This window comes from Actinotalea solisilvae, assembly GCF_016464425.1.
Classification (GTDB): domain Bacteria; phylum Actinomycetota; class Actinomycetes; order Actinomycetales; family Cellulomonadaceae; genus Actinotalea; species Actinotalea solisilvae.
This window is the reverse complement of the sequence record NZ_JADDKQ010000003.1, coordinates 56,375-114,045: the sequence shown is the minus strand read 5'-3', so window position 1 is coordinate 114,045 and position 57,671 is coordinate 56,375. Positions and strand designations below refer to the sequence as shown.

At 75.3% G+C, this 57,671-nt stretch carries 50 protein-coding genes (2 of these 50 running past the window's edge); 39 read left to right on the top strand and 11 right to left on the bottom strand.

The features are described from left to right. Window positions 1-1,783 carry the 3' portion of a S8 family serine peptidase gene (locus JIG38_RS20610; RefSeq protein WP_199422423.1) on the top strand. It extends 1,154 nt beyond the left edge of the window, so 1,783 of the gene's 2,937 nt are visible here — the last part of the coding sequence; the start codon falls outside the window, past its left edge; it ends in the stop codon at window positions 1,781-1,783. Between the two features lie 61 nt (window positions 1,784-1,844). On the opposite strand, the gene JIG38_RS03875 is transcribed toward JIG38_RS20610, so the two are convergent. Then, a complete protein-coding gene (locus JIG38_RS03875) occupies window positions 1,845-2,420 on the bottom strand; it encodes an LURP-one-related family protein (protein ID WP_199422421.1) in 576 nt (191 codons plus the stop codon). 217 nt (window positions 2,421-2,637) lie between these two features. Between JIG38_RS03875 and JIG38_RS03870 the strand changes: the two genes are divergently transcribed. Then, window positions 2,638-4,644: a choice-of-anchor I family protein gene (locus tag JIG38_RS03870; protein ID WP_307844561.1), complete on the top strand. Its 2,007-nt coding sequence runs from the start codon at window positions 2,638-2,640 to the stop codon at window positions 4,642-4,644. A 22-nt stretch (window positions 4,645-4,666) separates the two neighbouring features. Here JIG38_RS03870 and JIG38_RS03865 read toward each other — a convergent pair whose 3' ends face one another. Then, entirely contained in the window at window positions 4,667-5,098 is a 432-nt protein-coding gene (locus JIG38_RS03865) for a zinc ribbon domain-containing protein (protein ID WP_199422419.1), read from the bottom strand. A gap of 111 nt (window positions 5,099-5,209) precedes the next feature. Beyond that, the gene (locus tag JIG38_RS03860) at window positions 5,210-7,294 is read right to left on the bottom strand and encodes an elongation factor G (RefSeq protein WP_199422417.1); all 2,085 of its coding nucleotides are present in this window, start codon (window positions 7,292-7,294) and stop codon (window positions 5,210-5,212) included. 485 nt (window positions 7,295-7,779) lie between these two features. Between JIG38_RS03860 and JIG38_RS03855 the strand changes: the two genes are divergently transcribed. After that, the gene (locus JIG38_RS03855) at window positions 7,780-10,248 is read left to right on the top strand and encodes a glycoside hydrolase family 94 protein (RefSeq protein ID WP_199422416.1); all 2,469 of its coding nucleotides are present in this window, start codon (window positions 7,780-7,782) and stop codon (window positions 10,246-10,248) included. 144 nt (window positions 10,249-10,392) lie between these two features. On the opposite strand, the gene JIG38_RS03850 is transcribed toward JIG38_RS03855, so the two are convergent. Beyond that, window positions 10,393-11,109 (bottom strand): FadR/GntR family transcriptional regulator, encoded by a 717-nt coding sequence (locus JIG38_RS03850; RefSeq protein ID WP_233404405.1) that lies wholly within the window; start codon window positions 11,107-11,109, stop codon window positions 10,393-10,395. A gap of 101 nt (window positions 11,110-11,210) precedes the next feature. On the opposite strand from JIG38_RS03850, the gene JIG38_RS03845 reads away from it, so the two are divergent. The 10 genes from JIG38_RS03845 to JIG38_RS03800 all read left to right on the top strand — a co-directional run bounded on the left by JIG38_RS03845 (window position 11,211) and on the right by JIG38_RS03800 (window position 22,783). Further along, window positions 11,211-12,824, top strand: a complete 1,614-nt coding sequence (locus tag JIG38_RS03845) for an ABC transporter substrate-binding protein (protein WP_199422414.1) — start codon at window positions 11,211-11,213, stop codon at window positions 12,822-12,824. A 97-nt stretch (window positions 12,825-12,921) separates the two neighbouring features. Next, entirely contained in the window at window positions 12,922-13,878 is a 957-nt protein-coding gene (locus JIG38_RS03840; RefSeq protein ID WP_307844560.1) for an ABC transporter permease, read from the top strand. Between the two features lie 2 nt (window positions 13,879-13,880). Further along, window positions 13,881-15,920, top strand: coding sequence for a dipeptide/oligopeptide/nickel ABC transporter permease/ATP-binding protein (locus JIG38_RS03835; RefSeq protein WP_199422412.1), 2,040 nt, complete (start codon window positions 13,881-13,883; stop codon window positions 15,918-15,920). Continuing rightward, window positions 15,917-16,783, top strand: a complete 867-nt coding sequence (locus JIG38_RS03830; RefSeq protein ID WP_199422410.1) for an ABC transporter ATP-binding protein — start codon at window positions 15,917-15,919, stop codon at window positions 16,781-16,783. Before JIG38_RS03835 ends, JIG38_RS03830 begins: the two co-directional genes overlap by 4 nt. 74 nt (window positions 16,784-16,857) lie before the next feature. After that, complete coding sequence (locus JIG38_RS03825; protein ID WP_307844558.1) at window positions 16,858-17,787, top strand: dihydrodipicolinate synthase family protein; 930 nt, start codon at window positions 16,858-16,860, stop codon at window positions 17,785-17,787. Continuing rightward, complete coding sequence (locus tag JIG38_RS03820) at window positions 17,787-18,779, top strand: ROK family protein (protein ID WP_199422406.1); 993 nt, start codon at window positions 17,787-17,789, stop codon at window positions 18,777-18,779. Before JIG38_RS03825 ends, JIG38_RS03820 begins: the two co-directional genes overlap by 1 nt. Further along, window positions 18,776-19,477 carry an N-acetylmannosamine-6-phosphate 2-epimerase gene (locus JIG38_RS03815; RefSeq protein WP_199422404.1) on the top strand — a complete coding sequence of 234 codons (702 nt, stop codon included), beginning with the start codon at window positions 18,776-18,778 and terminating at the stop codon, window positions 19,475-19,477. Before JIG38_RS03820 ends, JIG38_RS03815 begins: the two co-directional genes overlap by 4 nt. Further along, window positions 19,477-20,256: a glucosamine-6-phosphate deaminase gene (gene nagB / locus JIG38_RS03810; RefSeq protein ID WP_199422402.1), complete on the top strand. Its 780-nt coding sequence runs from the start codon at window positions 19,477-19,479 to the stop codon at window positions 20,254-20,256. Before JIG38_RS03815 ends, nagB begins: the two co-directional genes overlap by 1 nt. 84 nt (window positions 20,257-20,340) lie before the next feature. After that, window positions 20,341-21,375, top strand: a complete 1,035-nt coding sequence (locus tag JIG38_RS03805) for an SRPBCC family protein (protein ID WP_199422400.1) — start codon at window positions 20,341-20,343, stop codon at window positions 21,373-21,375. A 217-nt stretch (window positions 21,376-21,592) separates the two neighbouring features. After that, entirely contained in the window at window positions 21,593-22,783 is a 1,191-nt protein-coding gene (locus tag JIG38_RS03800) for an MFS transporter (protein WP_199422398.1), read from the top strand. A gap of 34 nt (window positions 22,784-22,817) precedes the next feature. Here JIG38_RS03800 and JIG38_RS21220 read toward each other — a convergent pair whose 3' ends face one another. After that, a complete protein-coding gene (locus tag JIG38_RS21220; protein ID WP_372419758.1) occupies window positions 22,818-23,258 on the bottom strand; it encodes a DUF3072 domain-containing protein in 441 nt (146 codons plus the stop codon). Between the two features lie 79 nt (window positions 23,259-23,337). Here JIG38_RS21220 and JIG38_RS03790 point away from each other — a divergent pair, with 79 nt between their 5' ends. Further along, window positions 23,338-24,000: a hypothetical protein gene (locus tag JIG38_RS03790; RefSeq protein ID WP_199422396.1), complete on the top strand. Its 663-nt coding sequence runs from the start codon at window positions 23,338-23,340 to the stop codon at window positions 23,998-24,000. A 103-nt stretch (window positions 24,001-24,103) separates the two neighbouring features. Then, window positions 24,104-24,484: a nuclear transport factor 2 family protein gene (locus JIG38_RS03785; protein WP_199422394.1), complete on the top strand. Its 381-nt coding sequence runs from the start codon at window positions 24,104-24,106 to the stop codon at window positions 24,482-24,484. Window positions 24,485-24,503: 19 nt separating this feature from the next. Here the strand turns inward: JIG38_RS03785 and JIG38_RS03780 are convergent, their stop codons facing one another. Further along, window positions 24,504-24,884, bottom strand: coding sequence for a hypothetical protein (locus tag JIG38_RS03780; protein WP_199422392.1), 381 nt, complete (start codon window positions 24,882-24,884; stop codon window positions 24,504-24,506). 145 nt (window positions 24,885-25,029) lie between these two features. Between JIG38_RS03780 and JIG38_RS03775 the strand changes: the two genes are divergently transcribed. The 5 genes from JIG38_RS03775 (at window position 25,030) to JIG38_RS03755 (ending at window position 31,846) form a co-directional block, all read left to right on the top strand. Continuing rightward, on the top strand, window positions 25,030-27,426 hold the full coding sequence (locus tag JIG38_RS03775; RefSeq protein ID WP_199422390.1) for a family 43 glycosylhydrolase: 2,397 nt from the start codon (window positions 25,030-25,032) through the stop codon (window positions 27,424-27,426). Window positions 27,427-27,656: 230 nt separating this feature from the next. Then, window positions 27,657-28,793, top strand: coding sequence for a MalY/PatB family protein (locus JIG38_RS03770; protein ID WP_199422388.1), 1,137 nt, complete (start codon window positions 27,657-27,659; stop codon window positions 28,791-28,793). A gap of 20 nt (window positions 28,794-28,813) precedes the next feature. Next, a complete protein-coding gene (locus JIG38_RS03765) occupies window positions 28,814-28,969 on the top strand; it encodes a hypothetical protein (RefSeq protein ID WP_199422386.1) in 156 nt (51 codons plus the stop codon). A gap of 337 nt (window positions 28,970-29,306) precedes the next feature. Continuing rightward, window positions 29,307-30,836: an ABC transporter permease gene (locus JIG38_RS03760; protein ID WP_199422384.1), complete on the top strand. Its 1,530-nt coding sequence runs from the start codon at window positions 29,307-29,309 to the stop codon at window positions 30,834-30,836. Further along, complete coding sequence (locus JIG38_RS03755; protein ID WP_199422382.1) at window positions 30,833-31,846, top strand: ABC transporter permease; 1,014 nt, start codon at window positions 30,833-30,835, stop codon at window positions 31,844-31,846. The genes JIG38_RS03760 and JIG38_RS03755 overlap by 4 nt, the downstream gene beginning before the upstream one ends. Here the strand turns inward: JIG38_RS03755 and JIG38_RS03750 are convergent. Then, window positions 31,837-32,463, bottom strand: coding sequence for a PH domain-containing protein (locus JIG38_RS03750; RefSeq protein WP_307844555.1), 627 nt, complete (start codon window positions 32,461-32,463; stop codon window positions 31,837-31,839). The two genes, JIG38_RS03755 and JIG38_RS03750, sit on opposite strands and share 10 nt — an antisense overlap. Here JIG38_RS03750 and JIG38_RS03745 point away from each other — a divergent pair. The 5 genes from JIG38_RS03745 to JIG38_RS20605 all read left to right on the top strand — a co-directional run bounded on the left by JIG38_RS03745 (window position 32,447) and on the right by JIG38_RS20605 (window position 40,357). Then, a complete protein-coding gene (locus JIG38_RS03745) occupies window positions 32,447-34,336 on the top strand; it encodes an ABC transporter ATP-binding protein (protein ID WP_199422380.1) in 1,890 nt (629 codons plus the stop codon). The genes JIG38_RS03750 and JIG38_RS03745 overlap by 17 nt on opposite strands. 81 nt (window positions 34,337-34,417) lie before the next feature. Beyond that, a complete protein-coding gene (gene typA, locus JIG38_RS03740; RefSeq protein ID WP_199422378.1) occupies window positions 34,418-36,328 on the top strand; it encodes a translational GTPase TypA in 1,911 nt (636 codons plus the stop codon). A gap of 11 nt (window positions 36,329-36,339) precedes the next feature. Next, a complete protein-coding gene (locus JIG38_RS03735; protein ID WP_199422376.1) occupies window positions 36,340-37,272 on the top strand; it encodes a PIG-L family deacetylase in 933 nt (310 codons plus the stop codon). A 5-nt stretch (window positions 37,273-37,277) separates the two neighbouring features. After that, on the top strand, window positions 37,278-37,652 hold the full coding sequence (locus tag JIG38_RS03730) for a hypothetical protein (protein WP_199422374.1): 375 nt from the start codon (window positions 37,278-37,280) through the stop codon (window positions 37,650-37,652). A 71-nt stretch (window positions 37,653-37,723) separates the two neighbouring features. Beyond that, window positions 37,724-40,357: a VanW family protein gene (locus JIG38_RS20605; RefSeq protein WP_199422372.1), complete on the top strand. Its 2,634-nt coding sequence runs from the start codon at window positions 37,724-37,726 to the stop codon at window positions 40,355-40,357. Window positions 40,358-40,359: 2 nt separating this feature from the next. Here JIG38_RS20605 and JIG38_RS03720 read toward each other — a convergent pair whose 3' ends face one another. Then, a complete protein-coding gene (locus JIG38_RS03720) occupies window positions 40,360-40,584 on the bottom strand; it encodes a hypothetical protein (protein ID WP_199422370.1) in 225 nt (74 codons plus the stop codon). 139 nt (window positions 40,585-40,723) lie between these two features. Between JIG38_RS03720 and fdxA the strand changes: the two genes are divergently transcribed. From fdxA to JIG38_RS03705, 3 genes are all read left to right on the top strand, one after another. Then, a complete protein-coding gene (gene fdxA, locus JIG38_RS03715) occupies window positions 40,724-41,050 on the top strand; it encodes a ferredoxin (RefSeq protein ID WP_199422369.1) in 327 nt (108 codons plus the stop codon). A gap of 23 nt (window positions 41,051-41,073) precedes the next feature. Continuing rightward, complete coding sequence (gene dapC / locus JIG38_RS03710; protein ID WP_199422368.1) at window positions 41,074-42,201, top strand: succinyldiaminopimelate transaminase; 1,128 nt, start codon at window positions 41,074-41,076, stop codon at window positions 42,199-42,201. A gap of 270 nt (window positions 42,202-42,471) precedes the next feature. Further along, on the top strand, window positions 42,472-43,770 hold the full coding sequence (locus JIG38_RS03705) for a citrate synthase (RefSeq protein ID WP_199422365.1): 1,299 nt from the start codon (window positions 42,472-42,474) through the stop codon (window positions 43,768-43,770). A 36-nt stretch (window positions 43,771-43,806) separates the two neighbouring features. Here the strand turns inward: JIG38_RS03705 and JIG38_RS03700 are convergent, their stop codons facing one another. Both JIG38_RS03700 and dapD read right to left on the bottom strand, forming a co-directional pair. Then, window positions 43,807-44,799: a hypothetical protein gene (locus tag JIG38_RS03700; protein ID WP_233404403.1), complete on the bottom strand. Its 993-nt coding sequence runs from the start codon at window positions 44,797-44,799 to the stop codon at window positions 43,807-43,809. Continuing rightward, complete coding sequence (gene dapD / locus JIG38_RS03695; RefSeq protein WP_199422363.1) at window positions 44,799-45,755, bottom strand: 2,3,4,5-tetrahydropyridine-2,6-dicarboxylate N-succinyltransferase; 957 nt, start codon at window positions 45,753-45,755, stop codon at window positions 44,799-44,801. Before dapD ends, JIG38_RS03700 begins: the two co-directional genes overlap by 1 nt. 63 nt (window positions 45,756-45,818) lie before the next feature. On the opposite strand from dapD, the gene dapE reads away from it, so the two are divergent. The 6 genes from dapE to JIG38_RS03665 all read left to right on the top strand — a co-directional run bounded on the left by dapE (window position 45,819) and on the right by JIG38_RS03665 (window position 52,016). Continuing rightward, window positions 45,819-46,913 carry a succinyl-diaminopimelate desuccinylase gene (gene dapE, locus JIG38_RS03690; RefSeq protein ID WP_199422361.1) on the top strand — a complete coding sequence of 365 codons (1,095 nt, stop codon included), beginning with the start codon at window positions 45,819-45,821 and terminating at the stop codon, window positions 46,911-46,913. 10 nt (window positions 46,914-46,923) lie between these two features. Continuing rightward, window positions 46,924-47,748, top strand: coding sequence for an LOG family protein (locus tag JIG38_RS03685; protein ID WP_199422359.1), 825 nt, complete (start codon window positions 46,924-46,926; stop codon window positions 47,746-47,748). Beyond that, window positions 47,745-48,716, top strand: a complete 972-nt coding sequence (locus JIG38_RS03680; RefSeq protein ID WP_307844552.1) for a dihydropteroate synthase — start codon at window positions 47,745-47,747, stop codon at window positions 48,714-48,716. Before JIG38_RS03685 ends, JIG38_RS03680 begins: the two co-directional genes overlap by 4 nt. Next, on the top strand, window positions 48,713-49,966 hold the full coding sequence (locus JIG38_RS03675; RefSeq protein ID WP_199422357.1) for a hypothetical protein: 1,254 nt from the start codon (window positions 48,713-48,715) through the stop codon (window positions 49,964-49,966). The genes JIG38_RS03680 and JIG38_RS03675 overlap by 4 nt, the downstream gene beginning before the upstream one ends. Before the next feature lie 218 nt (window positions 49,967-50,184). After that, a complete protein-coding gene (locus tag JIG38_RS03670) occupies window positions 50,185-50,352 on the top strand; it encodes a DUF3117 domain-containing protein (RefSeq protein WP_199422355.1) in 168 nt (55 codons plus the stop codon). 5 nt (window positions 50,353-50,357) lie between these two features. Then, entirely contained in the window at window positions 50,358-52,016 is a 1,659-nt protein-coding gene (locus JIG38_RS03665; protein ID WP_307844550.1) for a leucyl aminopeptidase family protein, read from the top strand. A gap of 56 nt (window positions 52,017-52,072) precedes the next feature. Here JIG38_RS03665 and JIG38_RS03660 read toward each other — a convergent pair whose 3' ends face one another. Continuing rightward, complete coding sequence (locus JIG38_RS03660) at window positions 52,073-52,705, bottom strand: O-methyltransferase (protein ID WP_199422603.1); 633 nt, start codon at window positions 52,703-52,705, stop codon at window positions 52,073-52,075. 256 nt (window positions 52,706-52,961) lie between these two features. Here JIG38_RS03660 and sigE point away from each other — a divergent pair, with 256 nt between their 5' ends. The 5 genes in view from sigE to trpS are tightly spaced (at most 47 nt apart) and all read left to right on the top strand, a layout consistent with a single transcriptional unit that may run on beyond the window. Continuing rightward, a complete protein-coding gene (gene sigE, locus JIG38_RS03655; RefSeq protein WP_233404431.1) occupies window positions 52,962-53,588 on the top strand; it encodes an RNA polymerase sigma factor SigE in 627 nt (208 codons plus the stop codon). Further along, window positions 53,585-54,616 (top strand): zf-HC2 domain-containing protein, encoded by a 1,032-nt coding sequence (locus JIG38_RS03650; RefSeq protein ID WP_199422353.1) that lies wholly within the window; start codon window positions 53,585-53,587, stop codon window positions 54,614-54,616. The genes sigE and JIG38_RS03650 overlap by 4 nt, the downstream gene beginning before the upstream one ends. Next, a complete protein-coding gene (locus JIG38_RS03645; protein ID WP_307844548.1) occupies window positions 54,613-56,253 on the top strand; it encodes a trypsin-like peptidase domain-containing protein in 1,641 nt (546 codons plus the stop codon). Before JIG38_RS03650 ends, JIG38_RS03645 begins: the two co-directional genes overlap by 4 nt. 45 nt (window positions 56,254-56,298) lie before the next feature. Then, window positions 56,299-56,724 carry a twin-arginine translocase TatA/TatE family subunit gene (locus JIG38_RS03640; protein WP_199422349.1) on the top strand — a complete coding sequence of 142 codons (426 nt, stop codon included), beginning with the start codon at window positions 56,299-56,301 and terminating at the stop codon, window positions 56,722-56,724. A gap of 47 nt (window positions 56,725-56,771) precedes the next feature. Further along, window positions 56,772-57,671: the 5' portion of a tryptophan--tRNA ligase gene (gene trpS, locus JIG38_RS03635; RefSeq protein WP_199422347.1), read on the top strand. The gene runs 138 nt beyond the window's last position; 900 of the gene's 1,038 nt are visible here — the first part of the coding sequence; the start codon lies at window positions 56,772-56,774; its stop codon lies beyond the right edge, outside the window.

Genomic DNA, 57,671 nt, shown 5'->3' with positions numbered 1-57,671 from the left:
CGCCGACCGCGACGCGAGCCCGATGTACCCGGCGAACCTCCCGAACCCCGCCCTCCTCACGGTGGGCTCGACGACGGCGGCCGACACGCCCGCCGCGCACTCGGCGTACGGCGCCAGGAGCGTCGACCTCTCCGCACCCGGCGAGCTGGTCCTCACCACCTGGAACGACGGCGGGTACCGCCTCGTCTCGGGCACGTCGATCGCGTCGCCGCACGTCGCGGCCGCCGCGGCGATGCACCTCGCGCTCGACCCGACGCTCACGCCCGCGCAGGTGCGCGACCGGCTGCTCGCCGAGTCGGCCCCGGTCCCCGCGCTCGCGGGCCGGACGGTCTCGGGCGGGCGCCTCACCGTCGGCACGCTGCGCGGCGGCGGCACGGCGAGCTACACGTTCGCCTCGATGACCGGGTCGGCGGGCGCGCAGAGCCCGTCGGTGACCGTCACCTCGACGGCCGCCCGGGCGGCGTACACGGTGACCCTGGGCCTGGCGATGCTGCTCGACGGCGAGGTGTGGGCCGTCGCGGACGAGGACGTCACGCTCGACGGCGTCACGCGCACCACGTCCGACGCGGGCACGGCGACGTTCGACCTCGGCACGCTCGACCGGCTGGGCACCGTGGAGCTCCGCCCGGGGCTGACCCTCGGGGCGGGCCGGTTCGCCCTCACCGTGCAGGTCCACGCCGACGGCCGGGCGCTCAGCAGCCCGTTCGCGGCGCCGCTCGTGGTCTCCGCCGCGGCGCACCTGCCTGCCGACCCGGGCGGCTCGTCCGGCGGGGGCGCGCCGGGTGGAAGCACGCCCGGCGGCAGCACGCCCGGTGGGAGCGCGCGGGGCGGGAGCGCGCCTGAGGGGAGCACGCCCGGCGGGACCGCGCCCGGGAGCCCCGCGCCGGGCGGGACGAGCCCGGGCGGCTCCGCGACACCGAGCCCCGCCCCGAGCGCCCCGGGAGGCTCGGGCGCCCCCGGCGGCGGGACGGGTGGCCCCGGCGGGTCAGGCGGCTCTGGCGGCTCGGGCGGCTCTGGCGGTGGCACGTCGCCGTCGGGCCCGGGGGTCGCGCAGCCGACGCCGACCCCGTCGCCCGCGCCCGGTGGCTCCGGCGCCCCGAGCGCCCCGGGCGGGTCGGGCGCGCCGGGCGGCGGCACGGCGCCGGCGAACCCGACCCCGGCACCCGCGCCCACGGCCCCGACCGGCCCGTCCACGCCCGGCACCGGGAGCCCGGACGGGCCGGACACCCGGCTCTACGACCGGGTCGGCGACTTCCGGGTGACGTCGATCTCGCCCGTGCACGTCGGCGTGGCCGGCGGCCAGACCGTCACGGTGCGGGGCGCGGCGCTCGAGACCGGGCTGTCGGTGCGGGTCGGGGCGACCGCCGTCGCGCACGTCGTCACGAGCACGACGACGTCGCTGGTGTTCGTCACGCCGGCACGCGTCGCCGGCACCTACGACGTCACGCTGTCGAAGAACGGGCGCACGAGCGTCCTCACCGGCGCGCTCGTCTACGGCGACGCGGCGACGCCGTCGGCTCCCACGGTGCCCACGCCGGGCGGCAGCTCGCCCGCGCCCGGCGGGACCGCACCCGCGCCGGGCGGGACGTCACCCGCCCCCGGCGGCGCCGCCCCCACCCCCACGCCCGCCCCGACGGCGCCGGGCGGGTCCGCACCGACCGCCCCGGACGCGACGCGCACGGGGCCCAACGGCGAGCGCCTCGTGCGCGACCCCGCGCTGCAGGTGCTGCTCCCCGTGTGGTCGCGCGCCTGCGTGACGACCTGCTACGGCCTGCAGGTCTGACGACCGCGGGGACGCGGAAGGCCCGGGCAGGAGCTCCTGGCCGGGCCTCCCGTGCGGTGGCTCAGCGGGCCTGGAGCGCGTCCAGGGCGACGGCCATCGCCGCCGCGACGCGGCCGTCGAGGCGCGCACCCGGGACGTTGACCGTGTAGACGTCGCGCAGGCCCCACTTGCGCTCGGAGGACATGACGAGGTTGCCTGCGGCGTCCTTGAAGTCGTAGTGGACGGCCAGCGGGATCGTGTCCTGCACGCGGCGCAGGATCGCGACGAGCATGTTGCGCTCCGAGCCCGTGGCCGCGACGCCCGCGGCCTCGAGGTGGTACGTCGAGTTGAGCAGCGAGGCCTTGAAGTCCTTGCGGAACTGGCCGATCGGCGTGCCCTGGGCGTCGAAGACGTCGTACGTCGCTGCGAGGTCGAGGCGCTTGCGGGCCTTGAACGAGAACACGGGGACCGTGCGCTGCTCGTCGGCGTAGAAGGTGACCTCCTCCTTGAAGGCCATGCGCTTCTGCTGCGCGAGCGCGAGGATCGGGCCCTCCTCGCCGTTCGGGCCGAGCGCCCGGATCTCGTAGCGGTTGACCATCATCGTGTAGCGCTGCTTGACGGCGAACCGGTCGAGGCCGATCAGGGGCGTGACGGTCACGGAGGGTCCTTTCGGGGAACGGGTACGTGGGCGCGCGGACGCGCGTGTGCAGGGTGGCACAGGACGGGGCAGGCCGGGGCCACGTCGGCGGCGCGTCACCCGACGGGCGGCCCGGGTTCACGCGGCGGGCGCCCGCACGTCACCTGGCCTGCCTAGGTTCCCAGCACGCCCGCGCGACAGCCCCGTCCCGGGCGGCCCCCGCCGTCCAGGAGTCCCCGTGCCCCGACCTGCCCTGCCGTCCCCGCGCCCCGCCGCCGTCGACGACGCCCGCCGCCCCGGCCGCCTTCCCGGGCCGCGCCGTGCTGCCCTGCTCGCGGTCGCCGCCTGCGGCGGCCTCGGCCTGGTGGCCGGCGGCGCCGTCGCAGCGCCCGCGTCCGTGCCCGGCCCGGCCCGGCCGGTGGCAGACCCGGTCGTCCACAGCGCTCCCGACGCCGCGCTCTCGGTGCTGCCGCTCGGCAGCTTCGCGACCGGGGTCTTCGACGAGGGCGCGGCGGAGATCGTCGCGTTCCACGCCGGCACGCAGCGGCTGTTCGTCGTCAACGCCCAGGCGGGCACGGTGGACGTGCTCGACGCGAGCGACCCGACGGCGCCCACCCTCCTCTTCTCCCTGGCCGCCGACGGCGTCGCCAACTCCGTCGCCGTCCGGCCGGACGGGCTCGGCGTCATCGCGCTCGAGGCGCCCACGAAGACCGACCCGGGCTCGCTGGTCTTCTTCGACGCCCGCGCCGCCGGCCCGCGCGTCCTCGGTGCGGTCCAGGTCGGCGCGCTGCCGGACATGGTGGCGCTGGCGCCGGACGGCCGCCGCGCCGTCGTCGCGAACGAGGGCGAGCCGTCGGAGGACTACGCGGTCGACCCCGAGGGGAGCATCTCCGTGGTCGACCTGCCGTCCGCGGTGCGTGCGCCCGCGCAGGGCTCGGTGCGCATCGCCGACTTCCACCACCTCGAGGACGGTGCGCTGCCCGACGGCGTCCGCGTCTTCGCCGGCATCGAGGGTGTCGACCTCCCCGTGTCCCGCAACCTCGAGCCCGAGTACGTGACGGTCGTCGGGACGACCGCCTACGCGACGCTCCAGGAGGCGGACGCGGTCGCCGTCGTCGACCTCGACGCGGCCCGCGTGACCGCCGTCCTTCCGCTCGGCACGAAGGACCACGGCCTCGCCGGCGCCGGCCTCGACCCGTCCGACCGGGACGGCCTGGCCGGCCCGCGCGAGGTCCCCGGGCTGCAGGGGCTGTACCAGCCCGACGGCATCGCCGCGTACGACGTCGACGGCACGACCTACCTCGTCACGGCGAACGAGGGCGACGCGCGCGAGTGGGGCGACTACGCGGAGCCGGTCCGGGTCAAGGACCTCGGCGACGAGGGGGTCCCGCCGCTCTGCGCGGACAGCCCGCTCGCGGCCCTCACGTCCGACGCCGACCTCGGCCGCCTCCACGTCTCCCGCGCGAGCGGCCTGCGAGCCGACGGCACCTGCTACGAGGAGCTCCTCGCGTTCGGCGGCCGGTCGTTCTCCGTCTGGACGACGGACGGCACGCTCGTGGCCGACTCGGGCGACGCGCTCGAGCGGGTCACGGCCGAGGCGCTGCCGGCGGCGTTCAACACCAGCCACACCAGCACCGCGCTCGACGCGCGCAGCGACGACAAGGGACCCGAGCCCGAGAACCTGGTGATCGGCGAGGTCGACGGCCGCACGTACGTCTTCGTCGGCCTCGAGCGTGTGGGCGGCGTCGCCGCGTTCGACGTCACCGACCCTGCCGCGCCCACGTTCGTGACCTACGTCAACAACCGCGACCTCGCCGTCTCGGTCGACGACGCGGCCGAGGAGGACCGGGCGGAGGCGCTCGCCGCCGCGGGCGACCTCGGTCCCGAGGGCCTCGCGTTCATCCCCGCGTCCGACTCGCCCACCGGTTCACCGCTGCTCGCGGTGGGCAACGAGGTGTCCGGCACGACGACGCTCCTCGCGGTCAGCCCGACCGACTGGGTGGACGTGGCGCTCCCGACCTCGGTGCGTGCCGGCCGGGACGTCCCGGTGCGCCTCTCCGGCCTCGCTCCCCACCAGGTCGTGGCGGTCGCGCTCGACGGCGGCGTGGGCGTCAGCGGGCGGGCGAACCCCGCCGGTCGCGTGACCCTCCACCTGCGCCCCGCACGGTCCGACACCGGCGCACGGACCGTCGTCGTGACCTCTCCGGGTCACGTCGCCGTCGAGCTGCCGCTCGAGGTCCGCTGAGGCGGCGCGTCGCTCTCGGCCGTCAGCGCGACAGGCCGTTGCGGCGCGCCCACTCCTCGGAGTCCTCGACGGGCACCTGGCCGGGCACGGGCGAGGGCGCGGCCCACGCCTCGGGTCCGGCCGGGGGCGGCGGGGGCGGCGGCAGGTAGGCGGCGACCGGCGCGGGCGGCGGCGGCACGGCGCCGTCGGCCGGGAGCTCGAGCGGGGCGACGGGCGGCACGCGGCGGTACTGGTCGCCCGCGGGGCCCAGGACCGCGAGGGCCCACATCGACCGGCAGCGGGTGCAGCGCACGTGCTCCGGCTGCGCGCCGAGCGGGATCAGCGGGATCCAGAAGATGTGGAACCAGCGGCGCCCGCGGCGCACCTGGCCCTCGACGGGTCCCTGGCAGTGCGGGCACACGAAGCCCAGCGTCGCCAGGACCTTGTGCAGCACGTACGTCCCGAAGATGATCACGTCGCCCCCTGTCCCTGCGCACCGCGCCGTGCGGCCGCGCCGAGGCTAGCGGTCCGGCCGCCCCGTCCGGCACGGGTCCACAGGCGGATCCAGCCGGACGGGTGACGCGCGCTACGCCGGGACGGCGATGCGCTCCACGAGGTGCGCGGGGACGACGTCGTAGTGGTCGTGGACCGCCGTGAAGCTCCCGCGGCCGCCCGTGAGCGAGCGCAGGTCCATGACGTACCGGGTGAGCTCGGCCTCCGGCACCATGGCCTGGATCTCGTGCCGGCCGTCGGCCAGCGCGGTCGTCCCGGCGATCCGCCCGCGGCGCGCGGACAGGTCGCCCATGACGTCGCCCTGGAGCGTGGCCGGCACGACGACGGTCACGTGCTGGATCGGCTCGAGCACGACGGTCCCGACGCGCTGCAGCGCCTCCTTGAGCCCGTGGGCCGCGGCGGTCCGGAACGCCATGTCCGACGAGTCGACCGAGTGGTACTTGCCGTCGTAGCACTCGACGCGCACGTCGACGACGGGGAACCCGTGCAGGCCGCCCGCGGCCATCGCCTCGTGCACACCGCGCTCGACCGCGGGGATGTAGTTGCGCGGGATCGCGCCGCCCACGACCGAGTCGACGAACGCGCTGCCCTCGCCGCGCGCCGTCGGGCTCACCCGCAGCTGCGCGACGGCGAACTGCCCGTGACCGCCGGACTGCTTCTTGAGCTTGCCCTCGGCCTCGGTCGACGCCGCGATCGTCTCGCGGTAGGCGATCCGGACCGGCTCGGTCGTGACGTTGACGCCGAACTTGCGGGCGAGCCGCTCGAGCGCGACCGCGAGGTGCGTGTCGCCCGTCCCGCGCAGCACCGTCTGGGCCCCGCTGCGGTCGATCGCGAGCGTCGGGTCCTCGCCGACGAGGCGCTGGAGCGCGGAGGAGAGCTTGTCGTCGTCGGCCTGGGTGACCGGCCTGAGCGCGAGCGCGTAGGGCGTGGGTCGCGCGGGCGGTCCGGCGACGTGCGCGGGGGTCCCGCGCCGGCTCAGCGTCGAGCCCGTGGGGCTGCCGGCGAGCTTCGAGACCGCACCGATGTCGCCCGCGACGACCGCGTCGGTGGGGACGTGCTCCTTGCCCCGCAGGAAGAACAGGCCGTGCAGGCGCTCCTCGGTGCCCGTCGTGCCGTTGACCAGCCGGTCCTCGGCCCGCACGGTGCCGGTGAGCACCTTGAACACCGACACCTGCCCGACGAACGGGTCGGCGACCGTGCGGAACACGTGCACGAGCGCGTCGGCCGCGGGGTCCGCGACGACGTCGACGCGCGTGCCCCCGGGGTCGTCCGCCGACGAGCCGACGACCACGGGCACGGGCCGGTCCGCGGGCGAGGGCCCGAGCTCGCACAGGTAGTCCGCGAGGCGGTCGATGCCGACGCCGGTCGTCGCGGAGCCGAGCAGGACGGGGAACTCCTGGCAGTCGCGCACCTCGTGGACGAGCGCGCGCTCGAGCTCGCCGGCCGTGGGCACCTCGCCCGAGAGGTACCGCTCGAGCTGCTCGTCGTCGCCCGAGACGATCTCCTCGGCGACCTCGTCGTGCAGGCGGTGCTCCTCCTCGGCGACGTCGTGCGGCAGCGCCTCGCTGTGGTGGGTGCCGTCGGCGTCGTAGGCGTAGCCCTCGTCGGTGAGGACATCGGCGACCCCGCGAAGCCGGTCCTCCTCGCCGAGCGGCAGCTCGAGCGGGACGAAGCCGTCGCCGAAGGTCGCGCGCAGCTGGTCGAGGACCCGGTGGAAGTCGGCGCGCGGCTTGTCCTCCTTGGTGACGAACACCATCCGCGGGATGCCCGCGTCGGCGAGCTGCTGCCACACGATCTCCGTGCCCACCTCGACGCCGTCGACCGCGCTGACCACGACGAGGGCGAGGTCCGCGACGCTCAGCGCCGCGTCGACCCCGCCCGCGAAGTCGGCGTACCCGGGGCAGTCGACCAGGTTGACCTTGTACGCCTCGCCGTCGGAGGCGGTCCAGCGAAAGGGGGCCACTGCCGGCGAGAGCGAGATGCGGCGCCTCGTCTCCTCGGGCTCGGTGTCGCAGACGGTCGTGCCGTCCTCGACGCGGCCCGGCCGCGGGATGGTGCCGGAGCGGTGCAGCAGCGCCTCGGCGAGCGTGGTCTTGCCGACGCCGCTGTGGCCCACCAGGGCCACGGTGCGGATCCTCGGCGTCGATGCCTGGTCCATGACGGATCTCCTTCGTCGGAGTGGCCCTTGGAGGCAGGCTAGTCACGGCCCGGGAGGGTGGGAACAGGACCTGCGGCCCTCGACGTCACCGTGCTCGATCAGTCCGGCTCGGCGGCGACGGCGGAGACGGTCGCGCAGGCGTCGGGCACCTCGGGGCACACAGGGCTGCGGGTCCCCGACGTGACCGCGGCGTCGCGGGCCAGGTCCGGACCGGACGCCGGCGTGCTCGACCCTCGCCCGGATCTCGCGGGTCGCGCGCGGCTGGGAGCGCGCCCGCGTGCCGCAGCCATGATCGACCGCCTCGAGCCCGTTTCGTCCCTGGTGGCGGCGGTGGCCTGGCCCTATGATGCGAGGGAAGCGTGGGAGCGCTCCCGTCCACCGGCGCAGGGGCCGGATGGGCTCGGGCGCCTGCGACGGTCCGGACCGCCGGGCCGACCAGCACGCCGGCCCGCAGGGGCGCGGCGACGACGAGAGGCTCCACCGGCATGCAGTTCGGGCACTTCGACGACGAGACCCGCGAGTACGTCATCACGACGCCGCACACCCCCTACCCGTGGATCAACTACCTCGGGTCGCAGGAGTTCTTCTCGCTCGTCTCCCACCAGGGCGGCGGCTACTCCTTCTACCGCGACGCCAAGATGCGGCGCCTCACGCGCTACCGGTACAACACGACGCCGTCGGAGGCGGGCGGGCGCTGGTTCTACGTCAACGACGGCGGCGACGTCTGGTCGCCGTCCTGGCTCCCGGTCAAGGCCGACCTCGACCACTTCGAGACGCGGCACGGCCTCGGCTACACGTCGATCTCGGGCGCCCGCAACGGCCTGCGCGTCGACACGCTGCTCTTCGTCCCGGTCGACGAGAACGCCGAGGTCCAGCGGGTCACGGTGACGAACACGTCCGACGCCCCGAAGCGGGTGACGCTCTTCTCCTACGTCGAGTTCTGCCTGTGGAACGCGCAGGACGACCAGACCAACTACCAGCGCAACCTGTCGATCGGCGAGGTCGAGGTCGAGCCGGACGGCCCGACCGGCAGCGCGATCTACCACCGCACCGAGTACCGCGAGCGGCGCGACCACTACGCCGTCTACGGCGTCAACGCCCGCGCCGCGGGCTTCGACACGGACCGCGACACGTTCGTCGGCCCGTGGAACGGCATGGCCGAGGCCGCGGTGCCGCGGGCCGGGGCCTCGGCGGGCTCGGTCGCGAGCGGCTGGTACCCCATCGGCTCGCACAGCCTCGTGCTCGAGCTCGCGCCGGGGGAGTCGCGCACGCACACCTTCGTGCTCGGCTACGTCGAGAACGCGCCCGAGGAGAAGTGGGCCGACGCCGCGCACCAGGTCGTCGCGAAGGGGTCGGCGCACGCGCTGCTGAGCCGCTTCGCCACGACCGAGCAGACGGACGAGGCCTTCGAGCGCCTGCAGAAGTACTGGACCGGGCTGCTGTCGACGTACTCGGTGCGGTCGACCGACGAGAAGCTCGACCGGATGGTCAACATCTGGAACCAGTACCAGTGCATGGTGACGTTCAACATGTCGCGCTCGGCCTCGTTCTTCGAGACCGGGATCGGCCGCGGCATGGGCTTCCGCGATTCGAACCAGGACCTGCTCGGCTTCGTCCACCTCATCCCCGAGCGGGCGCGCGAGCGGATCGTCGACATCGCGTCGACCCAGCTCGCCGACGGCTCGGCGTACCACCAGTACCAGCCGCTGACGAAGCGCGGCAACGACGACATCGGCTCGGGCTTCAACGACGACCCGCTGTGGCTCATCGCCGGCGTCGCCGCGTACGTCAAGGAGACCGGCGACGTCTCGATCCTCGACGAGCCCGTGCCCTTCGACAACGAGCCGGGCACCGAGGTGCCGCTGTTCGAGCACCTCACGCGGTCCTTCCGGTTCACGGTCGAGCACCGGGGACCCCACGGCCTGCCCCTCATCGGGCGTGCCGACTGGAACGACTGCCTCAACCTCAACTGCTTCTCGAGCACGCCGGGGGAGTCGTTCCAGACGACCGAGAACCAGGCGGGCGGCGTCGCGGAGTCCGTCTTCATCGCGGCCCAGTTCGTCCTCTACGGTGCGGACTACGCCGAGCTCGCCCAGCGCCGAGGGCTGCCCGACGTCGCCGCCGAGGCGCGCCGCGAGGTGGAGGCGATGCGCGCCGCCGTCCTCGAGCACGGCTGGGACGGGCGCTGGTTCCTGCGCGCGTACGACTACTACGGCAACAAGATCGGCACCGACGCCGACGACGAGGGCAAGATCTGGATCGAGCCGCAGGGCTTCGCCGTCATGGCGGGCATCGGCGTGGGCGACGGGCCGCGCGACGCGTCCGCACCGGCCGTCCAGGCGCTCGACGCCGTCGGCGAGCTGCTCGCGACCGACCACGGCATGGTGCTCCAGCACCCGGCGTACACGACCTACCGGATCGAGATGGGTGAGGTCTCCACCTACCCGCCGGGGTACAAGGAGAACGGCGGCATCTTCTGCCACAACAACCCCTGGGTGATCATCGGCGAGACCGTCCTGGGCCGCGGCGAGCGCGCGTTCGACTACTACCGCCGCATCACGCCGGCCTACCGCGAGGCGATCAGCGAGGTGCACAAGCTCGAGCCGTACGTGTACGCGCAGATGATCGCCGGCAAGGAGGCCGTGCGGCACGGCGAGGCCAAGAACTCGTGGCTCACCGGCACGGCCGCGTGGAACTTCGTCACCGCGAGCCAGTACCTGCTGGGGGTGCGGCCGGGCTGGGACGGCCTCGTCGTCGACCCGCAGATCGGGCCGGACGTGCCCGAGTTCACGGTCACGCGCGTCGCCCGCGGCGCGACCTATGAGATCACGGTGACCAACTCGGGCGCCGAGGGCTCCCGCGCCGTGCTCGAGGTGGACGGCGTCCCCGTCGAGGGCAACGAGGTGCCGTACGCGCCCGCCGGCAGCACCGTCCGGGTGACCGCGCGCCTCTGAGCGCGCCCACGACACGGCCGGGCGCCCGACCAGGCGGGCGCCCGGCCGTCCTGCGGCCCATGGACCCGGCCGTCCCGAGCGCCGGCTGTACGGAGATCACGGCGCCGGAGGGGGTGCGGACGGCGACGTCCGCCGTGCGGCCGCTCAGCTCGATGCGCGGCCGAGCGCGCGCTGCAGCGGCTCGTAGTGCTCGATGACGGCGCAGCGGTAGCCGGCGACGTCGCCCTCGAGCGCGGCCGTGAGCATGTCGCCGTGCGCCTGGCACGTCTGGCGCAGGTCGTCGGGGAGCGCGAGCCCGAGCCGCGGGAGCACGGCGGTGTGGATGTCCCAGAACGCCGCGACGAGCTGCCCCGCCAGCTGGTTGTCGATCGTCGCCAGCAGCGTCGTGTGGAAGGCGCGGTCGGCCTCGAGGAACGTCTCGCCGCGTGCGGCGCTGGCCTCCATCTCGCGCACCAGCGCCGCGAGCTCGGCCTGCTCGGTGCCCGCCACGGCGCCCACGACCTTCTCCGCCATCGCGAGGTCGAGCGCCATCCGGACCTCGACGACCTCGCGGAGCGCCTGGAGGCTGTCGCCCGGGGACAGCACGCCGCGGAAGACGAGCGCCTGGACCATGGGGTCGAGCGACATGCGTCCGACGAACGTGCCGTGCCCGTGACGCACCTCGACGATGTCGAGCGTCGCGAGCGAGCGCACGGCCTCGCGCACCGAGGACCGCGAGACGTCGAGCTCCTCGCACAGCTCCGCCTCCGTGGGGAGCGGGTCACCCGGGCGCAGGCCCTGGGCGAGGATGAGCTCGCGGATCTGGTCCGCGGTGGTCGCGCGCCGCATCCGCTCGGACCGCGCCGTCCCGGTGACTGCCATCCCGCTCCCGTCATCGCCCTGTGACCTGCGTCGCATTGTGCCCGAGGCGACGTGTGCCTATATTACATCAGACATCTGATGTCCGATGAATTGGAGACCCAATGACGAGCATCTCCCGCCGCGCGGGACGGCGCCTCGGCGCCGTCGTGGCCGGCGCCACCGCGGCAGCCCTCATCCTCAGCGCCTGCACCCCAGCGGGCGAGGACGGCGCCGACGAGCCAGGCCCCACCGAGGCGGCCGAGGACACCCGCGCCGTCGACCCCGACGCGATCATCGAGGCCGGCATCTCCTACGCGCTCGGCGGCAGCTTCGACCCGATGGTCGCCTCGGGCGCCGTCACCCAGGCCGCCAACTGGCACACCATGGAGGCCCTCGTCGAGCTCGACCCCGTGACCCGCGAGGCGTACCCCGGCCTCGCGACGGCGATGCCCACGCAGGTCGACGACACCACCTACGAGGTCGACCTGCGCGAGGGGGCCGTCTTCCACGACGGCTCGCCCGTGACGAGCGACGACGTCGTCTTCAGCTTCGAGCGCGTGATGGACCCGGCCACCGGCACCTTCTTCGCGGGCTTCGTGTCCTTCATCGAGAGCGTCCAGACGGTCGACGAGGACTCGGTGCGGATCACGACGAAGTACCCGTTCTCGCTCGTGGACGAGCGCCTCTCGGTGGTCAAGATCGTCCCGAAGGCGATCGTCGAGGCGGACCCCGAGGGCTTCGGGGCGCTGCCCACCGGCACCGGGCCCTACCGCCTCGTGTCGGCCGTGCCGGACGACTCGATCGTCTTCGAGCGGTTCGACGACTACACGGGCACCCGCCCCGCGCAGGCCGCCGGCATGCGGTGGAACCTGCTCTCCGACGCCGCCGCACGCGTCACGGCGATGAGCTCGGGCACCATCCACGCGATGGAGGACGTCCCCTACATCGACATCCCCACGCTCGAGAGCCAGGTGACCGTCGAGACGGCGCAGTCCTTCGGTCTGCTCTTCGCGATGTTCAACACGGACAAGGCGCCGTTCGACGACCCGCGCGTGCGTCAGGCGTTCTTCTACGCGCTCGACACCGAGAAGATCATCGACACGGGCCTGCTCGGCAACGCCGCTCCGGCCACCTCGTTCCTGCCCGAGACGCACCCGAACTACTCGGAGGCCTCGACGGTCTACACGTACGACCCGGAGAAGGCCGAGGCGCTGCTCGCCGAGGCAGGCGTCGAGGACCTCTCCATCACGCTGCTCACGACGGACACGGGCTGGGTCAAGGAGGTCGCGCCCCTCATCAAGGAGTCGCTCGACGCGGTGGGCATCAGCACCAACCTCGACATCGGTCAGTCCGCCGGCCAGTACACCAAGGTCGACGCGGGCGACATGGACGTCATGATCGCGCCGGGCGACCCGTCGGTGTTCGGCAACGACCCCGACCTGCTCATGCGCTGGTGGTACGGCAAGAACGTCTGGTCCGACACGCGCTACCGGTGGAGCGACACCCCCGAGTTCGCCGCGCTCACGGCCCTCCTCGACGAGGCGGTCCAGCTCGAGGGCGACGAGCAGCAGGCGCGCTGGGACGAGGCGTTCGACCTGGTCAGCGAGGAGGTGCCGCTGTACCCGATCCTGCACCGGCAGCTGCCCACCGCCTGGGACGACGACCGCCTGGTCGGCTTCCGGCCCGTCGCGATGACCGGGCTGTCGTTCCTCGACGTCGGCGTCGCGGCCGAGTGACAGACGCCGTCGGCGGGACCCCACCCCCGGGTCCCGCCGACGGTCCGACGGACCGGCGACGTCGCCCGTCCACGACGCAAGAGAGAGCAGGTGCGCGGTGACCTCAGCGCTCCGCCTGATCGGCCGGAGGCTGCTCCAGCTGCCGGTCATGATCCTCGGGATCAGCTTCCTGGTGTTCTTCGTGATGTCGTTCTCCAAGGTCGACCCCGCTCTCATCGCGCTCGGCGAGAGCGCGACGCTCGAGGAGCGCGAGGCCTACCGCGTGGACAAGGGCCTCGAGGGTCCGCTGCTCGTGCGCTTCCTGGCGTTCCTCGGCGGTCTCGTCCGGGGCGACCTGGGCACGTTCTCGGCGCGCCAGCAGCCCGTCGTCGACGAGGTCGCGCGCGCGTTCCCCATCACCCTCCAGCTCACGTTCCTCGGCCTGGCGATCGCCGTCCTCGGGGCGCTGACCCTGGGCGTCCTCGCGGCCGTGCACCGCGACCGGTGGCCCGACCAGGTCATCCGGGTCCTCTCGATCACCGCGCTGTCGACGCCGTCGTTCTGGCTCGCGGTGCTGCTCATCCAGGGCGTCACGCTCGGGCTCGGTGCGCTGCCGGCGTCGGGCCCGCTGCCCCCGCTGACGCAGGACCCCGGCGGCTGGCTGGCCCGCATGGCGCTGCCGGCGCTCGCGCTCGCGGTGCCCGTGGTGGGCCAGCTCTCGCGCGTCGTGCGGACGGCGGTCGTCGAGGAGCTGGACAAGGACTGCGTGCGGACCGCGCTGGGTGCGGGCATCCCTCGCCCCGTCGTCGTCGCGCGCAACGTCCTGCGCAACGCGCTCATCACGCCGGTCACCGTCCTCGGCCTGCGGGTCGGCTACCTCATGGGCGGCGCGGTCGTCATCGAGATCATCTTCGCGCTCCCCGGGATGGGCACGCTCATCCTCAACGGCGTCACCAACAACGAGCCCAACCTCGTGCAGGGCGTCACCCTCACGGTCGCGCTCGCCTTCGTGGCGATCAACATCGTGGTCGACCTGCTCTACGTGCTCATCAACCCCCGGATCAGGTCGGTGTGACCATGCGACGCCAGCTGACGGAACGTCTCTCGCGGCCAGGGCTGCGGCTCGGTGCGCTGCGTGCCCTGCCCCTGGGCTCGCGCATCTCCCTCGTCGTCCTCGTGGTCGTGGTGCTCGTCGCGGTGCTCGCGCCCGTCGTCGCGCAGTTCGACCCGCTCGCATCCGGGCCCGCGGTCCAGCCGCCCGGCGCCGAGCACTGGTTCGGCACCGACCGCCAGGGCCGCGACATCTTCGCCCGCATCGCGTACGGCGCGCGGTACTCCCTCGTCATCGGCCTCGCGGCGACCGGCATCGCGCTCGTCGTCGCCGCCGTGCTGGGCTCGGTCGCCGCCACGGCCCCCCGGTGGATCGCCGAGACGCTCATGCGCGTGCTCGACGTCGTCATGTCCTTCCCCGGCATCGCGCTCGCGGCGGTGTTCGTCACCGTCTTCGGGCAGTCGCTCCCGGTGCTGGTCCTGACGATCGCCTTCCTCTACGTGCCCCAGCTCACCCGGGTCGTCCGGGCCAACGTGCTCGACCAGTACGGCGAGGACTACGTGGCCGCGACGCGCGTCATGGGCGCCTCGACGCCGCGCATCGTCGTGCGGCACGTCGCGCGCAACTGCGTCGCACCCGTGCTGGTCTTCGCGACGATCCTCGTCGCGGACGCCATCGTCTTCGAGGCGTCCCTGTCCTTCATCCAGGCGGGCATCCCGGACCCCGAGCCGTCGTGGGGCAACATCATCGCGGCCGGTCGCAACCTCGTCATGGCGGGCTACTGGTGGCCGACGTTCTTCCCCGGCCTCGTCATCACCGCGACCGTCCTCGCGCTCAACGTCCTCTCCGAGGGCATGACGGACGCGATGGTCGCGCCCCGCGCCCGCGCGCTGCCCGGCACGACGGCGGCCGAGGTGACCACGGCCGCGCCCGTCCCGGTCGCAGCCACCGAGGCCGACGCCGACGACGACGCGCCGGGGACGGTGCCGGACACGGTGCCCGACGCCGTCCCGGCCGAGGCACCGGTGCCGCTCGCCGCGCGTCTCGCCGCGCTGCGCGTGCGCGAGCTCGAGCGGCGCGACCGCCACGAGTACACGGGCGACGCCGCCCCGCTGCTCGACGTCCAGGGCCTGTCGATCGCGTTCCCCCGGCACGGCGACGTCGACGTCGTGGACCACGTCGACCTCAGCGTGCGCCCCGGGGAGACCATGGGCCTGGTCGGCGAGTCCGGCTGCGGGAAGTCCATCACGTCGCTCGCGGTCATGGGTCTGCTCGACCCGCGTGCCGACGTGCGGGGACGGATCCTCTTCGACGGGCGCGACCTGCTGACGATGCCGGCCGCCGAGCGCGACGCCCTGCGCGGGCACGACATCGCGATGATCTACCAGGACGCGCTCAGCTCGCTCAACCCGGCGATGCTCGTGCGCTCGCAGCTCGCCCAGCTCACGCGCCGGGGCGGCACGCGCACGGCCACCGAGCTCCTCGAGCTCGTCGGGCTCGACCCGCGCCGGACCCTCGCGTCCTACCCGCACGAGCTCTCGGGCGGCCAGCGCCAGCGCGTGCTCATCGCGATGGCCCTCACGCGCGACCCGCGGCTGGTCATCGCCGACGAGCCGACGACGGCGCTCGACGTCACCGTGCAGGCGCAGGTCGTCGAGCTGCTCGACCGCCTGCGCGAGGAGCTGGGGTTCGCGATGCTCTTCGTCTCCCACGACCTCGCGCTGGTCGCGGAGCTGGCCCACCGCGTCACGGTCATGTACGCGGGCCAGGTGGTCGAGCAGGGGCGTACCAGCGAGCTCCTCGCCCAGCCGGTGCACGAGTACACACGCGGCCTGCTGGGCGCGGTGCTCTCGATCGAGCAGGGGCAGGGGCGGCTGCACCAGGTGCCCGGGACCGTGCCGTCGCCGCGCGACTTCCCGCGCGGCGACCGGTTCGCGCCGCGGTCGTCCGACCCCGAGCGGCACGCCGGCGTCACGCCCGTGCGGCGCCGCATCGCGGGGACCGAGCACTTCTACGCCGCGCACCCGGACGACGCGCCGGTCGAGCCGATCGGAGCCGCACGATGAACGCCCCCGCCCCCACCCGGCCGAGGTCGTCCGAGCCCGCGGCCGCCGCGGCCGCGCCGCACGCCGCCGAGCCGGTCGTCGAGCTCCGGGACGTGCACGTGACCTACCGGGCGCGCTCGTCGACGCTCCTGCGGCCCCAGCTCGTGCACGCGATGGAGGGCGTCTCGATCGCCGTCCGTCGCGGGCAGACGCTCGGGATCGTCGGCGAGTCCGGGTCGGGCAAGTCGACGACCGCGAAGGTCCTCGTCGGGCTCGAGAAGCCGACGTCGGGCGAGGTCCGGTTCGCGGGCGAGCCGGTGACGCGGTTCACCCGACCGGTGCGTCGCCGCCTCGGCCGGATCGTCTCGGTGGTGTTCCAGGACCCGGCGACCGCGCTCAACGCGCGCATGGTCGTCCGGGACGCCCTCACCGACCCGCTCGAGGTGCACGGCATCGGGACGCGCGCGCAGCGCGAGGCGAAGGTCCGCGACCTCGTGGGCCTCGTCGGGCTGCCGTCGTCGGCGCTCGACGCGCTGCCCGGCCAGCTGTCCGGCGGGCAGCGCCAGCGCGTCGCCATCGCGCGCGCGCTCGCGCTCGACCCGCAGGTGGTCGTCGCGGACGAGCCGACGTCGGCCCTCGACGTGTCCGTCCGGGCGCAGATCCTCAACCTGCTCACCGACCTCAAGGAGCAGCTCGGCCTCGGGATGGTCTTCATCTCGCACGACATCCAGACCGTCCGCTACGTGTCCGACACCATCGCCGTGATGAGCCGCGGCACGGTCGTCGAGACCGGGCCTGCGGCCGAGGTCTTCGCGAACCCGCAGGACCCGTACACGCGGACGCTGCTCGGCGCCGCCCCCTCCCTGCTGGACCCGCACCGATGAGTGCCCAGCCCCACGCCCCGACGCCGGCCGTCCTCGACGCCGTCGCACCCCGTATCGCACCTCCAGGAGTCGCAGTGAGCCCGTCCTCCCGTACCTTCCACGGCGTCGTGCCGCCCGTGGTGACGCCCCTCGACGCCGACGGCGGTGTCGACCACGCCGGCCTCGAGGCGCTCGTGGAGCACCTCGTCGGCGCCGGGGTCCACGGCCTCTTCGCTCTCGGCTCGACCGGCGAGACCGCGTACCTCACCAACGCCGAGCGCGTCGACGTCGCGCGCACGATCGTCTCCGCCGCCGCCGGCCGGGTGCCTGTCATCGCGGGCGCGATCGAGCTCACCGCCGCGCGCGTGCTGGACGCGGCCCGGCCGCTCGTCGCGGCGGGGGTCGACGCCGTCGTCGTGACCCCGGCGATCTACGCGCTGCACGACCGCCAGGAGACGACCGACCACTTCCGACGCATCGCGGCCGGGCTCGACGTCCCGCTCTGGGCGTACGACGTGCCGGTCCGCACGCACACCAAGCTGCCGGCCGACCTGCTCGTCGGGCTGGGTGAGGCAGGCGTGCTCGCGGGGGTCAAGGACTCCTCGGGCGACGACGTCGGCTTCCGCCGGCTCCTCGCGGCGAACGCCGCCGCCGGCTCGCCGCTGCGCCTGCTCACCGGCCACGAGGTCGTCGTCGACGCCATGCTGCTCGCGGGCGCGGACGGCGTCGTGCCGGGTCTCGCGAACGTCGACGCGGCCGGGTACGTCCGGCTGTGGGACGCCGCTCGGCGGGGCGACTGGGCGTCGGCGCGTTCCGAGCAGGAGCGCCTCAACGCGCTCTTCGAGATCGTCTTCCAGGCCACGGGCCGCAGCGGCGACGCCGCGGGCGTCGGCGCCTTCAAGGTCGCCATGGAGGCGCAGGGGCTCCTCGCGTCGGCCACGATGGCGCACCCCGTCCAGGCCCTCGACGGGGCCGTCGCCGAGCGGGTCCGCGCGGTCGTCCACGCGGCCGGGCTCGGGCGCTGATGGACCTCACCCTCGCCGTCGACCTCGGCGGGACCAAGATCGCGGGTGCGCTCGTGGACCGGAGCGGGCAGGTCGGGCCCGTCCGGACCGTCGCGACGCCCGCGCAGGACGGGCCCGACGTCGTCGTGCGGGCCGTCGGGCGGCTGCTCGAGGACGTGCTGCGCGGGGGGTGGCCCGGCGGTGCGGCCGGCGGTCCGGGCTCGGCCGGCCACGCGGACGCGGGCACGCGCGTGCGCGCCGTCGGCGTCGGCACGGCGGGGGTCGTCGACGTGCCGGCCGGGACGATCGTGTCCTCGACCGACACGTTCGCGGGCTGGGCCGGCACGCACCTCGGCGAGGAGGTGCGTGCCGCCGCGTCCGCGCTGCTCGAGCGCGACGTCCCGGTGCACGTGCAGAACGACGTCGACGCGCACGCGCTCGGCGAGTCGTGGCGCGGCGCGGCGGCCGGTGCCCGGAGCGCCCTGGTCGTCGCGGTGGGCACGGGCATCGGCGCGGGCGTCGTGCTCGACGGCACCGTGCTGCGCGGGGCGCACCACGTCGCAGGCGAGCTCGGCCACCTGCCCATCGGCGGTGCCGACCACCTGCGCTGCCCGTGCGGTCGGCCCGGTCACCTCGAGGCGCTCGGCTCGGGCGCCGGCATGCGTCGGCACTACGCGTGGCTCAGCGGTGACGGGTCCGTCCTCGACGCGCGCGGCGTCGTCGCGCTCGCGCAGTCCGGCGACCGCACCGCGCGTCAGGCCGTGCGGGAGTCGGCGGCCGCCGTCGGGCGCGGCATCGCGGCGGTCGTGACGGTGCTGGACCCGGAGGTCGTCGTCGTCTCGGGCGGCGTCGCCGAGGCCGGCGTGCTGTGGTGGCGGCCCATGGAGCACGCGCTGCGCGCGGAGCTCGTCGACGTCCTCGAGGACGTGCCGGTCGTGCCGGGCAGGCTCGGCGTCGCGGCACCGCTGCTCGGTGCCGCGGCCTCCGCGTGGCGCCTGGTGGACGCCGCATGAGCCGCGCCGAGGTGGTCGACGCCCTGCGGGGCGGGCTCGTCGTCTCCTGCCAGGCGTACCCGGGCGAGGCGATGCGCGACCCGCGCACCATGGTCCAGGTCGCGCAGGCGGCGGTCGCGGGCGGTGCCCGCGCCGTCCGGCTGCAGGGCGTCGAGGACGTGCGGCTCGGCGTCGCGATGCTCGATGTCCCCGTGGTCGCGATCTGGAAGGACGGCGACCGGGGCGTCGTCATCACGCCGACGCTGGACCACGCGCGGGCGCTCGCCGTCGCGGGCGCGCGGGTCGTGGCGCTCGACGGCACGCGCCGACCGCGGCCCGACGGACGGACGCTCGCGGAGACCGTGCGCGCGCTGCGCGCCGAGCACGACGTCGTCGTCATGGCCGACTGCGGGTCCCTGGGCGACGCGCTCGCGGCGGCCGACGCCGGCGTCGACCTGCTGGGCACGACGCTCGCCGGCTACACCGACGAGCGTGAGCGCACCGACGGGCCCGACGTCGGGCTGGTCGCCGAGGTCGTGGCCGCGACGGGCATGCCGGTGGTCGCCGAGGGGCGCATCCACACGCCGGCGCACGCCGCCGCCGTGCTCGCCGCCGGGGCGCACGCCGTGTGCGTGGGCACCGCGATCACGCACCCGACGACGATCACCGGCTGGTTCGTCGCCGCGCTCGCGCCCGGGCGCAGGCCGGGGGAGGGCTGATGGAGGTCGTCGTCACCGAGGCGGCGGGCGCCGCGCGCCTCGCCGCCGATGCCGTCGAGCGCGCGCTGACCTCGCGGCCCGCTCCCGTGCTGGGGCTCGCGACCGGGTCGAGCCCGCTGGGCGTCTACGACGAGCTGGTCCGGCGGCACGCCGCGGGCCTGTCGTTCGCGCACGCGCAGGCGTTCACGCTCGACGAGTACGTCGGGCTGCCGGCCGACCACCCGGAGCGCTACCGGACGGTCGTCGAGCGGGACCTCACGGGTCGCGTGGACCTCGACCCGGACGCCGTGCACGGGCCGGACGGCCTCGCCGACGACCTGCCCGGCGCCTGCGCCGCGTACGAGGCGGCGATCCGGGCCGCGGGCGGTGTCGACGTCCAGGTCCTCGGGATCGGCACGGACGGGCACGTCGCCTTCAACGAGCCGGGGTCGTCGCTGGGCTCCCGCACGCGGGTCAAGACGCTCACCGAGCAGACGCGGCGGGACAACGCGCGCTTCTTCGGCGGCGACGTCGACGCGGTGCCCCGGCACTGCCTCACCCAGGGCCTCGGCACGATCCTCGAGGCGCGGCACGTGGTCCTGCTCGCGGGCGGCGTCGCCAAGGCGGAGGCGGTGCATCAGCTCGTCGAGGGACCGGTCTCGGCGCTGTGGCCCGCGACCGCACTGCAGCTGCACCCGCACGTGACCGTGCTGATCGACGACGCGGCGGCGTCACGCCTGCAGCTCGCCGCCTACTACCGCGAGACGTGGGCCACCAAGCCCGCGTGGCAGTCCCTCTGACGCCGCCGAGCTCGGCGGTGGGGGTCAACTCGGCGCGCCCGCGTGCCGATGGAGCGGCGTGAGCGTCGACGGGCCGGTGCCGGCATGGGGCTGAGCCGGTGGGCCGACGAGCGGTGGCAGCGCCGCGGGTCGTCGCCGCGCCGTCCGGACCTCACGCCGGTGCCGATCGTCGTCGAGCGTGCGCTGCCCGTGGCGGCACCCGCCGAGGTGGCGCTCGGCGTCCTCGCGGACCCCGCGAGCGCGGCGTTCCAGGTGTCCGAGCCCGGGGCGTTCGGCTTCGTCGTGCCGGGGACGCCCGCGGGCGCGGTGGGCGAGCGCCGGGTCGTCGTCGTGCCGGACCCGTGGAGCCACGCGCTCCTCGGGGCGGTGAGCGACGTCGTCGAGGTCGTGCGGGGGCGCCGCGTCGTCGTGGTGCCGCGCGCGGCGGGCCGGCCGCTGCGCCGGACCTTCGCCGCCGAGCCCACCGGGCCGGACTCGTGCGTCCTGCGGATCGCGCTCGACGCGCACGCCCCCGCGGCCGGCGTCGGCCTCATGCACGAGACGCTCGCGCCCGAGCTCGAGCACGCGCTCGCCGCCGTCGCGCACCACCTCGGCGACGGGCCGCCACCGGCACCGCCGCGCGAGGGCGTCGTGCTCCGGAACATCCGACGCGACGACGAGCACCGCGCGTGGCGCGCGGCCGCCGCCCCGCGCGTCACCGTGACCGTGCACGCGACCGTCGTCGTGCCCGCGCCCGCGCTGCGCGTGTGGCTCGCCGTCACCGACGCCCGGCACGACCACTGGTGGCAGCCGGACCCGGACGCCGTCGCGTTCACCGTCCCCGGGACGCCGCCCGGGCGGCCCGGCGAGCTGCGCTGCGTCGTCCGGCACGGCGGGGGAGGGCTCGAGGCGACGCTCGCCGAGACGCTCGCGGTCGACGAGGGCGAGGCCTTCGTCACGCGCGACCGCGGCTTCTTCTCGGGCGTCCGGACGACGTGGCTCGAGCCGGTGGCGGGTGGCACCCGCGTCACGCGCGAGGCCGTGCTGGACCTGCTCGACGGCAGCCCCGCGACACAAGCGCACGAGACCGCGTCGCTCCACCAGGGCCTCGACGCCCTGGCTCGCCACCTGACGCCCTGACGCCCCCCCGCGGGGCGCGTGGGACTCCTTGCCCCCCCGCGTCCCACCCCGCACCCGGTCGACCTCGGCGGGAAGTGTCGACCTCGGCGAGGGGCGGGCGGGGCTAGGCGGTGGAGAACGATGTCGATATCGTTATCGGCGCGTCGACGGGGTCGCGTCGCGCCCGGTCGACGGCGACCGGCCAGCGCGGGGGAGCCCGCCGGTCGAGAGGGCCCTCGTGACCAGCACCCGCACCGCGCGCTCGACCTCCGCGTCCGTCGTCCTCGCCTACGTGATCTTCGTGTTCGTCGGCGTGAGCGCCGGCGTGGGCGGCGTGCTGCTGCCCGCCCAGGTCCGCGACTACGACGTCGACCTCGCGACCATCGGCCTGACGTTCTTCACGTCGTCGGCCGGCTTCTTCCTCGCCGGCTCGAGCACGGGCGCGCTCATGCACCGGCTCGGCACCCGGTGGGCGCTCGTCGCGGGCGGCTCGCTGTACCTGCTCGCCGCCGTCGCGACCGCCGCACGGCCGTCCTTCGTGCTCTTCGTCGCCGTCCAGGCCGTGGCGGGCTACGGCGTCGGCGTGCTCGAGTCCGTCCTCAACGCCTACCTGTCGCAGCTCCCGTCCGCGACCACGCTGCTCAACCGGCTGCACGCCTTCTTCGGCGTCGGCGCGCTCGTCGGACCCGCGCTCGCGGCACGCATGCTCACGGCCCTGGAGTGGACGGCGGTCTGGTGGCTCCTCGCGGCGCTCGTCGTGCCGCTCGTGGTCGCCTCGGCCCTGCTCTTCCCCCGCTCCGCGGCGCCGGCCGACGGCGACGCCGAGCCGCCCGCGCACCGGTCCGGGCTCCTGCTCGCCGTGCTGCGCGAACGCGCCGTGCTGCTCGCGGCCGTCTTCCTCACGGTCTACCTGGGTGTCGAGATCAGCGTGGGCACCTGGGCGTTCACCGACCTCGTCGAGCGGCACGCGGTCTCCGATCTCGCGGCCGGCTATGCCGTGAGCGCCTACTGGCTCGGGCTCACCGTCGGCCGGTTCGTCATCAGCCCGGTCGGCGTGCGGCTCGGTCTGGGGGTGCGGCGGCTCGTCCTCGTGTGCCTCGTCGCGGTCCTGGTCGCAGTCGGCGTGGTGTGGCTCGCGCCCGTGCCGGCGGTCGCCGCCGTCGGGCTCGCGGTGCTCGGCTTCTTCCTCGGCCCGCTCTTCCCGACCGCGATGGCCGTCGTGCCACGGCTCACCGCGGCGCCGCACGTGCCGACGGCGATCGGCGCGATGAACGCGGTCAGCGTGATCGGCGGGTCGGCGCTGCCGTGGCTCGCGGGCGCGCTCGCGGGCGGCGTGGGGATCGAGGCGCTGCTGCCCTACGTCCTCGCGCTCGCCGTCGTGCAGCTGCTCGTGTGGCGCGGGGTCGCGCGCCGGATGACGCCCGCCTGAGCACGCGTGGGCGTGCCCCGGCGGGCGGCGTCCGTCAGGCGCCGCGGCCCGTCTCGTCCTGGAGGCGGTCGATCGTCTCGGACGCCTCGGCCTTGGTGAGGTCGCCCGGGACGTCCTCGCCCGCCTCGCGCGCGAGCGTCTGCAGGTAGCTCTGCTGCGGGCCGGTCATCGGCTCGTCGCCCGTCACCCAGTCCTTCGGGTCCTTCTCGGGGCTGCCGACGCCGGGCGCGTCGCCGGCGTCGGACGTGCCGGCCGTGCCGCTCGAGTGGGCGCCGCCGTCGAGCGGAGCGTCCGGGTCCGTCGAGCCGGCCGGCTCGCTATCGTCCGCCTCGCTGCCGAGCTCGACGCCCTCGTCGAGGGGCGCGCCGCCGGGGCCGCGGCCGGACGCGGGGTCGGCCGCGAGGTCGGCGTCGCCCGCGGGGGTGAACGCGGGGTCGGGGTCGGGCAGGGGCTGCTGGGGTGCGTCGCTCGTCATGGGTCCTTGGTACCCCCGACCGCCGACACCGGCATCCCGAGGTTGACGCCGGCGCAGGGCACCCGGGAGCCTCGGCGCCATGTGGACGCGCACGGTGGTCGTGGACGACGGGGACGGGGACGGCGAGGACGCCGCCGCGGCCCAGGCGCAGGCCGACGCGTGGCAGCGGCGCCACACCCCACCGGACAACGAGGTGCCCGGCGTGCTCCCCGCGACGGCGGTCCTCACGGGCGATCGGGACACCGTCGTCGCGCTCACGGGCGTGCGCGTGTTCACCACCGGGCTGCTGCTCGACGTCGGCGTGCGCCGGCGCCTCGACCCGGCGCCGGACAGCGACCACTTCGGCGCGACGGAGCGAGCCCTGCTGCTCGGTGTCGAGCTCGCCGACGGCCGCACGGCCTCGACCGTGCTCGGCGCTCCGACGTGGGACGCGGACCCCGACGTGCCGGTGCTGACCCACCACGGCGCGAACGGCGGCGGCCGCGTCTACGACCTCACGCTCTGGCTCACGCCGGCGCCGCCGGCCGGCGACGTCGTCGTGGTCGCTGCCGCGCCGGCGTGGGGACTGCCCGAGGGTGCCGTCACGCTCCCGGCCGCCACGCTCGCCGAGGCGGCGTCGCGCGCTCAGGTGCTCTGGCCGCGCGAGCCGGACCGCCCCTGGCCGTTCGAGGAGGTCCCGCCGCCCGAGGTGCCGCCGGGCGGCTGGTTCGCGCGCGTGGTCGGGGCCGCCGCGACCGAGTGAGCTCGCGCCGACCCGGGCCGTCGGGAAGCGGCGGCGCCGCGACGGCTCGACGGCCGGGCGGCGCGGCGGCAGGCTGGGACGGTCGTCGTCGTCGGGAGGTCGTATGGACGCGGGCAGCATGCGCGAGCGGGTCGGGACGTGGGTCGCGGAGTACGAGCGCGCGTGGCGCGCCCAGGACGTGGGCGCCGTGGCGCGCCTGTTCACCGAGGACGCGCTCTACCTCCGCGGCGCGTACGACGACGGCCTGCGCGGCCGCGCGGCGATCGAGGAGTTCTGGCCCGACCCCACGCCGTTCACGATGACGTGGGACGTCGTCGCCCTCGACGCCCCGGTCGCCGTCGTGCGGGCCGAGGTGCGCTACGGCGGCGACGACCCGAAGGAGTACCGCGACCTGTGGATCCTGCGGTTCGCCGACGACGGCCGCGCCGAGCACTTCGAGGAGTGGGCCCACTGGCCCGAGCTCGGCTTCAGCGCCGGGGACTGACCGCGGGCCGGCGGCGCGGTCAGCGGAGGCCGTCGATGACGCCCCGGTCGCCGGCGTAGGGCTGCAGCGTCGCGGGCGCCGGGAACGGCAGCGTCCACGAGCGGGTCCCCACCCCGACCGCGCCGAAGTCGTCGAGCTTGACCACGACACGCTCGGGGCTCACCTCGACCAGGACGACGCGCAGCGTGCGGCCCTCGTCGAGCGTCAGCTGCCACAGGTCGGCGAGCCAGCGCAGGCCGCGCTCCTCGAGCGCCTCCTCGCCGTCGGTCCAGTCGACGACGCCCGTGACGTCGCGCCCGAGCCGGTCGACCGCGACGAACCCCTCGCCCTGCGGCCGCAGCCAGCCGACCAGCTCGCGGTCGCTCGGGCGGCGGTGCTCGATCCAGTCCTCGGGCAGCATCCGGCGATCGTAGGGCGCGCACGAGGCGCGGCCGGCGGCCGGCGATCGGTCCGGGCTTCCTCGCGCCAGGGTCTGGCGGGTCCGCGATCGGTGAGGCAAACGTTAACCTTCCGATTCCTCCCTTTCACGAACGGCAGGCACTGCGATGAGGCAGACCACCTTCCCGTCCGTCGTGGGCCGGGCCGCCGCGGCAGCACTGCTCGCCGCCGGCCTCGCGCTCGCACCGTCATCGGCGACCGCGGGAGGAGGTGGACCAGGCGGCGGCCACGGCCCCGAGGCCCAGGGCACCGCGTACACCAACCCCGTGAGCGCGCCCTTCGCCGACACCTTCGCCGACCCCGCGGTCATCCGCGGCAAGGACGGGTACTGGTACGCGTACGGCACCACCGACCCGCTGCGCGAGGGCGAGGGCGTCTTCCACACGCTGCCCATGTCGCGGTCCACCGACCTGGTGACGTGGGAGTACGTGGGCGACGCCTTCACCGCCGAGAACCGGCCCACGTGGGCCGCGCCCGACGCCGGCCTGTGGGCGCCCGACATCCGGTACGTCGACGGCGAGTACCGCCTGTACTACGTCGTGACGTCGACCGCGATCCCCGGGGCACCCGACGAGCCCAACGACAACGCGATCGGCGTCGCCACGGCCCCCACGCCGACGGGCCCGTGGACGGACTCGGGCGACCCCGTGGTCGACCCGCGCAACAACGGCGGTCCCGGCAACTACCTGTGGACCTTCGACCCGTCCCACGTCGTCGGGCCGGACGGGACCGAGTACCTCTTCTACGGCTCCTACTACGGCGGCATCTTCGTCACGGAGCTCGACGAGACCGGCACCGAGGCGACGGGCGCCGCGACGCAGGTCGCCATCGACAACCGGTTCGAGGGCGCCTACGTCGTCCAGCACGACGGGTTCTGGTACCTCTTCGCGTCCACGGCGGACTGCTGCGCCGGCCCGACGACCGGCTACAGCGTCAAGGTGGGGCGCTCCGCGAGCCTCACCGGCCCCTACGTCGACGCCGACGGCATCCCGCTGACGACGTCGCGCGCGGGCGGCACGCAGGTCATCGCGCCGAACGGCAACGCGTGGGTCGGCCCCGGCCACAACGCCGTCGTGACCGACCTCGCGGGCCAGGACTGGTTCGTCTACCACGCGATCGACCGCGCCGACCCGTACCTCGACGGGACCGGCGGCATCAACGAGCGCCCGATGCTCATCGACCGGCTCGACTGGGTCGACGGCTGGCCGACCGTCCGTGCGGGCGCGTGGGCGTCCGAGGGCGAGCAGGAGGGCCCCGTGACGTCCGGCCGGGCGGTCACGACGTTCGACGAGGGCATCGGGGCGCCCTGGCGCGCCACCGGCTTCAGGACGGCGTCGGACGAGCAGAGCGGGACGTACGCACTCTCGTCCCGCGCCGGCACGCTCGTCACCCGCCACGCGATGACGCACGACGTGCGCGTCGAGGCCGACGTCCGGTTCGAGGGCGACGCCGCGGGCGGCGTCGTCGCCGCGCTGCGCACCAGCGGTCACGGCCACGGCCGCTCCGACGACGGCGCCGACATCGCGGGCGGTCGAGGCGGCGGGCAGGGCGGCGGGCACGGGCGCACGCCCGAGCGGGTCGCCGCCTACGTCGACCCGGCGTCCGGCGAGCTCGTCGTCGAGACGCGCGGCGCGCGTGCGACGGCGCCGGTCGCGGCGGGCACCGACCTCACCGCGTGGCACTCGCTCGTGCTCGAGGTGGCCGACGGCGTCGCGACGGCCGAGCTGAGCCACGCGCGGCTGGGCGACCCGATCGCCGTCGTGCACCTGGAGCTGCCGGGCGGGACGCGCACGTCCGGCGCGGCGGGGGCGTTCGCGACCGGTGCGGGTGTGGGCGTCGACAACCTCAGCGCCGTGCCGCTCGCGGACCCGGTCACCGAGGTCGTGCCGCTGCCGGCCACGGGCACGCTCGTCGAGGACCTCACCTTCGACGACGGGCTCGGCGAGGGCTGGACGACGGTCCGCGACCCGCAGGTCACGGTCGAGGGCGGCGAGCTCGTATGGCCCGTCGAGGCGACGGACCTCGTGGGCGGCGGCAACACCGCCGGGCTCCTCCTGCGCGACGCGCCGGACGGCGACTGGACGGCCGAGACGAAGCTGACGATCGACCTCGGCACCGACACCGTCCGCAACTTCCAGCAGGGCGGCATCGTCGCGTACGTGTCCGACGACGACTTCGCGCGGCTCTCCCACGTCGCCATCTGGAACACGCGGCAGACCGAGTTCGGCCGGGAGATCCCGTACGCCGGGCGCACGCAGTTCGGCGGCACGATCGCCGGCACGCCGTCGGACACGACGTGGCTGCGGCTCGTGCACCGCACTGACGAGGCGGGCGAGCGCGAGATCCAGGCGCTCACCAGCGCGGACGGCGAGCACTGGTACGCGGGCGGCGTCTGGACGTTCCCGGCCGACGCCGACGTCCGGATCGGCCTGATCTCGCACGGCCTCCAGGGCGGCGAGCCGGCGACGTCGCGGTTCGACCACCTGCGCGTCTGGTCCGACTGACGACGCGGTGAGGGGCGCGGCCCGCCGGGAGCCCCCCGGCGGGCCGCACCCGGCGGGCCGCACACGTCGTCGCCGCCCTGGCCGGTGTCGATCGGGATGTGCGGCGCTCGTGACGCGAGGGGCTGGTGAGGTGATCGGCGAGCCCGTCCCGCCCCACCCGCCCCACCAGTACCGCGCGCCGCACATCCGGTGCGGGAGCCTGCCCGTGCGGGGTCGGGCATGCTGGGCCGATGGACGTCCACGCCGACCCGCTCCCCGCCCTGCGAGCCCGGACCAGCGAGAAGTGGTCGGCCTACCCGCCCGACGTCCTGCCCCTCTTCGTCGCGGAGACGGACTACCCGCTCGACCCCACGGTCGCGCGCGCGATCATCGACCGCGTCGAGGCGTCGGACACGGGCTACGTGCACGGCGCGGGCCCGCTGCCCGCGGCGTTCGCCGGGTACGCCGAGCGCACCTGGGGCTGGCGCCCGGACCAGGCCGGCATCCGCACGACGACGGACGTGAGCGTCGCGATCGTCGAGACCCTGCGCCAGGCGACCCGGCCCGGTGACCGCGTGGTCATCACCCCGCCCGTCTACCCGCCGTTCGCGGACCTCGTCGCCGAGGCGCGCACGGAGCGCGTCGACGTGCCGCTGGTGGACCGCGACGGCACGCCCGCGCTCGACCTCGACGGCCTCGAGCGGGCGTTCGCCGCGGGCGCGCGGGCCATGGTCCTGTGCCACCCGCACAACCCCGTCGGCGTCGTGCACCCGGCCGAGGACCTGCGCCGGCTCGCGGCGATCGCGCGTGCGCACGACGTCGTCGTCGTGAGCGACGAGATCCACGGCCCGCTCGTCCAGCGGCCGGAGGACTTCACGCCGTTCCTCGCCGCGTCCGACGACGCGCGCGAGGTCGGGGTGTGCGTCACCGCCGCGAGCAAGGGCTGGAACCTCGCGGGGACGAAGTGCGCGCTCATGGTCGGGCAGTCCGAGCGCGCCGTCGCGCTGCTCGACGCGATGCCCGAGGAGGTCGGCTTCCGCACGAGCATCCTCGGGCTGCACGCGAGCACCGCGGCGTTCACCTCGGGCGACGCGTACGTCGCAGGCGTCCGGGCGGCGGTCGACGTCAACCGGCGGCTGCTCGCCGACCTGCTCGCCGAGCACCTGCCGGGCGTGCGCTACCGCATGCCCGACGCGACGTACCTCGCGTGGCTCGACTTCCGCGACGCCGGCTGGGGCGACGACCCCGCGAGGCGCGCGCTCGAGGCGAAGGTCGCCCTCGTGCCGGGGCACACCTTCGGGGCCGAGGGCCGCGGCCACGCGCGTCTCAACCTGGCGTGCAGCCCTGAGGTCCTCACGGAGGCGATCCACCGCCTCGCCCGCGCCTGACCCGCGGCCTCCAGGTCAACGTGGGCACGGCACTCAACGTGGAGTACACGGGCGCCGTGCGCCGTCGGCTCGCCGACGACCAGCGCCTCACGGACCCGCGCGCCTACCTGCGCCCGGCCCGGGACGGCATCGCGTCGACGGTCGCCCGCCTGTGCGACGAGGTCCTCGCCGCCTGACCGTGCCCCTCTCACCCGGCCCCCCGGCCGACGCGCGGAGGTCTGTCACGCGACACTCGGGCGCGGGGCGGGGGCACCCCCCCCACCGCCGGGGGGGGGGGGGGGGGGGGGGGGGGGGGGCCCCCCCCCCGCGGGGGGGGGGGCGCCCCCCCCCCCCCCCCGGGGGGGGGGCGGCCCCCCCCGCCCCCCCCGCCCCCGGGTGCGTGCGGCCCGACGACGGGCCCAGACTGGCCAGGTCGGCTAGGTCCTCGGTGACCGATCCAGGCGTTACCCGCCGGTAGTATTCGGGCGTTCTGCGTGCGCCTCCCCTTCCCCTCAGCGAGGTTTGACGGATCCGATGTTCACCTTCCTCGTGAGACGACTCGCCTCGGCAGCAGCGGTGCTGCTCGCGTCGACCTTCGTCTTCTTCATGCTCGTGGACTTCGCGACGGACCCCCTCGAGGACCTCCGCACGAGCAGCCAGATCAACCGCGACCAGCTCATGGAGCAGCGCACGCGCCTGCTCAACCTCGACACGCCGCCCGTGCTGCGCTACCTCATCTGGCTGCGCGGACTGCTGGGCTTCCTGTGGGGCGACGGCACCATGGGTGAGAGCTGGCGCACCAACCGCGAGGTCACGGACCTGCTGGCGGGCGCCGTGGGCGTCACGCTGCGCCTCGTCGTCGTCGCGACCTTCCTCGCGATGATCACCGGCATCACGGTCGGCATCGCGAGCGCCCTGCGCCAGTACACGGGCTTCGACTACTCGATCACCTTCGCGTCGTTCCTCCTGTACTCGCTGCCCACGTTCTGGATCGCCGTGCTCCTCAAGCAGTGGGGCGCCATCGGCTTCAACGACTTCCTGAGGGACCCGACGATCGGCACCGGGGGACTGATAGGCATATCGGTGGTCGCCGGCCTCGTCTGGTCCGCGCTCGTCGCGGGCGACCTCCGACGCCGCCTCATCACCTTCGCCGCGGCCGGGGCGGCGACCGCCGTGACGCTCTGGTTCGTCTCGTCGACCGGCTGGTTCCTCAACCCGAGCCTCGGCCCGGTGCTCATCGCCGTCACAGGCGTCGCGATCGCGTTCGCGGTCACGGTCCTCAGCACGGGCCTGCGCAACCGCCGCGCGCTGTACTCCGCGCTCACGGTCGTCGGCATCGGCACCGCGCTGTGGTACCCGCTCCAGTTCGTGTTCCCGTACGCGACCTTCTGGCTGATCGTGGGCCTGCTCCTCGTGTCGCTCGGTGTCGCGGCGCTCGTCGGCTGGGCCTTCGGCGGGCCGGACCGCGGGCAGTCGATGCGCACCGCCGGCCTCACCGCCGTCGGCGTGGCCGTCCTGATCTTCGCCGACCGCGTCATGCAGGTGTGGCGGATCTACTCCGACTACAGCGACAACCGGCCGATCGCGACGCTCGGCGCGGCGACGCCCGGGCTCAACGGCGACTTCTGGGTCGAGACGCTCGACCAGTACACGCACCTCATCCTGCCGACGACGTCGCTGCTGCTCATCTCGTTCGCGAGCTACACGCGGTACGCCCGCGGCAGCCTCCTCGAGGTGCTCAACCAGGACTACATCCGCACGGCGCGCGCCAAGGGCCTCACCGAGCGCACCGTCGTCATGCGCCACGCGTTCCGCAACGCGCTCATCCCGCTCGCGACGATCATCCCGCTCGACATCGCGGCGATCCTCAGCGGCGCCGTGATCACCGAGCGCATCTTCGGCTGGACCGGCATGGGCAACCTCTTCATCACCTCGCTCAACGGCGACGACCCGTACCCCGTCATGGGCTTCTTCCTCGTGACCGGCACGGTCGCCGTCCTCGCCAACCTCGTCGCCGACCTCGTCTACGCCGGCCTCGACCCACGGATCAGGGTGAACGCATGACCCAGACGCCTCTCACCACGCCGCCCCCCGCGGAGGACGCGACCGAGAAGCTCGAGAACGCCATCGAGCTCAAGGAGGTCGAGGGCCTCTCGCAGGGCCAGATCGTCTTCCGTCGGTTCATCCGCCACAAGGGCGCGATGATCGCCGGCGGCGTCCTCATCGGGATCATCCTGCTCGCGACGACGTCGATCGGCATCGGCCCTGTCGACGGCTGGTGGCAGTGGGACCACATCCGCACGCACGACACGGCGGTCGCCGGCGGCCGTCCCACGCTGCAGGTGGGTCTCGACGGGATCCGGGTCGGCGACTTCCCGTTCGGCCAGGACGAGATCGGTCGTGACCTCTTCGCGCGCGTCATGTTCGGCACGCAGCGCTCGCTCACCGTCATGGTGCTCATCGGCCTGCTCGCGACGACCATCGGCATCACGTTCGGTGCGCTCTCGGGCTTCTTCCGCGGCCGTGTCGACACGCTCCTCATGCGCCTCACCGACATGGTCATCACCATCCCGATCATCGTCGTCGGCGCGGTGCTCGGTAAGGCGTTCGGCGGCGGCAACGCCGTCCTGCTCGGTCTCGCGCTGGGCCTGGTCACCTGGACCACGATGTCGCGCCTCGTGCGCGGCGACTTCCTCTCGCTGCGCGAGCGTGAGTTCGTCGACGCGGCGCGCGTCGCCGGTGCGAGCAACGCCCGCATCATGTTCAAGCACATGCTCCCCAACGCCATCGGCGTGATCATCGTCAACACGACGCTGCTCATGGCGTCGGCGATCATCCTCGAGACGTCGCTCAGCTACCTGGGCTTCGGCGTGAGCGCGCCCGACGTCTCCCTCGGCCAGCTCATCAACGAGTACCAGTCGGCGTTCTCGACGCGCCCCTGGCTCTTCTGGTGGCCGGGACTGTTCATCATCGCCATCGCCCTGTGCGTCAACTTCATCGGGGACGGCCTGCGCGACGCGTTCGACCCGCGCCAGCGCAAGATCCCGAGCAAGCGCAAGCTGCGTCAGGGCTGATGGGTCGCGACCAGTCCGACGACGGTCGCGGCGGCGAGGACCGCCAGGACCGTCACGGTCGTGCGGTGCCACCGCATGACGGGGCGGCTGCGCTCGAGCCGCGGCCGGTCGAGGTGACCGGCGTCGCGGAGGGCCTCCCAGCGGTGACGCACGATGGCGGCCGCGTCGCCCGACGGGGTGCCGGGCAGGTCGCCCGGGCGCACGCTGCCGGCCGCGCCGTAGGTGGACTCGGGCAGCCCGCGGAGCTCGGGCTCGACCACGTCCTTGGTACGCCGGCGGCCCGGGGCCGGTGCAGCCCACGCGGCGTACGTGCCGTAGGCCGTGACGAGGGTCAGGGCGTACCGCGTGTCGACGCGCTGGATGGACGGCCACGGCAGCTCGACGCTGCGCAGGACGTTGTGCAGCGTCACCCCCGCGGCCGAGACCTCGACGGAGGGCTGCCAGTACGCGGCCCACACGAGCGCACCGACCAGGGCGACCCCGGGCCCGTACCGCACGACGTCGGTCACGCCCCCCGAGGCCACGAGGCTCACCAGCCCGTAGGTCGCGAGCGCCGCGACCACCCCGGCCAGCCAGCGGCCCGACGTCGGGCGGAAGACCATGCTCGTCTCGTCCACGGCGCCAGTTTCCCAGACCCCTCCTCGCGCCCGAGCCACCGAAGGATGTCCCACCGTGACCACTGACACCACCGCCGCCACGGCGACCGAGCCGATCCTCGCGGTCGACAACCTCGGCGTGGAGTTCTGGGTCGACGGCGAGTGGTACCCCGCCGCGATCGACGTGAGCTACGAGGTCCGGCCCGGCGAGGTCCTCGCGATCGTCGGCGAGTCCGGCTCGGGCAAGACGCAGTCGTCGATGTCGCTCATCGGCCTGCTCCCGTCCAACGGCCGCGCCACCGGCAGCGCGCGCCTCGGCGGGCGTGAGCTCATCGGCCTGAGCCACTCCAAGCTGCGGCACATCCGCGGCAACGACGTCGCGGTGATCTTCCAGGAGCCCATGACGGCGCTGAACCCCGTCTACACGGTCGGCTTCCAGATCATCGAGACGCTGCGCACGCACCGCGAGATCGGCCCGAAGCAGGCACGCGAGCGTGCCGTCGAGCTGCTCAAGCTCGTCGAGATCCCCAACCCCGAGCTCTCGGTCGACAAGTACCCGCACCAGCTCTCGGGCGGCCAGCGCCAGCGCGCGATGATCGCCCAGGCACTCGCGCTCGACCCGAAGCTGCTCATCGCGGACGAGCCGACGACGGCCCTCGACGTCACGGTCCAGGCCGAGATCCTCAAGCTCATGCGGGACCTGCGCCACCGCATCGACTCGGGCATCCTCCTCATCACGCACGACATGGGCGTGGTCGCGGACCTCGCGGACCGCATCCTCGTCATGAAGGACGGCCGGATCGTCGAGCGCGGCACCGCCGACGAGATCTTCAACCGACCGCAGCACCCCTACACGCAGCAGCTGCTCGCCGCGGTGCCGCACCTCCTCTCGCACACCGAGGAGGTCGCGTCGCCGGCGGGCACGGCCCAGGTGACCGAGCGGGCACGCCCCGCGGCGCACGGCACCGCCGAGGGCGGCTCCGACGTCTTCGTCGCGAAGGGCCTCGCGATCGAGTACCCCAAGCGCGGGCGGATCCCGGCCTTCCGTGCGGTCGACGGCATCGACCTGACGATCGGCGAGGGCGAGGTCGTCGGCCTGGTCGGCGAGTCGGGCTCGGGCAAGACGACGGTCGGCCGCGCCGCGGTCGGCCTCCTGCCCGTGGTCGACGGCAGCCTCACCATCGGCGGGCACGAGATGAAGGGCATCGGGACCAAGGAGCTGCGCGAGGTCCGCAACCACGTCTCGATCGTGTTCCAGGACCCGGGCTCGTCGCTCAACCCGCGCCTGCCCATCGGCGAGTCGATCGGCGAGCCCCTGTTCCTGCACAAGATCGCCAAGGGCGCCGAGCTGGACCGCCGGGTCGAGTCCCTCCTCGACCAGGTCCACCTCGCGCGCAGCATGCGCAACCGCTACCCGCACGAGCTCTCGGGCGGCCAGCGCCAGCGCGTCGGCATCGCTCGCGCGCTCGCGCTCTCGCCGAAGCTCCTCGTGGCCGACGAGCCCACGTCGGCGCTCGACGTGTCGGTCCAGGCCAAGGTCCTCGAGCTGTTCCAGGAGCTCCAGCGGGAGTACGGCTTCGCGTGCCTGTTCATCAGCCACGACCTCGCCGTCGTCGAGATCCTGTCGGAGCGCATCGCCGTGATGCACAAGGGCCGGCTCGTCGAGCAGGGGCCGCGCGAGCAGATCCTGCGCGCGCCGCAGGAGGACTACACGCGCCGCCTGCTCGCCGCCGTCCCGGTGCCCGACCCTGCCGAGCAGCGCAAGCGTCGCGAGACGCGCGACCGCCTGCTCGAGGAGGAGGCCGCGCGGATGGGCATGCGCGAGACGGTGCCGCCGACGGACCGGTCCGACGTGGAGCGGCTCGAGATCCAGAACCGCACCGACCAGGACTGACGACCGGCTCACGCCCCCGAGCCCACGCACGACGACGCGGCGCCGCTCCACCCCCCTTTCTCCTCCTGAGATGAGTCCCGCATGCCTGTGCGCTCCGACCTGCGCAACGTCGCGATCGTCGCCCACGTCGACCACGGCAAGACCACCCTCGTCGACGCCATGCTGTGGCAGTCGGGCTCCTTCGGCTCGCACGCGCACGTCGACGAGCGCGCGATGGACTCGGGCGACCTGGAGCGTGAGAAGGGCATCACGATCCTCGCCAAGAACACGGCGATCCGGTACCGCGGGCCCGCCGCGGCGGCCGCGGGTCAGCCCGACGGCATCACCATCAACGTCATCGACACCCCGGGCCACGCCGACTTCGGCGGCGAGGTCGAGCGCGGCCTGTCGATGGTCGACGGCGTCGTCCTGCTCGTCGACGCGAGCGAGGGCCCGCTGCCCCAGACGCGCTTCGTGCTCCGCAAGGCGCTCGCCGCGAAGCTCCCGGTGATCCTCCTCGTCAACAAGGTCGACCGCCCCGACTCGCGCATCGACGAGGTCGTGCACGAGTCGACCGACCTGCTGCTCGGCCTCGCGAGCGACCTGCACGACGACGTCCCGGACCTCGACCTCGACGCGATCCTCGACGTCCCCGTCGTCTACGCCGCGGCCAAGGCCGGCCGCGCGTCCCTCGAGCAGCCGGCCGACGGCACGCTGCCCGAGAACCCGGACCTCGAGCCGCTCTTCGCGACGATCCTCGAGAAGATCCCCGCACCCACGTACGACGAGGGCGCGCCGCTCCAGGCGCACGTCACCAACCTCGACGCGTCGCCGTTCCTCGGCCGCCTCGCGCTCCTGCGCGTGTTCAACGGCACCATCCGCAAGGGCCAGACGGTCGCGTGGGCCCGCGCCGACGGCACGCTGCAGAACGTGCGCATCACCGAGCTGCTCGAGACGAAGGCGCTCGACCGCGTCCCCACCGACGAGGCGGGGCCGGGCGACATCGTCGCCGTCGCGGGCATCGCGGACATCACGATCGGCGAGACGCTCACAGACCCCGCCGACCCGCGGCCGCTGCCGCTCATCACGGTCGACGACCCGGCGATCTCGATGACGATCGGCATCAACACGTCCCCGCTCGCCGGCAAGGGCGGCAAGGGGCACAAGGTCACGGCGCGCCAGGTGAAGGACCGCCTCGACTCCGAGCTCATCGGCAACGTCTCGCTGCGCGTCCTGCCCACCGAGCGGCCGGACGCGTGGGAGGTGCAGGGCCGCGGCGAGCTCGCCCTCGCGATCCTCGTCGAGCAGATGCGCCGCGAGGGCTTCGAGCTCACGGTCGGCAAGCCGCAGGTCGTCACGCGGACCGTCGACGGCAAGGTCCACGAGCCCATGGAGCACATGACGATCGACGTGCCGGAGGAGTACCTCGGCGCCGTCACCCAGCTCCTCGCCCAGCGCAAGGGCCGCATGGAGACCATGTCGAACCACGGCACGGGCTGGGTCCGCATGGAGTTCGTCGTCCCCGCCCGCGGGCTCATCGGCTTCCGCACCCAGTTCCTCACGGAGACGCGCGGCACGGGCATCGCGTCCTCGATCTCGCACGGCTACGAGCCGTGGGCGGGCCAGATCGAGACGCGCACGAGCGGCTCGCTCGTCGCGGACCGCGCCGGCAAGGTGACGCCGTTCGCGATGATCAACCTGCAGGAGCGCGGCTCCTTCTTCGTGGAGCCCACGCAGGAGGTGTACGAGGGGCAGATCGTCGGCGAGAACTCGCGCAACGAGGACATGGACGTGAACATCACCAAGGAGAAGAAGCTCACGAACATGCGGTCCTCGACGGCCGACAACTTCGAGAACCTCGTGCCGCCGCGCAGGCTCACGCTCGAGGAGTCGCTCGAGTTCGCGCGCGAGGACGAGTGCGTCGAGGTGACGCCCGAGATCGTGCGCATCCGCAAGGTGGTGCTCGACCAGACCGAGCGCGCCCGCATCACGGCCCGGGCCAAGCGGGCCTGACCGTGCCGGGGGTGGACGGCGCACGAGGCCGGGGCGGGCTCGTGGCCGTCCACGCCCACCCCGACGACGAGACGCTCGCGACCGGCGCGCTGCTCGCCACCTGGGCGGCGGCGGGCCGGCCGACGGCGGTCGTGACCTGCACGCGCGGTGAGCGCGGCGAGGTCATCGGCGACGAGCTCGCCCACCTCGAGGGCGACGGCCCGGCGCTCGCGGCGCACCGCACGCGCGAGCTCGCCGCGGCGCTCGGGGCGCTCGGTGTCACCGACCACCTCTTCCTCGACGACGTCGTCGGCACGGGGGAGCGCTTCGAGGACTCGGGCATGGCGTGGCTGGGCGTAGGCCGGGCCGGTGCCGCGGCCGAGCGGCCGGCCGGGGCGTTCGTCGACGTGGACGTCGAGACCGCCGCGGCCGCGCTCGCGCGCGTGCTGCGCGACCGTCGTCCCGACGTCGTCGCGGGCTACGAGCCGGGCGGCGGCTACGGGCACCCCGACCACGTGCACGCGCACGTGGTGATGCAGCGTGCGGTCGGTCTCGCGGCGGAGCCCGGCGAGGGACGCCCAGGTCACCGGGTGCCCGTCGTGCTGTGGGGCGCCCTCCCCGAGGCGGGCCTGCGCGCCGCGTACGCCGCGACGGCGGACCTCGCGGGTCCGGGCCTCGTGCCGTCCGACGCCGAGGGACCGCTGCCCTCGGCCGCCGTGCCCGACGCCGCGGTCACGGTCCGGGTCGACGCCGTGCCCGTGCTCGACCGCGTGCTCGCCGCGCTCGCGGCGCACGCGACGCAGGTCCAGGCGGTGCGTGCGGTCGACGTCCCCGGCGTGGTCGCGGTGCTCGCCCTGAGCAACGACGTCCTGCAGCCCGTGCTCGCGCAGGAGGGGTACCGCGTCGCACCGGGCGGGCGGCCCGACGACGTGGTCTGGCCGCGCGCCGTCGCGGTTGTAGCGTGACCGCCGTGATCGACCTCACCGACGGACGGACCCTCGGGCGCCTCGCCGCGACGCTGCTCGTGGGCGTCGTCGTGGGTCTGATCGGGACCGTCGTGCACCGCTGGGACGTCCCGTGGGGCCTCGTCCTCGCGCTGGCGGCCGTCCTCGCGTCCGGGGTGCTCGCCCGGGCCTGGGCGGGCTGGGCCGGGATGCTGCTCGTGGGCCTGGGCATCGTGACGACCGTCGCGGTGCTCGCGGCGCGCGGGCCGGGTGGGGACGTCCTCGTCGCGGCCGAGCCGGTCGGCTACGTCTGGTACGCCGGCGCGCTCGTCGTCTCGCTCGCCGGCCTGGCGCCGCGCCGCTGGTTCAGCGACCGGCCGATGACGGGACGCCGGGGCTGACCAGCCTCTGCCCGTAGAATCGCGCGGGCGGGCGAGGGGTCCGCCGTCGCAGCAGGGGGAGACGCACACCGATGACCGACGCACGACAAGCGGTCCCGCCGGCCGACGAGCGCACCGACGCGCCCGCGCCGGACGCGGCGGCCGACGAGACGGTCGGGTCACCGGGCGCCGCGGGGCACGCCTCCGCGGACGACGCCGCGCGTGCGGACGAGGACGGCGCGGAGCCGAGTGCCGGCGCCGACGACGCCCCAGCCGGTGCGGTGGACGGAGAGCGCGCGGGCGACGCCGCGGAGCCTGACGCGGCCGAGCCCGACGCTGCGGAGCCCCACGCGGCCGAGCCTGACGCCGTGCAGCCCGACGCCGAGGGGACCCCGAGCGAGGGCGCGGAGAAGGCGGGCGCGAGCGTGAGCGCGGACGCCCCCGAGAGCCTGCGCTCCACCGACGACGTCGCTGCGCCGGGCGAAGCGCCCGCGGCTGCGCCCCCGACCGAGGGCGACGGCCCGGCGGCCGAGGCGGAGCCCGCCCCCGCCCCCGAGGCCGCGCCGCCCGCCCCCGACGCGGGTCCGCCCGCGCCGGACACCGTGCCGCCTGCCCCTGCCGCCACACCGCCGGCCTCCGACGGCGCCCCGGCCTCCTGGCAGCCGCGCGCGTGGGAGGCGCCCACCGTGGTCATCCCCGCCGCGGCGCTCGACGACGACGCGCCCGCCTACGCGCCGCCGACCGCCGCGCCCGGTGCCCCGGGCGCGCCGACCCGGCTGAGCCACCTCGACCGCACGCCCGCGTCGCCGTCGGCGGACCCCCTGGGCGACCGCACCACGGCCGCGACCACCCCGGCGGTGCCGACCCCCGCGGCCGACGACGCGACCCAGGTGCTCGCGCCCGCCGGCCCGGTCCCGCCTGCCGCGACCACGCCCGCGACGGGCGCGCGGGGCGCGGGACGCGCCGGCGACAGCCGCACGAGCGCCCCGGTCGTCGCGCCGGCACGCCCGTCCTCCCCGATGGACGCGTTCCCCGACGAGCCGCGCCGCCGCCGCCGCTGGCCGCGCGTGCTCGGCGTCGTCGCGGCCGTGGTGGTCGTCCTGGCCGGCGCCTACGTGGGCGCGCTCTGGCTCTGGGCCGAGCGGGTCGCTCCCGGCACCACCGTCGCGGGCGTCGAGCTCGGCGGCATGGAGGCCGCGGAGGCCGAGGCCGCTCTCACCTCGTCGCTCGAGGCGGCGACGACCGAGGCGATCCCGGTCTCGGCGGGCGACAACCGCACGACCCTCGACCCGGTCGCCGCCGGCCTCGTGCTGGACGCGCCCGCGACCGTCGACGCGCTCACGGGCTTCGACCTGCACCCGCGCCGCCTCTGGGAGCAGCTGTTCGGCGCCGGGGAGGCCGACCCCGTCACGCGCGTCGACGAGGACGCGCTCGCCGAGGCGGTCGAGGGCGTCTCCGCCGCGCTGACTGTCGCGCCCGTGGACGGCGCTGTGCTGTACGTCGACGGCGCCCCCCAGGGGACCGACGCCGTGCCCGGCTCGGCGGTCGACGCCGACGCTGCGGCCGAGCTCATCGAGGACGGATGGCTCACCGCGGCCCGGCCGCTCGAGCTGCCGACGGAGGTCACCGAGCCGCAGATCTCCCAGGAGGAGGTCGACCGTGTCCTCGCCGAGGTCGCGCGACCGTTCGTCGCCGCGCCGGTCGCCGTGGCCGTCGGGGACCAGCTCGCCGAGCTGCCGCCGGACGTCCTCGCCGCCGCGGCGTCGTTCGTCCCCGACGGCTCGGAGCTGGTGCTCCAGCTCGACGGCGCCGCGCTCGTCGAGGCCGTGACCGCCCGCACGACGAACCTGCTCACCAGCCCGTCCGACGGGTCGTTCGAGTTCCAGGGCGGCGTCCCCGTGATCGTGCCCGGCACCCCGGGCACGACGCTCGACCCCGCCGCGCTCGCCGAGGCCGTGGCGGCCGCGGGCACCGGCCCGGACCGCACCGCGCGCGTCGAGCTCGTCGAGGTCGCCCCGACCGAGTCGACCGCGGAGCTCGAGGCCCTCGGCATCGTCGAGGTGGTCTCGGAGTTCTCGACCCCGCTCAACAGCGAGCCGCGCCGCACGCAGAACATCACCAACGGCGCCTCGAAGATCAACGGGACCCTGGTCCGCCCGGGCGAGACGTTCAGCCTCACCGAGGCGCTGGGCCCGATCGACGGCGCCCACGGCTTCGTCCAGGCGGGCGCCATCGTCAACGGCGAGCACTCCGACGCGTGGGGCGGCGGGCTCTCGCAGCTCTCGACGACCACGTACAACGCGGCGTTCTTCGCCGGCATGGAGGACGTCGAGCACCACCCGCACAGCGAGTGGTTCTCGCGCTACCCCGAGGGCCGCGAGGCGACGATCTTCACCGGCTCGCTCGACATGCGCTGGAAGAACACGACGCCCTACGGCGCGCTCGTGCAGGCGTGGGTCGAGGGCGGCCGCACGCACGTGCGCATCTGGGGGACGAAGTACTGGGAGGTCCAGGACTCGACGAGCGGCCGCAGCGGCGTCGTCGCCCCGACGACCGTGTACTCGCAGTCGCCGACGTGCGAGCCGCAGTCCGCGGGCAACCCGGGCTTCACGGTCACCGTCACCCGGCGCCTGCTGCTCCAGGGCGTCGAGCAGTCCTCGGAGTCGTGGACCGTGCGCTACAAGCCGCAGAACCACGTGGTCTGCGGCCCGCCGCCGACCGGCTGACCTCAGCGGTCGCGGCGCGGCCGGGGCATCGGGGCGGGCGGCACGCGCTTGCCCAGGGCGATCTCGCCCGCGGGGACGGTGACGTCCCCGCGGCGGGTCCGCACGACCACGTGCGCGTCCGTCGACTCGACGACGTCGCCGAGCACGTCGGAGAAGCCGCCCTCGGCGAGCCGGCGACGCACGACGACGCGCACGCCGGGCTGCCACGACGACCGGTCGACGCTCACGGCCGCACCGGCCGTCGCCGCGACGCGGACGGACCGTTCGGCAGGGTCGGGCGCATGTGGGGGATACTAGGACCGGCGTGACCGCGCCGACGGGCCCGTTCGGGCCGCACCGGCAAGCCGGCCTCTGGAGGGACCACCCGTGACCTACGTGATCGCCCAGCCCTGCGTCGACGTCAAGGACAAGGCCTGCATCGAGGAGTGTCCCGTCGACTGCATCTACGAGGGCAAGCGGTCGTTGTACATCCACCCCGACGAGTGCGTGGACTGCGGCGCGTGCGAGCCCGTCTGCCCGGTCGAGGCCATCTACTACGAGGACGACACGCCCGAGCAGTGGAGCGAGTACTACAAGGCGAACGTCGAGTTCTTCGACGTGCTCGGCTCGCCGGGTGGCGCCGCCAAGATGGGCATGATCGACCACGACCACCCGATCATCGCGGCGCTCCCGCCGCAGAACGGCACCGCGTGAGCCTCGCGGTCCCGGCGGCCTGAGTGGGCCTGGTCACCGCGGGCCTGCCCGACTTCCCCTGGGACTCCCTCGCGCCCCACGCGGCGGCCGCACGGGCGCACCCGGACGGCATGATCGACCTCTCGGTCGGCACGCCCGTGGACCCGACGCCGCGCGTCGTGCGCGAGGCGCTCGCCGCCGCCGCGGACGCGCCGGGCTACCCCACGGTCCACGGCTCGTCCGCCCTCCGCGAGGCGATCGCGGCCTGGTACGCGCGGCGTCGCGGCGTGCCGGACGTCGACCCGGCCGCCGTCCTGCCGACGGTGGGCTCCAAGGAGCTCGTCGCCTGGCTGCCGTCGATGCTCGGCCTCGGCCCGGGCGACGTCGTCGTGCACCCCGAGGCCGCCTACCCGACGTACGACGTCGGCGCACGCCTCGCGGGCGCGCAGCCGCTCCCTGCGGACGACGTCGCCGCATGGGCCGACCGGGACGACGTGCGCCTCGTCTGGGTGAACTCGCCGGGCAACCCCACGGGCGCGGTCCTCGGGGTCGAGGGCCTGCGCGAGGTCGTCGAGGCGGCGCGCCGGATCGGCGCCGTCGTCGCGAGCGACGAGTGCTACGCGCTGCTCGCCTGGGACGAGCCCTGGGCGCGCGACGGCGTGCCGAGCGTCCTGGACCCCCGCGTCAGCGGTGGGAGCCACGAGGGCCTGCTCGCGGTGCACTCGCTGTCCAAGCAGTCGAACCTCGCGGGCTACCGCGCCGCGTGGGTGGCGGGGGACCCGGCGCTCGTGGCGCCGATGCTCCTGCTGCGGCGTCACGCCGGGATGATGGTGCCCGCGCCCGTCCAGGCGGCGACGCTCGCCGCGATCGCCGACGACGACCACGTGGACGAGCAGCGTGCCCGGTACGGGCGGCGTCGCGAGGTGCTGCGCGCGGGCGTCGAGGCCGCCGGGCTCGAGGTCGACGCGTCTCCCGCGGGCCTGTACCTCTGGGTCCGCGCTCCCGGCCCGGGGCAGGACTGCTGGCGGACGGTCGCCGACCTCGCGGCCCTGGGCATCCTCGTCGCGCCCGGCGCGTTCTACGGGCCCGCCGGCGCGCGCCACGTCCGGATGGCACTCACGGCGTCGGACTCCGCGGTCGCCGAGGCGGCGGCGCGGCTCGCGGGCGCCTGAGTCGCCGAGGACGCAGGTCCCGCTCCGGATCCCGGCCGCTTGACCCGCACCTGGTCTATCGTTGGACTGCTCCTGACGTCGCCACCGCGACCGGAGGGCCCACGGGTGTGATGGGGATCACCCCCCACAAGGGACGTTCTGCCCATCACCGATTCGTTCTGCGCGCGAGTGCGCAGGTACCGTCGTCGTGGCCGACGAGGGCCGTATCGCATGTCTGGACCGCAGCGCAGGGGGCCTTCCCGCTGGCCGACGGCCCGCCGAGGAGGATTCATGACCGAGACCACCACCAGCCCGGTCGAGCTGCGTGTGGGCGGGCGGGCGCTCGAGCTGCCCGTCGTCGACGCGACGATCGGGAATGACGGGATCGTGGTGTCCTCGTTGCTCAAGCAGACCGGTCTCGTGACCGTCGACCCCGGGTTCATGAACACGGCGTCGTGCGAGTCGGAGATCACCTACATCGACGGGGACCAGGGCGTGCTGCTCTACCGCGGGTACCCGATCGAGCAGCTCGCCGAGCGCTCGTCGTTCCTCGAGGTGGCCTACCTGCTCACGCACGGCGAGCTGCCGACGTCGGACCAGCTCTCGGCGTTCGTCGAGCGGGTCGAGCGCCACACGCACCTGCACGACAACTTCAAGGCCCTCATCGGCGCCTTCCCCGAGAACGCGCACCCCATGGCGGTGCTCTCGAGCGCCGTCTCGGCGCTGCCCGGGTACTACCCGGAGAGCGTCGACCCGTTCGACCCCGCGACCGTCGAGCTCGCCACGGTGCAGCTCCTCGCCAAGACGCCGACGATCGCGGCCTACGCGCACCGGCGCGCGCTCGGCCAGGAGATGATCGGCCCCGACCGCGGCCGCGGCTACGTCGCGGACTTCCTGCGCATGGCGTTCCAGCCCAACGGCACCCCGTACGACGTCGACCCGGTCATGGTCCGCGCGCTCGACGTCCTGCTCCTGCTGCACGCCGACCACGAGCAGAACTGCTCGACGTCGACCGTGCGCATCGTCGGCTCGAGCCACGCCAACCTCTACGCCTCGGTGTCGGCGGGCATCAACGCCCTGTCGGGCCCGCTGCACGGCGGCGCCAACGAGGCCGTGCTGCGCATGCTCACCGAGATCCAGGAGGGCGGGGGCGACGCCACCGACTTCATGCGGCGCGTGAAGAACAAGGAGGACGGCGTCCGCCTCATGGGCTTCGGCCACCGGGTCTACAAGAACTACGACCCGCGCGCCGCGATCGTGAAGAAGGCGGCCGACGAGGTCCTCTCGGCGCTCGGCGCGCGCGACGAGATGCTCGACATCGCGATGCGCCTCGAGGAGATCGCGCTGAGCGACGACTACTTCATCGAGCGCAAGCTCTACCCGAACGTCGACTTCTACACGGGCCTGCTCTACAAGGCGATGGGCTTCCCGACGCAGATGTTCACGCCGCTGTTCGCGGTCGGCCGCATGCCCGGGTGGATCGCGCAGTGGCGCGAGATGATGAGCGACCCGCAGACGAAGATCGGCCGCCCGCGCCAGGTGTACACGGGCCCGACGTCGCGGGACTACGCGCCGATCGACCTGCGCTGAGGCTGAGCCCGTGGCGGCCCTGACCCGCCGCGCGGCTCAGGTCGCGAGCTCGATCCGGACGACACCGGGCGCGGTCGGCGCGTCGTCGACCGTCGCCCAGGCGCCCTCGGTGCGCGCCCACGCCGTGTCGCCCGCCTGCACGGCGACCACGTCGTGCGTCTCGGCGACGGACACGGCCCAGTGGGCGACGATCCACGCCATGCGGGCGGCGTCCTCCGCGGTGCCGCCGAGCCCGCTCGCGTCGACCTCGAGCACCGGGCCCGTGGCGGTCACGGGCAGCCCGCCGAAGTCGCGCTCGACGCGCGCGGCGAGGCCGGCCGGGTCGCCCGCGGCGTCGGCCGGGGCCAGCGTGCAGGTCAGCGCGCCCGGGCTGAAGCCGTACATCGCGGACGCCCACGCCCGCGCGCGCGGCTCGTGCTGGGCGTAGGCGTCGGGGAAGCCGGACCGCTGGACGGCCTGCGCGGCCTCGGTGACGGCGAGGTCCTCGTACCCCTCGACCTCGACGAGCGCGTCGTAGAACGCGTTGGTCGCGTAGACCGGGTCGAGCAGCTGCTCGGGCGTGCCCCAGCCCTGGGACGGCCGCTGCTGGAAGATGCCGAGGGAGTCGCGGTCCCCGAAGTCGATGTTGCGCAGCTTGGACTCCTGCAGGCCCGTGGCGATCGCGATGGTCGTCGCCCGCGCGGGCAGCCCGCGCCGGACGCTCGTCGCCGCGAGCAGCGCGGTGGTGTCGGCCTGGTCCGGCTCGAGGAACCACGCCGTGCCCTCGGCGGTCGCGGAGCACCGCTCGACGAGGGGCTCGGCGTCGAGGTGGCGCAGCCACGCGGCCACACCGGTCCCCGCGGCACCCACGCCGACGACGAACGCCGCGACGCCGAGCAGCGTCCGGCCGGCGCGGCGGCCACGGCGTCGCGGCGGTCGCGCCGGGCGCGGGTCGAGCGCGCGCGGCACGGGCTGCCGGGCGGGCCGCGCGGCGCCGGCCTGCGGAGGCTCCGACGGTCCGCGCCGCGGCGCGGCTGGGCGGGCGGGCATCAGTGGGCGTGCAGGTCCGGGTTGAGCGTGATGCCGGTGCCGGTCCGCGGGTGCGCCTCGACCGCCCCGGTGACGGAGTTGCGGCGGAACAGGAGCCCGTCGCGTCCCGCCAGCTCGCGCGCCGCGACGACCGCGCCCGCGTCGGCGCCCGACCCCGCGATCGTCACCTTGGTGCCCGCGGTGAGGTAGAGGCCCGCCTCGACGACGCAGTCGTCCCCGAGCGGGATGCCGAGGCCGGCGTTGGCGCCCAGCAGCGACCGGCGGCCCACGCGGATGCGCTCGCGCCCGCCGCCCGAGAGGGTGCCCATGATCGACGCGCCGCCGCCCACGTCGCTGCCGTCGCCCACGACCACGCCCTGGGAGATGCGGCCCTCGACCATGCAGACCCCGAGGGTGCCCGCGTTGAAGTTGACGAAGCCCTCGTGCATCACGGTCGTGCCCTCGGCGAGGTGCGCACCGAGGCGCACGCGGTCGGCGTCGGCGATGCGGACGCCCGAGGGCAGCACGTAGTCGACCATGCGGGGGAACTTGTCGACGCCGAGCACGACGGGTGCGGTCCCGTGCTCGGCGCGCAGCCGGAGCCGGGTCGCCTCGAAGCCGGCCACCGCGCACGGCCCGCGGTCCGTCCACACGACGTTCGGCAGGACGGTGAAGATGCCGTCGAGGTCGACGCCGTGCGGCGGGACGAGGCGGTGCGAGAGCAGGTGCAGCCGCAGGTAGGCGTCGGCCGTGCTCGTCGGCGCCTCGTCGAGGTCGATCTCCGTCGTGATCACCTGCGTCCGGACGCCGCGCGCGTCGTCCGCGCGCTCCAGGGCGCGCAGGGCGGCGCGGTGCTCCTCGTCCGAGCCGTCCGACGGCGCGCGACCGAGCGCGGGCTGCGGGTACCAGGTGTCGAGGACCGTGCCGTCCGGCGTCAGCGTGGCCAGACCGTGGCCCCAGGCGGTGCGCGTGCTCATGCCCGCCAGCCTAGATGTCGGGCGCGCGGCGTCCTGCCCAGCGAGACGGCCTAGGGTCGCGGCATGACCTCCACCGTGCTGCCGGTCACCGGCGACGTCGTCGAGCTCACGCGCGTCCTGTGCGACCTGCGCTCCGTGAGCGGGACCGAGGGCCCGTTGGCGGACGCCGTCGAGGCGGCCCTGCGCGCGGCGCCGCACCTCGAGGTGCTCCGCGACGGCGACGCCGTCGTGGCGCGGACCCACCTCGCCCGGTCCCAGCGCGTCGTGGTCGCCGGGCACCTCGACACCGTGCCGGTCGCGGGCAACCTGCCGACCGAGCGGCGACGCGAGGCCGACGGGACCGAGGTGCTCTGGGGCCGCGGGACCGTCGACATGAAGGCGGGCGTCGCCGTCCAGCTCGCGCTCGCCGTGGCGCTCGGCGCCCCGACGCGCGACGTCACCTGGGTCTTCTACGACAACGAGGAGGTCGACGCGGACCGCAACGGCCTGGGCCGCCTCGTCCGTGAGCACCCGGACTGGGTCGACGGCGACTTCGCCGTCCTGTGCGAGCCCACGGCCGGGGCGCTCGAGGGCGGCTGCAACGGGACCCTGCGCGCCGAGGTGCGCGTCACGGGGCGCGCGGCCCACTCGGGACGGTCGTGGCTCGGCGTCAACGCGATCCACGGCGCGGCGCCGGTGCTCGCGCGGCTCGCGGCCTACGAGGCGCGCGCGGTCGAGGTCGACGGGCTCGTGTACCGCGAGGGGCTCAACGCCGTGGCGATCCGCGGCGGCATCGCGGGCAACGTCATCCCGGACGAGTGCGTCGTGACCGTCAACTACCGTTTCGCGCCCGCGGCGACGCTCGAGCAGGCGCAGGACCACGTTCGCGACGTCTTCGCGGGCTTCGACGTGGCGTTCACCGACGGCGCGCCGGGGGCCCGGCCCGGTCTCGACCACCCTGCCGCCGCTGCGTTCGCGGCCGCCGTCGCCGGCCTCAGCGGCCGCCCGCCCGCGGCGAAGGAGGGGTGGACGGACGTGGCCAGGTTCTCCGCGCTGGGAGTGCCCGCGGTGAACTTCGGCCCCGGCGACCCCGCGCTCGCGCACGCGGACGACGAGCGCTGCCCGGTCGACCAGATCACCGCCTGTCTCGCCGGGCTGCGGGCCTGGCTGACCTCCTAGAGTCGGTCCCATGAGCAACGACGACGGCGGCCGCGGCTACCGCAAGGGCCCCGTGCTCCTGCGGCGCGGGCAGGTCCCCGAGACGACCAGCGACCAGAACCTCCTCGCCCGGGGCGGCGGCGCCGAGTGGGTCCACGCCGACCCGTGGCGCGTCATGCGCATCCAGAGCGAGTTCGTCGAGGGCTTCGGCGCGCTCGCCGAGGTGGGGCCGGCGGTCAGCGTCTTCGGCTCCGCGCGGACCAAGCCGGACCACCCCGACTACGCGCTCGGCGTCGCCGTCGGGCGCGGGCTCGTCGAGCACGGCTACGCGGTCATCACCGGGGGCGGTCCGGGGATCATGGAGGCCGCGAACCGGGGCGCGGCCGAGGCGGGCGGCCTCTCGGTGGGCCTGGGCATCGAGCTGCCGTTCGAGCAGGGCATGAACCAGTGGGTCGACCTCGGCGTCAACTTCCGCTACTTCTTCGCGCGCAAGACGATGTTCGTCAAGTACGCGCAGGGCTTCGTGGTGCTGCCGGGCGGGTTCGGCACGTTCGACGAGCTCTTCGAGTCCCTCACGCTCGTCCAGACCCACAAGGTCACCGAGTTCCCCATCGTGCTCGTGGGCTCGTTGTACTGGCAGGGCCTGCTCGACTGGCTGCGCGGGCCCGTCCTCGACCACGGCACCATCAGCGAGAAGGACCTCGACCTCGTCCAGCTCGTCGACGACCCCGACGAGGCCGTGCGGATCGTGCACGACCGCGACGCGCAGCGGCGCGCGGAGGAGCAGGCCGTCGCCGCCAACGCGGCCGCCGAGCAGGAGGCCGAGCGCGCGGGCTCGGGGACCTCGCCGGCGTGAGCACCGGCGTGCCGCCGGCGGGCGTCGCGCTGCGCCTGCGCGGCCGCGTGCTGTCCCCGGGTCGTCCGGCGGTCATGGCGGTCGTCAACCGCACGCCCGACTCGTTCTACGCCGCGGCGCGCGCGTCGGACGACGACGCCGCGCTCGCGGCCGTCGAGCGCGCGGTGCGCGAGGGCGCGGACCTCGTCGACATCGGCGGCGTGCGGGCGGGACGCGGGCCCGAGGTGTCGGTCGCGGAGGAGGTCGACCGCGTCGTGCCGCTGGTCGCGCGCGTCCGCGCGGCGTTCGGCGACCTGCCGATCTCGGTGGACACCTGGCGCTCCGAGGTCGCCGTCGCGGCGGCCGAGGCGGGCGCCGACCTCATCAACGACACGTGGGCGGGCTACGACCCCGGCCTCGCCGACGTCGCCGCGCGGTACGGCGCCGGCCTGGTGTGCTCGCACACGGGCGGGCTGCCGCCCCGGACCGACCCGCTGCGTCCGGAGTACCCGCTGCGCGCGGGGGAGGGTGCCGGCGGGGCCCACGGTGACGCAGGTGGCGCAGGTGCCGGCACCGCGCCCGACCCGCGCGACGGCGTCCTGCAGGACGTCCTCGCGACGCTCGCTGCGGCTGCCTCGCGCGCCGTCGAGGCCGGCGTGCACCCCGAGTCCGTGCTCGTCGACCCGACCCACGACTTCGGCAAGACGACGTGGCACTCGCTGCACCTCACGCGCCGCACGGCCGAGCTCGTCGCGCTGGGTCACCCCGTGCTCATGGCGCTGAGCCGCAAGGACTTCGTGGGCGAGTCGCTCGGGCTGCCGGTCGAGGACCGGCTCGAGGGCACGCTCGCCGCGACCGCGGTCGCGGCGTGGCTGGGCGCGAGCGTCTTCCGCGCGCACGACGTCCGGGCGACCCGCCGGGTCGCCGAGATGGTCGCCGTGATCCGCGGCGACCTGCCGCCGGCCCGCGCCGTGCGCGGGCTCGCGTGACCGCTGCGCGGCCCGCGCTCGGGTTCGTGCGCCGGCGCTGGTGGGTCCAGGTGCTGGCGGTGCAGGCCGCGGCGCGCCTCGTCAGCGCCGTCGTGCTCCTCGTCGTCGCCGAGCGGCAGGCCGCGAACCTCTGGACCCCGGCGTCGCCGTCGTACCTCGAGTACACGGGCCTCATGTGGGACGCCTCCTGGTACCGGACGATCGCGGAGGAGGGGTACCCCGCCGAGCTGCCCCTCGGGCCGGACGGCCGCGTGCAGCAGAACGCCTGGGCGTTCTTCCCGCTCTTCCCGGTCCTCGCGCGCGGGATCATGGCGCTCACCGGGGCGCCCTGGGCGACCGTCGCACCCCTGCTCGCGCTCGTGCTCGGGACCGCCGCGCTGCTCGTCGTCCACCGCGTGGTCGCGCTCGGCCTCGAGGCGGCCGTCCGTGCGGGCGCGCCGCCGCCGCCCGCACGGGTCGCCCGCGCGCTGCCGCTCGCGACCGTCGCGGTGCTGGCGACGGGCGCGGCGTCGCCCGTGCTCCAGGTCGCGTACACCGAGTCCCTCGCCCTGCTCCTGCTCGCCGCGGCGCTGTGGTGCCTGCTCGAGCGGCGGTACGCGCTCGCGGTGCCCGTGGTGCTCGCGCTCGGGCTCACGCGCGCGGTCGCCCTGCCGCTCGTCCTGGCGGTCGCCGCCCACGCGTGGCAGCGGCACCGCGAGGCGTCCGTGGCCCCGGCGCCCGCCCTCGCGTGGGCCCCGGGCGAGCGGTGGCGCCTCGGCGCGCTCGCCCTGGTCGCCGCGGCGTCCGGGCTCCTGTGGCCCGCCCTCGTGGGGCTCGCGACCGGGCGCGCGGACGCGTACACGCTGACCCAGGCCGCGTGGCGCGGGCGCGGGGAGGTGGTCCCGCTCGTGCCGTGGCTCGACGTCGCGCGGTGGCTGCTCGGCCCGTGGGGCGTCCCCGCGCTCGCGGCCGTCGCCGTCGGGCTGGGCGCGCTCCTGCTCACCCGCCCGCTCGCGCGGCTCGGGGCGGTGCTGCGCGGCTGGACGGCGGGCTACCTGGGCTACCTGGTCCTCGTGCTCGAGCCCGGCACGAGCCTGGTGAGGTTCGGGCTCCTCGCGTTCCCCGTCGCCGCGGTCGTGGCCCAGCTCTGCCTGCGCAGCCGGTGGCCCCGTGCGACGCTCGCGCTCGTCGTCCTCCTCGGCGTCGCGGGACAGGTCGCGTGGGTGGGGCTGCTCTGGCGCCTCGTGCCGCCGTCCGGGTGGCCGCCGTGAGCGCCGTCCGACGGGTGCCGCCGTGTCCTCGCGGTGAACTAGACTGATCTCGGACATCCGCCACCCAGCCACGCACGGGAGCGCGTCCGCCGGCACACGCACCCTGGGCGCGCGAGCCGCGGCGCGCCACGAGCGAGCAACCGACGGCCGGCCCCGCGAGGGCGCCGACCGACGGACCTGGGCCGGGCGGGACGAGACCGACGAGGAGGAGCCAACCGATGGCTGCGATGAAGCCGAGGACGGGCGACGGACCGCTCGAGGTCACCAAGGAGGGCCGCGGCATCGTCATGCGCGTGCCCCTCGAGGGCGGGGGCCGCCTGGTCGTCGAGCTCAACGCGACCGAGGCGAGCGAGCTGGGCGAGGCGCTGACCGCCGTCGTGAGCTGAGGCCCGTGGCCGGACCAGCACGGCGCACGGTCGTGCGCCGGGACGAGACCGGCCGCCGCAGGGCGGCCGCCCCGCGGCGCGCCCCCGCGTCCTCGTCGCTGCCCGAGCTGCCCGCCGTCTCCGTCGCGCGCGGCACCGTCGCGTCCACGACGCTCCTCGCGGAGCCGGACGTCGACGCGCTCGTGCTGCCCGTCGCGCCCGCGGCCGAGGAGGACGACGGCGTCCAGCCCCGCGCGGGCGTCGCCGACGCCGCCGTGCGCTACGGCATCGACCTGGGCGACCTCGCCGAGCGCGCCGGGCTCACCGGCGCCGCGGGCGAGGCGCACACCGTGCACCTGCCCCGCGCCTCGGGCGCTGCGGCGCTCCCGTGGGCGGGGCTGCCCGCCCGCGTCGTGCTCGTCGGCACGGGCTCGGGCTCGCCCCGCGACCTGCGCCGGGCCGGCGCCGCCGTCGCGCGGTCGACCCGAGGGCTGCGCCGCGTCGTCACGACGCTCGGCGCGGAGGGCGGGGCCGAGGACGCGCGCGCCGTCGTCGAGGGCTACCTGCTCGGCGCGTACCGGCACGCGACGCGTGCCACCGGCACGCCCCCCGAGCCGCCGGCGACCGAGCTCGTGGTGCTCGGACGCCACCCCGAGAGCGCGCTCGCCTCCGCCCGCATCGCGGCCGAGGCGTCGTGGGTCGCCCGCACCCTCACCGTCACGCCGTCGGACACCAAGACCCCGGCCTGGCTCGCCGACCAGGTCACGCGCCTCGCGACCGGACCCGGCCTGTCGGTCGAGGTGCTCGAGGGCGACGCGCTCGCGGAGCGCGGCTTCGGCGGCATCGTCGCCGTCGGCGGCGGGTCGGCCCACCCGCCGCGGCTCGTCACCGTGCGGTACGAGCCCGTGGGGGCCCCCTCGGCCGGTGCGCGCACCCGGCCGGGCGCCGCGGGGCGCCACGTCGTGCTCGTCGGCAAGGGCATCACCTACGACACGGGCGGCATCTCCATCAAGCCGCGCGAGTCGATGGTCGCGATGAAGACCGACATGGCCGGCGCCGCCGTCGCGCTCGCGGCCGTGCTCGGCGCGTCGCGGGCGGGCGTGCGCCACCGCGTCACCGCGCTGCTCCCGCTCGCGGAGAACGCCGTCGGTGCCTCGTCCTACCGCCCGGGCGACGTCGTCACGGTGCACGGCGGGACGACCGTCGAGGTCGTCAACACGGACGCCGAGGGCCGCATGGTCCTGGCCGACGCGCTGAGCCACGCCGACGCCGAGCTGGACCCGGACATCGTCGTGGACGTCGCCACGCTCACGGGCGCCGCGACGCTCGGGCTGGGCCGGCAGCACGGCGCGCTCTACACGCCGGACGACCGGCTCGCGCGCTCGCTCGAGGCGGCCGGGCAGGACACGGGCGAGCTGCTGTGGCGCATGCCGCTCGTCGAGGACTACCGGTGGGTGCTCGAGTCGTCGGTCGCGGACGTGCGGCACGTGCCGTCCGACCCGGGCGTCGGTGGCGGCTCGATCACCGCGGCGCTCTTCCTGCAGCGCTTCGCCGGGGACCGCCGCTGGGCGCACCTCGACATCGCGGGGCCCGCGCGAGCCACGGCCGCAGCCCACGAGGTCCCCGAGGGAGCGACCGGCTTCGGCGCCCGCCTGCTCCTGCGCTGGCTCCTGCAGCTGCGCTGACGCCCTCTCGGGGGCGCGCGGACGAGCAGGATCGCCGGCGCAGCGCCAGCCCAGCGTCAGCGCAGCGAGGCGAGCAGCAGGCCGTCCCCGCTCGGCAGGAGCGCCGGGACGAGCCGGTCGTCGTCGCGGACCAGCCGCGCGGCCTCGCGCAGCGCGGTCGTGACCTCGTCGCGGCGCGCCGGGTCCGGCACGCGGTCCCCGCCCAGCGCGTGCGCGATCGCCAGCACGCCCCCCGGGCGCAGGAGACGCAGCGCCTGCGGGACGTGCTCGCCGAGGTCGAGCGGGTCGGCGTCGGCGAGCACGAGGTCGTACGCGCCGTCGGTGAGGCGGGGGAGGACGTCGGCCGCGCGACCCGTGATCGTGCGCGCGCGCGTCGAGCGGACGCCCGCCTCGGCGAACGCCTCCTTCGCGGCCCGCTGGTGCTCGGCCTCGCTGTCGATGGTCGTGAGGACGCCGTCGGGCGCCATGCCGCGCAGAAGCCAGAGGCCCGAGACGCCGGCCCCCGTGCCGATCTCCACCACGGCCGTCGCGCGCAGCGCGGACGCGAGGAGCTGGAGGACCGCACCCGTGCCGGGCGAGACCGCCCCGCACCCGAGCTGGTCCGCCCGGTCGGTCGCGCGCAGCAGGGTCTCGTCGAGCGCGCGGAAGTCCTCCGCGTGGGCCCAGCTGACGGACTTGTCGGTGGCGATGATGTCCTCCTGGCGGGCGGGTCTCGGGCTCGCTCGATGCTATCGCCGCGGGCGCGGCCCGCCCGGGCGAACCGCCGCGCCGAGGGCGCGGGAACACCGGGGACGCGCCGGTCGTTCGTGCAGGTGCGGGCTGGAACACTGGTCCCGCGGGCACGCGAGTGCCACCGCCGAGAGAGAGGCACCCACGGTGCGACCGGTACTGCGCGGGCGCCGCACGGGCGGCACGACCCCGCCGACGTCCGACGCGCCCGCGCGGCTGCCCGTCGCCGCGGTGGCCGACGAGCCGTACCAGCCGCCGAGCTGGGAGGAGATCGTGGCCACGCACTCGGGCCGCGTCTACCGCCTCGCCTACCGCCTCACCGGCAACCAGCACGACGCCGAGGACCTCACGCAGGAGACGTTCATCCGCGTGTTCCGGTCCCTGTCGAGCTACACGCCGGGGACCTTCGAGGGCTGGCTCCACCGCATCACGACCAACCTGTTCCTCGACGGCGTGCGCCGCAAGAAGCGGATCCGGATGGAGCCGCTCGGCGACGACGCCGCGCACGTGCCAGGCCCCGTCGGGCCGGGCAGCCCCGAGCGCGGGTACGAGCACGCGAACCTGGACCACGACATCCAGCGCGCCCTCGACGCGCTCCCGCCCGAGTTCCGCGCCGCCGTCGTGCTCTGCGACATCGAGGGCCTGTCCTACGAGGAGATCGCGCTGACGCTGGGCATCAAGCTCGGCACCGTGCGCTCCCGGATCCACCGCGCACGGGCACAGCTGCGCGCGTCGCTCGCGCACCGGGCGCCGGTCGAGGCGCACCTCGTCCCGGTGCCCCCGGCCGACGTCGTGCCCGACGGCGTGCTGCGCGAGGCCCTGCCCGTGGAGGCGGGGCGGTGAGCCACCTGGGCTCCCAGATCAGCGCTCTGGTCGACGGGCAGCTCCCGCCCGCGGCCGCCGAGCGCGTGCTCGCGCACGCCGCCGCGTGCCGCGAGTGCGCCGACGAGCTCGCGGCAGCCCGCGCCGCACGGCGTGCGCTCGCGGGCGCGGCGGACGTCCCGGTCGACCCGGGACTCACGGCGCGCCTCGTCGCGCTCGGCGCCCCGCCGTGCGACCCGTCCGCGCGGGGCGTGCCGCGCCGCGACACGCCCCGGCGCCTGCCCGACGGCTCGCTGCCCATGCCGGGCAGCCGACGTGCCGAGCTGCCCGGTCGCGCGACGGGCTGCCTCGGCGGCGACCTCACGCGGTCGCGCACGCCCGCGCGGGTCCTGGCGACGGCGGCGGGCGTCGGCGTCGTGGCCGCGACGCTCGTCGCGCTCGGCGTGCAGCCCGCCGTCGCGCCGTCGACCCACCCGGCGCACGCGCTCACGCTGCTCAGCCGGGCGGGCACGGGCGAGGGGGTGACCGCGACGCCGCGGACGTCGACGCTCGGCTCGTCCGCGTCGCTCGGTGGCACGGCCACCACCGCGCTGACGTGGCGGTCGACCCCCACCGAGACGGTGGGCGAGGGGGAGCCGATCCTCACCTGGCTGGGTGAGGAGGGCTGGTCGGCGCCCGACCACCTCCCCGAGGGCTACGCCGTCACCACCGTGCGCGACGACGTCGACGGGTCGAGCGGGATCGAGGTCGACCTCGCGGGACCGCTCGGCACGATCGTCGTGACCGAGCAGCACGGGCGGCTCGACCCGTCCGCGGTCGCCGGCGCGCCGCTCACGACCGTCGGCGAGCGCAGCGTGCACCTGCTGTCGAGCGCGCCGTGGCACGTCGTGTGGCAGTCGGGCAGCACCGTGGTGAGCGTGGTCGCGGAGACGCGCACGTCGGCGGCCGAGGAGCTCGTGACGGCCTACCCGCACACCCGGTACGACGACCGGGTGGCGGCGCGGCTCGCGCGCGGCTGGGACGTGATCGCGGGAGCATGGGGTCCGTGACCTCCGAGCCCACGACCGACGCACCGCGCGACCCCGACCGCGACGCCCCGGTCAACCCGTTCGCGCCGCCGTCGTCCTACCGCTCGGCCGTGCACGACGCCGGCGCGGCGCGGGACGCCGGGGCGGCCCCGGCGGACGCGCCCCGTGCGTCGTCCGAGCCGGCAGCGGCCGCGGCCGGCCCTCGGCCGACCGGCCCCCGCCCCACGGACGCCCGGTTCGCGCCGCCCGGCGCGGCCCCGACCTCGGCGGCCGCGCCCGCCCCGGGCGCCACGCCCGGCCTCGCGGCGCCCGGCTACGCTCCGGCACGGCAGGCGACCCCGGGGTACGCGCCGTCCGGGCCCGTGGCGTCCGGACCTGTGGCGTCCGGGCCCGTGGCGTCCGGACCTGTGGTGTCCGGACCCTCGACGTCGTCCGGACCCGGCGAGCCCCCCGTCCTGGGCCCCGCGCCTGCGCCCACGTCCGAGGCGCACCCGCCCGACGCCCCTGCCGGTGAGCCTTCGCCGCCGCTCGACAGCTGGGGGCGTCCGCAGCGCGTCCGCCGCCCGCGACGGGCGCTCGGCGTCGTCTGGGTCGTGCCGCTCCTCCTGCTCGCGCTGCTCGCCGGCGCCGCGGGCGGCTACCTGGGCGAGCGCTGGCTCGAGCGCCCGCGCCCCGTCGACGCCGCGCTCCCGCAGGCGACCGGCGAGGACGTGGGGGAGCTCACGGGCGTCGCGGAGGTCGCCGCGCAGGTCCTGCCGAGCGTCGTCGCGATCGAGGTCCGCGCGGCCGACGGCGAGGGCACGGGCTCGGGATTCGTCCTGCGCGAGGACGGCTACATCCTCACCAACAACCACGTCGTGGCGGCCGGGGCCGACGGCGGCGGCGAGATCGTCGTGGTGTTCGCCGACGGCGGCGAGGAGCCCGCCGAGATCGTGGGCCGGACGACCGCGTACGACCTCGCCGTGATCAAGGTCGAGCGCACGGGCCTCACGCCCCTCGTGCTCGGCGACTCGGACGCGGTCGTCGTGGGCGACCCCGTGGTCGCGATCGGCGCCCCCCTCGGGCTCCAGGGCACGGTCACGACCGGCATCGTCAGCGCGCTCAACCGGCCCGTCTCGGCGGGCAGCGGGCAGCAGACGGCGTTCATCAACGCGATCCAGACGGACGCGGCGATCAACCCGGGCAACTCCGGCGGCCCCCTCGTGGACGCGACCGGCCAGGTCATCGGGATCAACTCGGCGATCGCCCAGCGGCCGGGCGCGACGCAGGCCGCGGGCAGCATCGGCCTCGGCTTCGCGATCGGCTCCAACCAGGCGCGCCGCACCGCCGAGCAGCTCATCGAGACGGGTGTCGCGACGTACCCCGTGGTCGGCGTGCTCCTCGACCAGCGCTACCAGGGCGAGGGCGTCCAGGTCTCGACCGAGGCGCAGAACGGGGTCGCGCCCGTCACCGCGGACGGCCCCGCGGACCGCGCGGGGATCGAGCCGGGCGACGTCATCGTCGCGATCGACGGCCGTCCCGTCACCGAGGACGAGGAGCTCATCGTCGCGATCCGCGCCAAGGCGCCCGGGGACTCGGTGACGCTCACGGTGCGCACGGGCGACGAGGAGCGCGACGTGCGCGTCGTGCTCGACGAGACGCAGAGCGCGGCGCCGTGACCCGCGGCGGCGGGGGCGTCGTCGGCGCGCGGCTAGTCTGACCGCGTGCTCGGCATCAACGGGGGCGAGTTCCTCGTCCTCATCGTCGTGGCCCTCCTCGTCGTGGGTCCCGAACGCCTGCCCGGCTACGCCGAGCAGCTCGCGTCCTGGGTCCGGACGCTCCGCCGCTTCCTCGGGACGGCGCGCGAGCGTGTCGCGGAGGAGCTCGGCGAGGACGCGGCCGACGTCGACTGGGCGTCGCTGGACCCCCGGCGCTACGACCCCCGGCGCATCGTCCGCGACGCGCTGCTCGAGGACGTCGCGCCGCCCCCGCCCGTGACGGGGCGGCGGTACACGTCGGGACGCGGCGGGACGGCGGCAGCCGCCGGCGCGGCGCGGTCGGCCGACGCGCGACGGACCGACGCGCGGGCCGAGGACGGCCCGGGCGGGGGCGCCGCCGGCCCGGCGCCCTTCGACGACGAGGCCACCTGACGCGGGCAGGTCCGACCCACCCGCCCGGACCTGCCAGAATGCTCGTCATGGCCAGCGCACCCACCGCAGCGTCGCGCCCCCGGATCCTGTCCGGGATGCAGCCGACGTCCGACTCCCTGCACCTCGGCAACTACCTCGGCGCGCTGACGAGCTGGGTGGCGCTCCAGGACGACTACGACGCGCTGTACACGGTCGTCGACCTCCACGCGCTCACGGTCGCCCCGGACCCGTCGCTGCTGCGCGAGCGCACGCGCCGCACCGCTGCCCAGTACCTCGCGGCGGGCGTCGACCCGGCCCGCTCCGTGCTGTTCGTCCAGTCGCACGTGCCCGAGCACACCGAGCTCGCGTGGATCCTGTCGTGCCACACGGGCTTCGGCGAGGCCTCGCGCATGACGCAGTTCAAGGACAAGTCCGCCAAGCAGGGCGCCGAGGGGACGACCGTCGGGCTGTTCACCTACCCGGTGCTCATGGCGGCCGACATCCTGCTGTACGACGCCGCGCTCGTCCCCGTGGGCGAGGACCAGCGCCAGCACCTCGAGATCACGCGCGACCTCGCGCAGCGGGTCAACAGCCGGTTCGGTCCGACCTTCGTGGTGCCCGACGCGCACATCGTCAAGGCCACCGCGAAGATCTACGACCTCCAGGACCCGACGTCGAAGATGAGCAAGTCGTCGTCGACGCCGGCCGGGCTCATCGAGCTCCTCGACGACCCGAAGGTCGTGGCCAAGCGCATCCGCTCGGCCGTGACGGACACCGAGCGGGAGATCCGGTACGACGTCGAGGCCAAGCCCGGCATCGCCAACCTCCTGACCATCTACGCGGCGCTCACGGGCCGCACGATCGACGCGATCGTCGCCGAGTACGACGGCAAGGGCTACGGCGACCTCAAGAAGGACCTCGCCGACGTCGTCGTCGACTTCCTCACGCCGTTCCAGGAGCGCGTGCAC

What these genes read in the sequence shown, in the direction of transcription:
- JIG38_RS03860 (WP_199422417.1), bottom strand. Translation starts at nt 7,294, where the DNA reads ATGGACCAGGCATCGACGCCGAGGATCCGCACCGTGGCCCTGGTGGGC.
- JIG38_RS03855 (WP_199422416.1), top strand. Translation starts at nt 7,780, where the DNA reads ATGCAGTTCGGGCACTTCGACGACGAGACCCGCGAGTACGTCATCACG.
- JIG38_RS03850 (WP_233404405.1), bottom strand. Translation starts at nt 11,109, where the DNA reads ATGGCAGTCACCGGGACGGCGCGGTCCGAGCGGATGCGGCGCGCGACC.
- JIG38_RS03845 (WP_199422414.1), top strand. Translation starts at nt 11,211, where the DNA reads ATGACGAGCATCTCCCGCCGCGCGGGACGGCGCCTCGGCGCCGTCGTG.
- JIG38_RS03835 (WP_199422412.1), top strand. Translation starts at nt 13,881, where the DNA reads ATGCGACGCCAGCTGACGGAACGTCTCTCGCGGCCAGGGCTGCGGCTC.
- JIG38_RS03830 (WP_199422410.1), top strand. Translation starts at nt 15,917, where the DNA reads ATGAACGCCCCCGCCCCCACCCGGCCGAGGTCGTCCGAGCCCGCGGCC.
- JIG38_RS03820 (WP_199422406.1), top strand. Translation starts at nt 17,787, where the DNA reads ATGGACCTCACCCTCGCCGTCGACCTCGGCGGGACCAAGATCGCGGGT.
- JIG38_RS03815 (WP_199422404.1), top strand. Translation starts at nt 18,776, where the DNA reads ATGAGCCGCGCCGAGGTGGTCGACGCCCTGCGGGGCGGGCTCGTCGTC.
- nagB (WP_199422402.1), top strand. Translation starts at nt 19,477, where the DNA reads ATGGAGGTCGTCGTCACCGAGGCGGCGGGCGCCGCGCGCCTCGCCGCC.
- JIG38_RS03805 (WP_199422400.1), top strand. Translation starts at nt 20,341, where the DNA reads ATGGGGCTGAGCCGGTGGGCCGACGAGCGGTGGCAGCGCCGCGGGTCG.
- JIG38_RS21220 (WP_372419758.1), bottom strand. Translation starts at nt 23,258, where the DNA reads ATGACGAGCGACGCACCCCAGCAGCCCCTGCCCGACCCCGACCCCGCG.
- JIG38_RS03790 (WP_199422396.1), top strand. Translation starts at nt 23,338, where the DNA reads ATGTGGACGCGCACGGTGGTCGTGGACGACGGGGACGGGGACGGCGAG.
- JIG38_RS03785 (WP_199422394.1), top strand. Translation starts at nt 24,104, where the DNA reads ATGGACGCGGGCAGCATGCGCGAGCGGGTCGGGACGTGGGTCGCGGAG.
- JIG38_RS03780 (WP_199422392.1), bottom strand. Translation starts at nt 24,884, where the DNA reads ATGCTGCCCGAGGACTGGATCGAGCACCGCCGCCCGAGCGACCGCGAG.
- JIG38_RS03775 (WP_199422390.1), top strand. Translation starts at nt 25,030, where the DNA reads ATGAGGCAGACCACCTTCCCGTCCGTCGTGGGCCGGGCCGCCGCGGCA.
- JIG38_RS03770 (WP_199422388.1), top strand. Translation starts at nt 27,657, where the DNA reads ATGGACGTCCACGCCGACCCGCTCCCCGCCCTGCGAGCCCGGACCAGC.
- JIG38_RS03760 (WP_199422384.1), top strand. Translation starts at nt 29,307, where the DNA reads ATGTTCACCTTCCTCGTGAGACGACTCGCCTCGGCAGCAGCGGTGCTG.
- JIG38_RS03755 (WP_199422382.1), top strand. Translation starts at nt 30,833, where the DNA reads ATGACCCAGACGCCTCTCACCACGCCGCCCCCCGCGGAGGACGCGACC.
- JIG38_RS03745 (WP_199422380.1), top strand. Translation starts at nt 32,447, where the DNA reads ATGCTCGTCTCGTCCACGGCGCCAGTTTCCCAGACCCCTCCTCGCGCC.
- typA (WP_199422378.1), top strand. Translation starts at nt 34,418, where the DNA reads ATGCCTGTGCGCTCCGACCTGCGCAACGTCGCGATCGTCGCCCACGTC.
- JIG38_RS20605 (WP_199422372.1), top strand. Translation starts at nt 37,724, where the DNA reads ATGACCGACGCACGACAAGCGGTCCCGCCGGCCGACGAGCGCACCGAC.
- JIG38_RS03705 (WP_199422365.1), top strand. Translation starts at nt 42,472, where the DNA reads ATGACCGAGACCACCACCAGCCCGGTCGAGCTGCGTGTGGGCGGGCGG.
- JIG38_RS03700 (WP_233404403.1), bottom strand. Translation starts at nt 44,799, where the DNA reads ATGCCCGCCCGCCCAGCCGCGCCGCGGCGCGGACCGTCGGAGCCTCCG.
- dapD (WP_199422363.1), bottom strand. Translation starts at nt 45,755, where the DNA reads ATGAGCACGCGCACCGCCTGGGGCCACGGTCTGGCCACGCTGACGCCG.
- dapE (WP_199422361.1), top strand. Translation starts at nt 45,819, where the DNA reads ATGACCTCCACCGTGCTGCCGGTCACCGGCGACGTCGTCGAGCTCACG.
- JIG38_RS03685 (WP_199422359.1), top strand. Translation starts at nt 46,924, where the DNA reads ATGAGCAACGACGACGGCGGCCGCGGCTACCGCAAGGGCCCCGTGCTC.
- JIG38_RS03670 (WP_199422355.1), top strand. Translation starts at nt 50,185, where the DNA reads ATGGCTGCGATGAAGCCGAGGACGGGCGACGGACCGCTCGAGGTCACC.